The organism is uncultured Psychroserpens sp. (assembly GCF_947500255.1).
Lineage (GTDB): Bacteria > Bacteroidota > Bacteroidia > Flavobacteriales > Flavobacteriaceae > Psychroserpens.
This window is the reverse complement of record NZ_CANMRL010000001.1, coordinates 1499459-1557129: the sequence shown is the minus strand read 5'-3', so window position 1 is coordinate 1557129 and position 57671 is coordinate 1499459. Positions and strand designations below refer to the sequence as shown.

Here is a 57671-nt window from a genome sequence, read left to right as displayed (position 1 = left end):
ATTATTTGCTTCAATTACTTGATTTCCTGTTTTTACTGGCACGTCCAGAACCATTCCAGAAACAGTAGCTCTAATTTGGGTTTGAGCTACATTACCTAAACCAGATGTTGTTCCAGTCTTTATGATATCATAATTCTGTCGAGACGAATTGACATTAATTTTTGCTTGTTCAACGCTCTGCTTTGTTTGTAAATACGTATTTTTTATAGACTCAAAGTCATTTGCAGAAATAACACCTTTGTCAAAAAGTGCTTTCTGTCTATCGTAATTTGCTTGCTGAGTTTGTAAGTTAATTTTTGCTGTTTGCAATGCTGTTTGATTAGTAGCAATAGAATTTTTAGCACTTGTAAGTGATGACACATTTGGCACAACTTTAATTTTAGCTATGAGGTCTCCAGCTTTAATCACGTCACCAGCTTCAATGTAAATTTCTTCAATAATTCCAGAAATATTGGGTTTTATTAAAATTTCATCTTTGGGAACAATGCTTCCTGTAGCTACAGTTTTCTTGACTATAGTTTTTGTAGACGCCGTTTCAGTAGTATAAACAACTGGATCTTCGGCATTTTTTTGATATAAATAATATAACGATCCTCCAAAAAGGACAGCAATAATTATTAAGATGATGACAGTGACAGATTTTTTCATTTTTTACTTCTGATTGATATTTGATGGTTAATTATTCAGTTCTTAGCGCATCTACGGGTTTTACTCTAATCGCATTTTGAGCCGGGATAAACCCAGCCAACAATCCAGAGATAATGAGTATAGTTAATGCAATTAATATTACTGTAAGATCTACGCTTGGGTTAGCAAACATATCTACAGGACCATTAGCATCTAAAAGAGCGTTAAGCCCGTATATAGTTAATGATCCAAAAATAATCCCTACCATTCCTGATAGGATTGTCAAAAAAATAGACTCTAAAAGTATTTGACCTCTTATAGACCATGGAGAAGCGCCTAGTGCTCTTCGTATTCCTATTTCTTTCGTACGCTCTTTGACTACAATAAGCATGATATTACTAATTCCTATTATTCCTGATAGCAATACAAGAATACCTACTACATAAGCCACTAAGCGTAGTGCGGTAAACAAGCCTTCAATTTTACTATATTCCTCATACACATCCCAGTGACCGATAGCACGCTTATCGTCTGGATGAATAGTGTGTCTTTGTCTAACGACATCAAAGATTTGCTCTTTCAAATCGGTTATTGGTACATTATCTTCGGCGGTAATCATCATCCAACCAACACGATCTCCTCTATTAAAAGCTTGTGAAAATGCTGTAAAAGGGACAAAAATTTGCTTTTGACCTTCTTCTGCGTCACCTCCGGTTTGCTTTGTCTTATAAACACCAATAACCGAAAAATTAACACCGCTAATTTTTACATAACTGCCCAAAATCTCTTCGCCTTTAGCGTATAGTTCTTTAGCAACCGAAAGCCCTATAACTGCTACTTTGCGTTTTTTATTAATATCGTTATAGTTTATAAATCGTCCTTGTGTAATATCCATAGGTTGTTGCTGGATAACTTCAGGATAGTCTCCATATACATTATAAGCACCTGTTTTCAATCCTCTCACCACATTATTGGCACCTCCCCAGCCACCAAGTTGATTTCTTGGTGATACGATTTTAAGATTAGGCACTTTGTCTTTTATTGCCTCAACATCATCAATTTTATAAGTAAATCGTCTTCCTTTAGGCAATCCTTTGTAAGGTTTAGAAATAGTTTGCGCCCACATATTCATTGTATTTGTCGCTCGACCACTAAAGTCTAACTTCACTCCATTCTCCAAACCTTTACCTGCAGCCAAGAGTACGATGAGTATGAAAATCCCCCAAAACACACCAAAAGCTGTCAATATGGTTCTAAACATATTACTAGTTAAGGCTTCTAATATTTCGTTCCAACGATCTCTACTAAACATCTTATTCGTCTCTTAATGCTTCTATTGGTTTTATTTTTACAGCTCTCCATGCAGGAAAAAAACCTGCTATTGCACCTGCTAATATGAGGATTATTACTGTTGATAAAGCTACATTGAAATTTACCGATGGGTTAATCACATATGGGATATCTAAATAGGGTCCAAAAATTTCTAGAAGTCCCATACTTACTATTAGTCCGGTAAATCCTGCAATGGCAGTTACAAAAATTGCTTCATGCAATATCATACCAATTATAGACCAAGGTTGGGCACCTATAGCTTTTCTAATTCCTATTTCTCTAGTACGTTCTTTCACTATAATTAACATGATATTACTAACGCCAACCACGCCAGCGATGATGGTACAAATACCAACAAACCAAAAGAAGAACTTAATATTTCCTATTAACCCAAAGTAACGCTGTGACGCTTCTAGGGTATTGAATGTTCCAATGGCACTCATATCATCTGGAGCTATGGTATGAACTTGCTTAAGGTACTGTTGCATTTCTTCTACAAATTGCTCCGAAGCCTCAAGTGTTTCATCAAACGTTGCTTTTGGTTTTAGTGTAAATGACAAGTTTCTTATTCTATTAGCACCATTAAACACTCGTTGTGCTGTACTAATTGGTGTAAAGATTCTTGATTCTTCTCGATCGCCACCTGGATCAGTATAAACACCTATAACCTTAAAATTAATACCATTTATCTGAATCTGTTGGTCTATTGGATCTTCTTCGTTTTTAAAAATTTCTTGTTTAACCTTATTACCAATAACGACAACTTTTTCGAAACCATCTTGATCCATATAATTAACAAACCTTCCTTGAGTAATTCCTGCATTTTCAATAAACTGAAAATCTGGCAATACACCTTCAATTCTATAACTACCTGATTCGGTTTTATAATTTACTGCACCCTGCCAAATTCTATAAATTGCTGATTTATATTCAAGGTCATCTTCATATTTTTTAGCTAAATATTCATAATTTTCATTCTCCATTTGAATATAACGTCCAGGGTTCAAACCTTTATATTCTTTAGAAGTCACTTCTGTCCAAACATGAATCCTATTAGATGCATCATCTTCAAACTCTTTTTTGATACCATTGGCCATGCCTTCTCCAAAGCCTAGTAGAATAACAAGAATAAAAATCCCAGAAGCCACAGAAAGTCCTGTCAAGAATGTTCGTAGTTTATTCTTGCTTAAGGTTTCAAATATTTCCTGCCAACGTTCTATATTAAACATATTCTGACGCTCTTACCTGTTGTACTTTTTTATCGTCAATAATTAATCCATCTTTAAGATTAACAATACGTTTTGTCATTTGAGCAATATCATGCTCATGTGTCACTACCAAGATTGTTTTACCCTCGTCATTAATCCCTTGAATGAGTTCCATGACTTCGTACGATGTTTTTGTATCGAGAGCTCCAGTTGGTTCATCGGCCATAAGAACTTTAGGGTCACTAGCTAGAGCTCTAGCAATAGCGACACGTTGTTTCTGTCCTCCAGACAGTTCACTTGGCAAGTGATGAGACCAATCTGCCAATCCAACTTTTTCAAGGTAGTGCATAGCTGTATCATTGCGCTCTTTACGCTTAATCCCTTTATAATATAAAGGCATTGCTACATTATCTAACGCGCTTTTATAATTGATAAGATTGAATGATTGAAAAATAAATCCGAGAAATTCATTTCTATATTTAGCTGCTATTTTCTCGTTTAAGTTTTTAATAGGAACATTATCTAGGATATATTGACCTTGATCTGCCTCATCTAACATTCCTAAAATATTAAGTAGTGTAGATTTTCCCGATCCAGACGAACCCATTATAGACACAAGTTCTCCTTCTTTAACATCAAAGTTAATCCCCTTTAAAACATGAAGCGAATTGCTTCCCATGTGATAAGATTTATGCAAATCTTTGATTTGAATCATAATATGGATGGTTAATTCTAACAAAATTAAGCAAAACCTAAAATGGTTTATGCTAACTAATTGTTAAGAAATATATTTTGATTGATATTTAAATGACGACCAAATCCTAAATATGTTACAGTAAATACCTGTATTTTATTCGGTTTCTTTCTTTTTACGAAAAAAGTTCCAGTAAATTAAAAATCCAACTCCTGCTACTAATAAGTAAGGAATCGTCATTAGATACATAATTCCGTCATTAACACCTTCGGCTGTAGTTTGTCCTTCTTCACTTTCTAAGACTGCACGACACATTGCACATTGCGCATTTGACCAAAACGTAATTAGCAAAAATAAAATAGTAAAAACAACTTGTTTTTTCATGATTTAAGCATAGTATGGAGAAATCATTATATATACCACAACGCCAGTTATGGCAACATATAACCAAATTGGAAATGTAATACGAGCTATCTTTTTATGGCGTTCAAAATTATTTGTAATAGCTCTTACGTAAGTGATAAGGACAAATGGAATGACAACAATAGACAATACAATATGAGAAATTAAGATAGCATAATAAAAATATTTGATTGCACCTTCTCCTCCAAATTTGGTAGAATCACTCGTCATATGATATGCAACATACATTGCCAAAAATGCTACAGATAACATAATTGCAAACTTCATTAACTTTTCATGAAGTTGTTGCTTTTTGTTTTTAATGGCCCAAAATGCAATACTTAAAACAAGAGCCGTTACTGCATTTATTGTGGCATAGATAGGAGGCAAAAAGGTAAGCGGTTCTACATCAAAACCTAACCTGCGTAAATTAATTCCGAAAAGACCTGCGACAACAAGCGGAATTGCAATAGACAAGATTACGATCCATTTATTGTACTTTTTTTCTTCGGAAGGGTTTTCAAGAGTACTCATAGGGTTAATCTTCTTTTAAAAGTTTAGCAATGTCTTCCTTAAGCATACTTATTTCTTCAGTCTCTCCATCTTCATCTACTTTCTCTTCTTCACTTATAATACCTTTGTAATAAATTTTTGGATTCCCAAAATCATCTTTTCTCGAGCGCATAAATCCATTTTTATCAATAAGCGCAAAGTTTCCTGAATGTTCAAAGCCACCTTCTACATTTGGGTTTTCGCCTGCATAGATATTGAAACCAATATTTGCCAATGCATAGATCTCTTCTTGATCACCTGTCATTAAGTGCCAGTTTGGATTCGTAATTCCGTAATTATCAGCATAAGATTTTAAAACTTCTTGAGTATCAAAATCTGGATTGATGGTAAATGAAGCCACACCAAAATCCTCAAAATCTGCAAATGTATTTTGTATCTGAACTAAGTTTCTATTCATACGCGGACAAATAGTTGGGCATGTCGTAAAGAAAAATTCTACGACATATACTTTCCCTTCATAATCTTTATTAGTAATGGTTTTTCCGTCGTGATTTGTAAATGAAAATGGAGGTACTTTTTTAGCTTCACCATTAATTTCTAAAAACAGAAGGTCTGACACATAACCTTTGGCATCAGTCGATACATCTTTTGTTCTACTTTCTGTTCTGGTTACATCACCACCTTTTATTCTATCTACGATTCTTGGAACGAATATAATTCCGAAGACTAATAAAATAAAAGCAATACCTATGTAAGAGTAATTTGTTTTTTTAGCACTCATATACCACTATTTTTTTTGTTCGTTTTTATATCTTCTTTTCGTCTTGTTGACGAATCAAACTTTCCTTTTCTTTTTTGGCGATATTCTGTAAATAGAATCCTGAGGTCATCACTCATCTTATTTTTCACCTCAGCCACTTCAATACAATCGTAAGAGTAAAGTGGATAAATAGTCTCTTCTCGCTCTATTTCTTTATCTTCTCTATCGTCTAACCTACCACGTTGCTTTAAATCTTTATCTACAATAAACACATGATCTGTAAACAAGTTGTCATCAAGTGTTTCTTCTGTTTTCATACTACCAAATAAGGTTTTAATATCATTTGGTTGTCCAAAGACATAATGCCAAAAACGCATGTCGTCATAATTATTAATCTCCTTTTGTAATTGCTTAGCTCTTTCTTCAGATCCTTTTGGTAATACAATAACGATTTGAAATTTTTTAAATCCCTTAAATTTATCATATACTAGTTCCTTTAGATTAGAAGCAGCAATAACATTCTTCACAGGATCATTTCCGAGGAAACCTAAAACAGTAATATGATCTTCAAGTAAAATATCTTCTTCAGTACTTGAAGAAAATAATTGTAGATCTGAAACATGTTCATCTACAATTTCTAAGGGATCATAGTTATGTGTTGAAGGGTATAACATTAACAAAAATCCGACTGGTAGAAAAAATAAAATCCCTAATACCACATTTCGTTTTACATTCTTCTTTTCCATCTGTTAATGTCTACAATTTTATACGATTATAGTTCATTTTTTATGATTAAAAACATTAGTTTTTAATTCTATTTTTAATCGCTTATTTGATATTGCAAAAATAAAAAAGACGGTTTAAAAAAACCGTCTTTTACTATACTTTATATTTATCATAAGATGTTAAAAATCTCTTTTAACAAAACCACTTGAGTAAATGCTTTCAATATAGCCACCTTCTTGTAATAAGATGAATACTAAATAACAAATTAAGAATACTGCTGTCCAAACAACCATACGTCTCAACGCTTTAGTTTCATCTCTCATGTGCATAAAATCCCATGTGATATAATAGGCTTTTACTATTGTCAAGATGATGAAAATCCAGTTTAGGAGTTTCATTCCTATCACCTTACCCATAGCCCATTCTGGTTTATAAATACCTAATACTACTTCAACTGCAGTAATAATAGATAGTAATATCAAAACTCCCCAAATTTTTTGAGTGTTTGATTTAAACTTTATTAAGCCTCTTAATATTTCTAATTTATGTGCGTGTGCCATTTTTTAACTTTTATTCTTGATTATACTAGGTAGAAGAATGTAAATACGAATACCCAAACTAAATCGACAAAGTGCCAATATAAACCAACTTTTTCAACCATTTCATAGCTTCCTCTTCGTTCATAGGTTCCTAAGATGACGTTAAAGAAAATAATGATATTAATCACTACTCCAGAGAATACGTGAAATCCATGAAATCCTGTTATAAAGAAAAAGAAATCGGCAAATAATGAGGTTCCATATTCATTGACGTGGAGATTAGCTCCTTCAACAACCAGTTTACCGTTATTCTTTATTTGCATTAGAGATTCTTCTCTACTAAGCACTGTTTTTTCTCCTTCGTCATTAATGATTTGAGTTCTTACCAATACGTTTGAATGAGATTCTAATCCTTTATAAACTTCATCAACAGTATATGTTGGTAATGTACCTTCTTGAACAAACCACAATCCATTTTTACGATCGTGTTCTGTTCTATATTTCTCTTCAGCTACTACAAAATCACCTAATGCAACACGTTTAAATTTCTGTTCTCCTTCTACAGTTACATATTCACCAAATTGAAGAATATTTCCTCCTTTAGTTTGTACTGCACCATAGTCACCTTTAATAAATGTTCCCCATTCCCAAGCTTGTGAACCAACGAATATTAAACCTCCAATAATGGTTAAGAACATGTACCAAGTTACTTTGTTCTTTTTCATGTGGTGACCAGCATCAACAGCTAATACCATTGTTACCGATGACATAATTAAAATAAAGGTCATGAAAGCAACATAGATCATAGGATAGTTCCCATGAAAAAACGGAACGTGAGTAAATACCTCATCTGCTATTGGCCATGAGCCAATAAATTTAAATCTTGAAAATCCGTAAGCTGCTAAAAATCCAGAAAATGTTAAGGCATCAGAGACGATAAAAAACCACATCATCATTTTACCATAACTCGCTTTTAGTGGCTGATTTCCGCCACCCCAAGTTTTGCCTTCTGTTCCAGTATTTGCTACTGTATTATCCATATAAAGCATTTAGTTGTTAAAAGTTGCACAAAAATAATCATTTTATCTATCTAAAAAAACATCCGTTTCTAAAATTTAAGAACATCCGTCTTTACTAGACTAAATCATCTATTTAAGCTTATAAAAATGATTAAAAATTTAAGCTAAATATGTTAAAAACAAAAACAAGAATAACCACAGTATATCTACAAAATGCCAAAAGGTTGCAGAGAGCTCCATCCCTAACATTTTAGTAGCAGAATATTTTTGTTTAAAATGATTATAAATTACGACCAATAATGACAAGAGTCCAGCCACGACATGCAAAATGTGCACTGCAGCAATAACATAAATAAAACTCATTGTCACATTCGATGAATCTCCCGTAAGATAATATCCCGAATTCTTGATTTCTTTAAAGCCTTCTATCTGACTATAAATAAAAGCAACACCTAAGATAAAAGTCACCAATAGCATTATAGTGGTTAGGCTTCTATTGCTATTTTTTAAAGCACGTTTAGCCATAATAAATGTTAAACTGCTTACTACAATTAACCCACAGCTTATTAAAAAAGCTTTTGGCATTGTAAAATCGTGTAACCAATCATCTCGTTTTCTACTTACTAAAACAGCACTAGTTAATCCAGCAAATGACATGATTAAGGATCCTATCCCAAACCAAAGCATCATGCGTTTGGCTCTATCATTTTTTTCTTCTATTGTTCCTTCGGTTAAATCCATCTTATCTTATAAATTTATCTACAACATAAACTATCTGAAGTAATGTTATATATGACACACTAGCTAGCATTAATTGTTTTGCTGCTTTAGCTGTTCGTTTTTTAAATAATTCAAATGCATAATACAGCATTAACAAACCGAGAGCAAATACAATGATTGCTGCTACAATTGATAATTTTAAATCTCCAGTAACTCCAAATACTGGCACTATAGACACCAATATCGTCCAAATGGTGTACATAATTGTTTGTACTGCGGTACCTTTATCACGTTTACCTGTAGGAAGCATATAAAATCCGCCCTTTTGATAATCTTCAAATAAAAACCATCCAATAGCCCAAAAATGGGGGAATTGCCAAAAAAACTGTAAAGCAAATAAGGTTCCGGGTTCTATTCCAAAATCATTTCTGGCGGCTACCCATCCCAACATAAAAGGTATGGCTCCTGGGATAGCTCCAACAAACACTGCTAAAGGTGTTCTCGTTTTTAACGGTGTATAGACACAGGTATATAAGAAAATTGAAATGGCACCATACATTGCTGTTCTCTCATTAATAACATAAAGCACTGCAATACCAAGAATTGTAAATATAGTTGCGATTATAAATGCAGAACGCACACTCATTCGTCCAGCAGGAACTGGTCTGTTTTTGGTACGATCCATCAGTGCATCTAAGTCTTTCTCAATAATTTGGTTAAATGCATTAGAAGCACCTACCATAAAGTATCCACCAAATGCCAATAGAACTAACGTATAAAAATCTACTTCAATAGCACCAAGTAAATATCCAGCAAGTGCCGAGAACACAACACTTATAGAAAGTCTCATCTTGGTGATTTCCTTAAAATCTGAAATTATTGAAGCCTGCTTAACAGAAGATTTTGTAGTACTCAATACTCGCTCTTTTATTGCGTTTGCAAAGATACTCTGAAAAAAGGTTTTGGGCAATTCTAAACATAATAAAATAAGAATAAGATAGTAGACTGTTCATCAACACAATCATAATTTTAAGACCTATATATGTTTCAGAAACAAGCTTAACGCATAAATATCAATTAGAAACTGTAAGTTTCAGTATCTTTAGGAGACTTTAGCTTAAAAATAATATACCATGAAACACAATTCTACATTTTTTATTATTGCTTTTTTTCTCTTCGGAAGTCTTGTTTACGCTCAACGTTTTGATAATGTTAAGATAGAAAGCGTTAAAATTTCTGATCACGTTTACATGCTTTTAGGAGCTGGTGGAAATATTGGTGTTTCTGTTGGAGACGATGGGGTTTTTGTAATCGATGATCAATTTGCTCCACTTACCGAAAAAATAAATACAGCTATAAAAGCGTTAAGTGATAAGCCCATTACATTTTTGGTCAATACTCATTTCCATGGAGATCATACTGGCGGAAATGTGAATATGCAAAAACTGGGCGCTACTATTATTGCACACGACAATGTAAGAGAACGTTTAGAAACCACACCAAAACGTGACGGCACATCTCAACCTAAAGAAGCTTTACCTGTAATTACTTTTAATGATAAAATGAGTATTCATGTTAATGGTGAAAAAATAGGTGTGTTTCATGTAGACAATGCACATACTGATGGCGACGCTCTTTTATACTTTACCAAAAGTAATGTACTTCATACTGGTGATACGTATTTTAAAGACCGTTATCCTTACATCGATCTAAAATCTGGTGGAAGCGTTAATGGTTATATTGAAGCCGCTAAGCTCGGACTTCAACTTATTGATGATGAAACCAAAATTATCCCTGGTCATGGTACCTTATCCAACAAGGCGGAATATCAATCATTTTTAACAATGCTAGAAGCATTACGAACTGCTGTTCTTGCCGAAATTAAAGCTGGCAAAACCGAAGATGAAGTAGCAAAAAATGAAGCTATTACAAAAACGTACGATGATTTAAACTATGGCACTGGTTTTATAAATTCTGAACGAATACGCCGAACATTTTATGTGAGTTTAAAGAAATAAAATCTTAAAAATCATTATACCAATTAAATAAATCGGTTCTCACACCAACAGTAAACCATAGCGTATTTGTATTTAGAGCTGCTGCTGTATTGGCTTGCGGATCATAATTTCTAAATGTAATATTTGTAAATAGCCTTAAGTTAGTAACAGGGTTAACAACGTAACCACCACCTAGATCGGCCTGAAAAACATTGGTCGTGTTACCTTGTCCTACTGTAATTCCAGTTTCGGCATTACGGTCAACTTCACTTCTGTAGATATTACTACCATAATTAGCAAAATCATCTCCTTCGTTAAAATCGAAGCCTCGCTTTCCAATAATAAATTTAGCATCTGCAAACCAACGCTTATAATGATAGCGTCCAATAGCAATAGCTTCACTGAAATTTGCTCCCCAAAGATGTGCCATAGGTTGATTATTGTGAGCATAATTGAGTACAATGGAATTATGAGAATACGTATAAGGTCTAACACGATTGTACTCCAATTGCAGTAACAAATTATCGACTTTAAAGGCATTAAAATATTTGACACCTAATTGGTAGCCAAACTTATTTTTCCAACTTTTCTCTCCTCCTGTAATATCATCTAAAGAAAATTCATCAAGAATAAATTGCCCATAGAGGTTTACCTTATTATTCCATTTGTATTTTGCCGAAGCTCCTAAAATAGCATTTCCGGCATCTTGACCTGTAGAAAACTCTATTGCTCTATAAAAAATAACTGGATTTAAATAATTAATATCAAAACCTCTATCATTATCATTAGACCATAACACAGATTCAAACAAACCAATGTTTAATCGTTTTGATACATTCCAACTCAAATAGTGATTCGCCATATATTTTGTTAGAAACGCACCATCTTCTGTAACTTCGGCCCTAACATCTCTCAACCACATCCATGTATTGGTATATTTTATTTTCCAAAAGGTTGTGTTGAGTTTTAAAAATGGATATGGACTCGTCGCATCACTTTGTAGAAGCGATCGATAACCATCACCTATAAAATTCTTACCATGTCCAAACTGAATATTAATAAAGCTTGCAGGTGTATACGACAAGTAAGCTTCGGCTACTGGATAATCAAAACCTCTATCTTTAAATGGTTTGGCCAAGCCTCTTCCTGGTACGATTGGCTCGGCACCTTCAGCTTCAAGGCTTATTGCATATTCATTGAAATATTGAGCAAAACGACCTTGACTTTCATAGATTGAGGCTGTGAAATTAAATTTTTTACCTAAACCTCCTTGAATAAATATACCTCTGGTATTATTATAGGTAGTACTAAAATCGGCTTCTGTATCTGTCCCTAACTGTAAATCGAAAACTGGATCTGCTGTGAACCAAAAGTTTTTTCCTTGAACTGCAACAAGGTGTTCATTCCATAATTTTCTACTCCACCATGCATCACTACCTTTAATTAGTGCTTCCTTTTCAGCTTTAAAATCATAATACTTTGCCACATCTTCATATATAAATGGTTTTGCAGCTGTGTGACTATTAGTTCCTAGTCCATTCATTTGCTGATCAAATCGCGAATAATAATTATGTGTGAATGGAATATTTAGCTGACTGCTGTACTCTAATTTCTCATACTTAACGATACCGTCATTAACACTATCAAATTCATTGCTTACATCTGCATTAAGGTCTTCGGTATTCTTTATATCTATTAATGAAGGTGTTTCTTTTTGCGTTTTAATTTCGGCTGGATCTTCTAAAGGTATTTTTATACTAAGTGAATATTGATAAAATGTTGGTTTTCCATTATAAGTTGCAGGAGCAACTTTGGGTAAGCTCTCAAAAAAACGTTTAGTTTCTTCTTTCAGTTCTTCATAAACAGCATCTACATAAAGAACACTAATCTTTCCTTCCTTATCAATTTCGAAAAGCACATTAAGTTCACCTTTATAATTGTCGTCTGTAACAATTTGGGGCACTTTAAATGAACTGAATATCTCAGTGTTTATCTTGTTATTAAAGCACGTTTTTAGTTCATCGATAGGTTCTGATTCACAACCTGGATAAATAGGTGGTTTTTCAAAAGTTGAAACATTTTGTGCAGACAGTATACCAAAAGAAAAAAAGATAATGAATAAGAAGCTATTCTTCATAGAGCAAGCGCATCATATTAGTTGTCGAAAGATACTATTTTTTTCAAAAAGCAAGCTATAAAAAAGACGGCTTAAATAGCTCTTTAAACCGTCTTGCATATTTTAAAATTAAAGTACCATTAATCTACTTTAAAAACAATTGGTAAATTATAGATAACTGACACAGATTTTCCTCGTTGCTTTCCTGGTTTCATTTGAGGGATCTTTTTTGTTAATCGCTCTGCTTCTTTTTCAAGGCTAGGGTGTGGAGCTCTTGTCAATACTTCGGTGATCTTTCCATTTGGGTCAATCTTAAACTGAACTTGGATCTTTTGTACACCTGTTAAACCATACTCACTAGCGAGATCGGTATTAAACTTTCTTTGTACAAGTCGTCCTAATTTATCCGACATACATTTCACACGATCTGTGTTGGTTTTCTTTTTCTCACAACCTGGATAGATAGGTACAATTTCTACACCTGTCATTGGAAACACCTTCGGAATATCATCAACCTTTGGTGTGTCTGTTAATGCATCAGGATCAATTATTGGGCCTGATTTTGGCTGTGGCTCTGTTAAAAAATCTGGCGTCTCAATTACTGGGTCACTATTATCTACAGCTTTTAGATTATTAGAAACGACAATTTTTTTCTTTTGCTTTTTAACAGGCTCTTGTTTGGGAGCGTCTGGTTCTATTACGATGTTTGGTGTGTAATAAATTGTGTCATCAGGTTCCACATAAACAATGTCACCTTTGGAGGTCTTCTTCTCAAACTGCATTTCAAACATGGCATAGGTGCCCAAAAGGCAGAGAATTAAACCAATTTGAAAATACAGCGATGAGTTTTTTTGTAAATTTGCATCGTGCTTGTGTGATTTTTGCACTGTTGTATTGCTCTGACCAGCAATATTGTGCGATTTGTCAAAATCTTTCATAATACTTAATTTAAAATGTTAATATTATGACAAAATCACAATAAGCATACCAAAGTAAAAATCCCATCTAATTTATTTAGATGGGATTTTGAAATTTTATGATATGCTATAAATATCTAGTCTTGTACTTGGAATAAGATTGGTAAAGAGTATGGTACAGTTACCGCTTTTCCTCTTTGTTTACCAGGTTTCATTTTTGGTAGTAATCCAATTACTCGCTTAGCCTCTTTTTCAAGACCTGGATGCGGAGCTCTCGCTTGTATACCAATAATATTTCCTGTTTTATCAATTTTGAAGATCACATTAATACGTTGTCTTCCTGATAATCCTAAATCACTAGCTAAATCTGTATTAAATTTCTTGTTTACAAACTTGCTAATTTTATCAGACATACATTGCTTTTTTGCATTGTTACCTTTTTCTCTTTCACAACCTGGAAAAATAGGCACGTTTTCAATTACAGCAAATGGTACTTCAATATCTTCTTCTACCTCTTCAACTTCTACTTCTTCAACTTCAACAATTTCTTCTTCTTGATCAGTTTCTGTAGACTCGATTACAGTTTCTTCAATTTCTTTCTCATCTTCCACAATCTCAATTTCCTCTGGCACTACTGGTGGTGGAGGTGGTGGAGGTGGTGGAATTATTTCCTGGTTAGTAATTGGAATTTCTTCGTCGTCAAGTGCATCCAAATCTAATTGGCCAATATCGATTGCTTCTTTTTCGTATGTCTTATAATTAATAGTCATATACGTCAAAGCCAACATCAATACCATCCCTACAGCAAAATAAAGCGAACTATTTCGACTTACATCTGCTTTTACGTTTTTTTTAGGTTCCATGTGTTTAACAGGTTTTAAGAATGCTAAATTAACCAATTATTTGTTAAAAAAGCAAGCGATTAATTTATTTTAACTTTAGTTTATTTCTGAATTTTAATCCAAGAGTTGCAAAAACAACACCTAGCGCATTCGCCACTACATCATAAACATCTAAAGTTCTGTAAGATGTTATCATGTTTTGTAATACCTCAATAATAATGCCATAAACAACAACAATACATGCTGAAATTAATATGGCACGATGTATCTGTTTTGTATTAAAATAATTAAATACCAATATCGTAAATACAAAATAGGCCAAAAAATGATAAATTTTATCATCAAACGAAAAGCCTAAGCTTGGAATACTTCCAATATGAACCAAACTTCCAATAGTTAAAGCTATTGCATAAGCAATAACAATGGGAAGTGCCCATTTTTTAAGCGCCAATAAGAGCTTTGTAATCATCGGCAGATAATAAACTATCTATTTGAGAAGCATCAGAAAATTTAATTTTAATCATCCAACCATCACCATAAGGATCAGAATTCACTTTTTCTGGTTCATCTTCTAAACTTTCATTGAATTCTGTAATCTCTCCAGATAATGGCAAAAATAAATCTGAAACCGTTTTAACAGCTTCAACAGTACCGAAAATTTCTTCAATTTCTAATGTTTCGTCAACCGTTTCCACTTCAACATAAACAATATCTCCTAATTCGCCTTGAGCAAAATCTGTAATGCCCACTGTGGCTGTATCACCTTCTATTTTAACCCACTCGTGGTCTTTGGTGTATTTTAAATCTGATGGTATATTCATCTTATAAATTGAAATTAATGTATAGCTACAAATGTAATTTTTTTAGACTTTAATTACTATTTAATTTCCAAAATTGTATCGTAATGTAAATCCTGTTCTCACTGTTGTTTGCGGAAATGCCGTAGATATCTCATATTCAGAAAACGTGTAATCAAAGTAGAAAATTGCCGTTAGGTTTTTGGTAAATGCGTAATCGGCTGTGTACTTTATTCCCCAAATTGTTTGACCTTGAGTAATTTGATTATTCTCAATATCTAAATATCTAATAATAGTTTTGTTATTTCTAACCGACACATCTGCCTTCATGTTTAGGTCACTTTTAATGACTTGTCTTGGTCCAGCAAGCTTAGAACGAATACGAAGGTCCTTAATACGATAACCCAAGCCGAGAATATATTCTTTACCTTGAATTTCGGTCAACAAATTATTATCAAAACTCATCGATAAAATTCTATCCTTTTTCATTTCGGCTAAGATCTTAATCGAATTTTTCATTTCGAAATCCAATCTAAATAATGGACTAAATTGTTCTTCTAAATTGATATTACTAAATACTGTTCCATTTTTAAAGTTACCTGATTGATCTAATACATCTGGGTTTTGGTTTTCATAAGCAACACCTGGCTGTAATAACGTTGGATCTAAATCTAGGTTTGTTCTAAACTGATTTATCGTATAGCTTGAACGGTATCCATGTGTAATTGAGAAACGTTTGAAGTTCTTTTTAAACCACTTCATTTTCATGAAACCAGTATATTTTAATTGCCAGTTAGGAATTGGAATATCTCTAAAGGCAGACAAACTAATCTTATCAGGATTAGTTCCTTTATAAGCTGCTAAAAACGATGGTAATAATACTGCTTGACTGTTCTTACCAAACCCAAGTGGAAATCCTTCGCCATCAACAGCAAAGTTATCGTTCCCATAAAAGTTTCTTGCTAATCGTCTTGCGACAATTAATCTGTTATTTCTGAAATCTTCAAATGCAGCAGATTGGGTTTCATCACTTTTACTAAATGCCGTTTTTATTAATGCCGTTGAAATATTAAAGTTTCCGAAGGAGTTTGTAATTAATGCATTGTAAACATTACTAAATCCGTCACCAGTTGTATCTGTTGTATTAAAGTTTTGCGTCGTGTTTTCAGAGTATACACGTCCACCAGTAAGGTCAATATTTAAATCTTTGATCAGTTCAACATCTGCCGATATATCTAAGATACGATTGGTTGTTTCACTATACTGTTGGTTGAAATCTGGAAAAACAGTTAACCATCCATTTCTTGCAGCAAGATCTCTAATGTCACGTTGGCTACCAAACGTATAACCTAATGTAGGCTTAAATGTTCCTATAAATCCTGGAGTTCTCAAATAACCAGGTAAATAAGATCCATTGTTTTCCGTATAATTAATTTGTACACGTTTTACCGAAGTTAGTATATCTAAAGCGCCATTTAGGATTTTAGATCCAGCACTTTTCTTGGCTGGTTGATTAGCATTACCACGCGCAGCTGCGGTTGATTTCCCATCTTTACTCAATGCCGCTGGTGTTGCTCCTCTAGATCTTGAACCTCTTGTATTCTTTTTGGTTAAACCAACATATTTATATAACGTTTCTAAATTAAATGTAGAGTTGATGTTATGTGTGTTTGCATTTTGGATAGAATTACCCAAATTGAAAGATGTAAATGATCCATCTTCATTTTGTATTGGTAAGTTGCTATTTAAATCTGATCCTTTTTGCCATTGAAAATCTCCAGTATACGAATAGGTGGCACGCATAAAACTCAAAGTAGGAATTTTATACAACGGTATCTCATAATTAACTTGCAGCTGTTGATTTTGAATATTTGGATCTCCTAAATCAAAGAATCCATCCCAAACATCTAAGCTTGGATCTTGTCTACCATTAATGACATCATCAACAAAATAATTTCTAACAATATTAGTGTTGGAAGCCGTAAAGTTTAGACTTAAGGCTTTTGTTAAATTATAATTAATCGCATATTGCGTATTGAAATTATAGTTTCTTCGGAATAATTCTTCCAAACCAATATTGTCTCCTGTCAAATCAACCTCTCTAAATTTTTGTTTATTAAACTGACGAATAATATCTGTATTGACAGAAAAACTCGTTGGAATTGGGTTGAAATTAAAATCTTTTAAGATCTTCCAATACTTACCAGTAAACAAAGAATCATTCTTCTTAAAAGGTTCAATACTCTTAGGCTCGAAGGTATAGTTATAATTTACACCTGCTCTAACATTTTGACTTAACGAACGTTCAATTTCAAAATCACGTCGCTCTTCTTTATTATAAGAATAGTTAAATGTCAAGTTCTCCACATCGTAAAAGCGTGGCTTTTTATCTGTGGTTCTATTTTTTCTTACACCAATAAAGTTAATACTCTTTCGTTTAGTATAATTCTCATTAACTTTTAAAATTGAATCTTGATTGGTCGTATTATCTAATTGAGTTTGTAATTTAATATCTCTATAGAATTCATCATACTCTGGTGTAATGATTTGTTCACCTACAGCATAATTAAATGGTAATTGAATACCCCATTTTTTAGGTAATAATTGTCCGAGGTTTAAATTAGTTACGACGTCATATTGCTCGACATCTTCTCGACTTCTTTCATTTGGTCGTTGTTCTACTGAACCAAAACCTATTGTACTTTTTCTTCCTGTTGCACTTACATTAGCAAAGTCGGCAAAGTTAGCATCTAAAGCTGCTACAGCAGCCCAACCACCTTCATTGTCTAGATCGGCAAGACGTAGTTCATTAAACCAAATTTCACCACAGGCATTAGCGCCACTCTGTCCAGAATTCTTAACACCTACCATTAATACACGTACATCTCCAAAGTTAGGGTTACCTTTAATCGCTAATCGTTGCTGACCGATAGTTTGAGGGTCAAATTCTGAAACTTCAGTTAGTTGGCCATCAACTAGATCATAAAATGTAGGGTCAATATTGGCTAATGTTCCGTTGGCGATACCCAAAGATTTCATTTGCTCTAACACATCCAGTTCAATATTAATCTCATTCACCTCAGGCCATATACTTTCAGGTGTAGACATACCAGAAGAGACTTGCAATGGCACTTCAATTTGATAGAAGTTTTGCGTAAAGTCATTACCCATTCTAATAAAACCGACCAAATCACCATCATTGAGTGGTCCTGTTTCGCCTTCCTCAGCATGAATAAACATACGTAGTTTATTATACTGACGCATATCGACATTAATATTTTTAAAGACACCTCTAGAATCTTCAGGCTCTAGATCACATACCTCAACTTGTAAGGATTGTTCATTCTGTCTAATGATATTATTATTGTTGTTCAGTTGTTCTAATACAACACCTGGAGGCAATACATAGTTACCATCATTTTCTTGAAGCCCAACAACTCCTACTGTAAATTCGGTATTGTCGTTTTCATTATTTGGTTCGTCATCTAAAGTTAAAGTATAACGTCTCCAATCACTACGTACTAGGTCTAATGTTGCAAAACGCAAGACAGTTGTTTGCGTAAAGTCTTCTAAAAATAAACGAGCAAAACGTACAGATCGAATATCAGATATACCTCCAACAGCAGTTCTAAAAGGGCTTTCTCCAATAGGAACTCTAAATTGATACCATCTCACAGATGCTGTTTGACCATTAGGCAAAGTCACATCTCTATCTTTAATATCATTGATTTGAGGATTATTGAGATCAAGTGTATTTTGGTTAATTTCAATTTCATATTGATAGTAACTATCAATCGTATTCATTGTGTTATCTCTATTGATATCCTCAACATCTGGCTGTGGTGTAGATCCTCTATTAGTATCGGTAAAGACATCAGGAGAGTTTCCTTCTAGACCATTATATTGCTTATAACGTTCAAAAATATTTCCAGTAGTATTTAAGTAATAAGTATAATTATCTTTTGCTGGATCTGGACCAAACAATCCGCCATTAGTAAATTGCGTTGCTTCTTCGACATCATCATAACCATCATAACCTACATCTTGATTGGTACGTTCTTGACCTCCTGTAGAGAAAGTATAAATTAGAGATTGGTTCCTCGGAACAACAGTTTCAAAAGCAGTTTGTGGTAATAAAGGTGTAATATCACCATCTTCTGGTAATCCATTTTCATATTGTTTTTTACCATCCTTCAAAACATCTTCGGAAATATTCCCGAGATTCACATATAGTTTTCCAGATAAACCACTACCAGCCGGTTCATTCAAGAATGGATCTTGAAGCCAAAACTCGATGTATTCTACATTGGCCTGCTCAAAATCTGTTGATGTAATTTGTCTAGTAATTCCTGCCCAACTTGTTGAAGGGTCTAAGTTGTCATTTGCTGCACTTGGATCAAAGTTGTATGGTCCTCTTTCTGTTGGATAATACACGAGGTCTAAAGTATTGATCACTGTTGTTTGCCCTTGTGCAATATCTATTTCAGGGAAAACCTCATCTATAAACACTCGTCTTGTATATAAATCTGACACATCATCATCACCAATATCATCTGGTCTTTGATTGCTATAAAAAATAGGATCGATTGTATACCAGTTCAAGAATGCTCTATCATATCCATTTTCAATTCCAGGACTATTGATAGGATCATTTTCAGCAACACCATTCACTGTTCGTGGTCTACTTGATAAGAACCAAGATTGTGGTGACAGTAAATCTATTGCACCTTGTGTACCTTCAAAATCATCTACATAAGCTGTCGCTTCACTATTAAAGTCGGTTCCCTTTGGAGCTCCAGGAGCTAAATAAGCAAATTCACCTCTTACCGATAGATTTGATGGTGCATCAGTATCTATATTTGGCAGCTTGTTTACTAATCGTGTAAAGAAAGGAACTTCGGTAGAATAGTTTCCGTTAAATCCAAAAATGGTATTATTTATTGGTTCGGTATTATAGTTGGCTTTTTGAGTAATTGGGCGCTCATTCAAGTTTAATAATGTTGCTCCTAAAACAAAGTTTTCATTAAATTGATGCTCAACATTCACACCCGTAAAACGTCTAGTTTGCTGACCAAATACAGCATTGTTCTCTACAGAAACATTAATAGGAATGTTTGAAGATTTTAAAGCTTCGTCTATAATATATACACGACCAATTTGATAGTTAACTGTATAGTCTTGACCTTCGACAAGTGTACGACCTCCTGCGGTTACAATAACTGAACCTCTTGGCACATTAAACGCACCTAAAGGAATACCATCACCTCCTGAGGATTTAAAACGACCTTTGATTTGAAATTTATTTTTTTCAGCTTCATCTAGTGCAGCTGTCTTTGTTTGCTTATATAGAATATCATATACATACTTCTCTTGATTGAGGTTAGTATAGGTCTCTAATTCATAGTCGGCATCATTATTATTTGGATTCCCATCATCATCTAGAATATCGAAGAGGTAACGTCCAAAAGGTTCTACCTTGGTGAATATGATTTTTCCATTTTGTGTTAATACAGTTTGCCCTTGAACAAAATCAAAGAATCCATCACCTCCAGCTTGTGGATCGTTGTTAAAATTTAATCGATCTAAATGAAATAATCGAATTAAAGGTGTATCTAAAATTTCGCCATCATCTGTATTATCAAAAGGTGTATTATTCCCAAATATTGGGAAGGCTGTACCATCTACAGGAGCAATGTAATTTAAAGGAGAGGCTTCTGTATAGAAAATATTAAGTCTGAAATCTTCTTGATCTAGCTGAAATGCGCCAGTATCGTAGATGTTTTTCATCATCAAATCCCAAATAGGTTGATTGACATCAGTGATTGGACTCTTTAACATTTTAACGATTAAACTTTGAGTAGAACCTTCGGCCACAACAAAGCTGTCATTAATTCCATCTGCATTTGTATCTGGTCCGTTATCTATAAGCCCATCACCATCAACATCAGAATCTGTTTGATCGTTTATACCATCGCCATCTGTATCAGTACCATTATCAGGAGTACCATCACCATCTTGATCAACATCGGCAATGTTTGGAATACCGTCACTATCATTATCATCATTTGTAGCTGTTGAATTAATACCGTCATTGGCAAACTCACCAACCTGAAATACTTCACCGCCAATCGTATATTGGAAGGCTACGGCTACGATTTCATCATTTAATAATCTTTGATTTAAGGAAATGTAACCTAATTGTGGGTTCAATGTATAATCTCTTCCTTGCTCTAATTTTTTTGCGTTCTCTAATTTTCCGAAGTCGAAACCTTCATTAGCCGTAGTTAAAATACCTTGCTCTGCTGTTGTAATATCTCTTACAGTAGGTGACAAAAATGAACCTGCTCCACCAATATTAGTAGGATCGAAGGCGTTATTTCCATTGTCAGGAAATTGAGATCCAGAGCCACTTAAAAACCCAGCTGGAGGAACACCACCATTAAGACCTATAGTTTCAAATTCACCAATATCTTGAAGCGCAACTATATTTCTAACATTATCGGTTTGATTACTTCGATTGGTTACCCAAACTTCTATCCTAGTAATTTGAATATTGTTATTAATAAACGGATAGCGCAACATAGATTCGTCGTAAGTCTCTCTAAAGTATTGGGCTAAAAAGTAGTGTCTATTTTCATCATAGTCTCTAGCAAAAAACTCAAACTCTTCAACAGTTCCTCCACCTTGAGCTACCACAGATTGTGATTGTGATTTTTGCTCAGAAAAAATGGCAGTTACTCTGGTCTTACCAAATTGCAATTCGGTTTTTACACCAAATAAGCTTTGGGCACCTGTAATTAACGAACTGTTTATTGGCATAGCCACGTTACCCACTTCAATTTTTCTAACTATATCATCTTCTGTAGGAGTGTATTCTAATTTTGTTAACTGTTGAAAGTCAAATGTAGATTCGGTATCATAATTTACAGTTACTTGCAAACGCGTACCAACCTTACCTAATAAACTTAAACTAATACGTTGATCGAAATCAAATGTGAAATTACTTCGATTTCTTGGAGAAAATGTTGGGTTATCTTGTTTTGTGAATAAGACTCCTAAGTCAACTTCGGCAGAACCTTGAGGAATAACTTCAATGGTATTTCCTCCAAATATAGATTCAAAAAACCCAGAATTGACATACAGTTCAGGGATTAAGTTTTTTTGTTGTTCCTCAGTTCCATCCTTTTTTCCTTCTTTAGCATCAATTTTTTGTTTGTAGTATAAACGTTGTTGCTCCATCAAGACCAACTTTTGGAATTCTGCTGGCGTTAGGATGATAGGATAATTAATATTAAAACTTCCAACTTTTTCGGTATAAATATATCGATCTGTAATTGGGTCGTATGTATATTTAGAGACTATACTTTGCGGATTTGGGAACTTTAAAGTTCCCAAAGAAAAGCCTGTTTTAGTTGAATCTTGTGTTGCTGGCGTAGTTTGAGCATAAGTAAAGCCACTAAGCAATGCGAAAGCGAGAACAAATAATAAGTGATGTAATGATTTTGATATAGTAAAGTTAGTTGTAATCAAATTTTATAAATTTTTTAAAGCTTCTTTAATAATAGTTTCAACACTTGCGTCTGGTTGCTGAGACACAATTTTATCCACAACACGTTCGGACTGCTTTTTAGCAAACCCCAAAACTTCTAAAGCTGATAACGCTTCATCTTTGTTGGTATTGTTTTTATTAACAGAAACTTCGTCAATATCGTAAACTTTTAGCACTTTGTCCTTTAAATCCAGTATAACACGTGCTGCAGTTTTAGCTCCAATGCCTTTAATGGATTGAATTAATGCCACATCTCCATGAGCGATACCTTCCTTTACCTGCTGCGGAGATAATGATGATAACATCGTACGAGCAGTATTTGCTCCAATACCGCTAACCGATAATAAAAGTTTAAAAATTTCACGCTCAGCTACTGAAGAAAAACCATATAGAGTATGCGAATCTTCTCTTACGATTAAGTGCGCATATAATTTGAGAGCCTCTCTATCTGGAATCTGAGAAAACGTATGTAAGGATATATTTAAAAGGTAACCAACACCATTACAATCTATAACAACATCTGTTGGATTTTTTTCCACCAATTTACCCTGAATATGTGTAATCATTTACTCGCTTTCGTTAAAAACTCAAATGTAATAAAATTATTTACATTTCAAAGGTCATCAGTTGGCTAAAACGCTATGCTTATTCGCTTCTCTTTTTACTTTTCTGTTGTGCATCAATTACGGCTATAGCAGCCATGTTTACAATTTCATCTACACTTGCATCTAACTGAAGTATATGAGCCGGTTTTCTCATTCCCATCATAATAGGTCCTATAGAGTCTGCTTTATTAAGTTCTTTCAATAATTTGTAGGTAATATTAGCCGACTCTAAATTTGGAAAAATAAGTGTATTCACCTTTCTACCTGCAAGTTTAGAAAACGGAAATATATCCTGTAGCATTTCACTATTGAGTGCAAAATCGGTTTGTAATTCACCATCTACGATTAAGTTTGGATGTCTTTTATGCAAATATTCTACGGCCTCTCTAACTTTAATTGCTGTTTGATTTTTTGACGATCCAAAGTTTGAGTATGAAATCATGGCCATTACAGGTTCCATTCCAAACATTTTAACAACACCAGCTGTCATTTGAGCAATTCTTGTTAAATCATTTGCTGACGGATTTATATTGATAGAAGTATCACTTAAAAACATTGGTCCGCGTTGTGTCATCATCACATTAGTGGTCGCAATTCGTGTAGAACCAGGTGCTAGCCCAATAAGTTCTAGCATTGGTTTTACTACCGAAGGATAACTCCTTGAGTATCCTGAGATCAATGCATCTGCATCTCCTTCATTAACCATCATTGCTGCATAGTAATTGCGTTCACGCATTAATTTTTCGGCAGAATACAATGTGACACCTTTGCGTTTACGTTGCTGCCAATATACTCTGGCGTACTTATTTTTACGTTCTTCTTCTTCGTCCGATTTTGGATCAATAATTTCTAAATCGCCTTCAAATTCAATTTCTTCCATTAGAGAAAGGATCTTATCACGACGCCCTAATAATATTGGGATTGCAATACCTTCGTCATAAACAATCTGTGCCGCTTTCAAAACGTCTAACTGATCTGCTTCAGCAAATACAACACGTTTAGGGTTAAGTTTTGCTCGATTTAAAAGCAGTCTAACGATTTTATTATCAGATCCCAATCTTTCCAACAATATATCTTTATACTTGTCCCAATCTTCTATTGGTTCTTGAGCAACACCACTTTCCATAGCTGCTTTGGCCACAGCTGGAGGAACCTCGGCAATCAACCTTGGGTCAAAAGGTTTAGGAATAATATAATCTCTACCAAAAGTTAAACGTGTTTCGCCATAAGCAATATTCACTTGCTCTGGCACTGGCTCTTTAGCTAATTTAGCTAACGCATAGACCGCAGCCATTTTCATTTCTTCATTAATCTTTGTCGCACGAACATCTAAAGCTCCTCTAAAAATAAATGGAAACCCTAGAACATTATTTACTTGATTTGGATGATCACTTCTACCTGTAGCCATAATAATATCATCACGTGTATCTATTGCTAATTGATATTTTATTTCAGGATCTGGATTAGCCATAGCGAAAACGATTGGCTTTTTTGCCATAACTTTTAGCATCTCTTGGGATACAATATCTGCTTTTGACAGGCCAATAAACACATCGGCATCTTTCATAGCTTCATCAAGTGTATCAATTTTCCGATAGGTAGCAAACTCGGCTTTTTCTAGAGTAAGGTTTTCGCGATCATCTCTTATGACACCTTTACTATCTAGCATCACCATATTTTCTCGTTTTGCACCACATGCTTGATATAATCTTGAACATGAAATAGCTGCAGCACCAGCACCACTTATTACAATCCTAACATCTTCAATATTTTTCTCGGCTAATTCAAGGGCATTCAATAAAGCTGCGGCAGAAATAATGGCTGTTCCATGTTGATCGTCATGCATTACAGGAATATCTAACTCCTCTTTAAGTCGACGTTCAATTTCAAAGGCTTCGGGAGCTTTAATATCTTCTAGATTAATCCCACCAAATGTTGGAGCGATGTGTTTTACTGTTTCAATAAACTCATCTATGTTTTCGGTATCAACTTCAATATCAAACACATCAATATCGGCAAAAATCTTAAACAATAAACCTTTACCTTCCATTACTGGCTTTGAAGCCTCTGGTCCTATGTTACCCAAACCTAAAACAGCAGTTCCATTCGAAATAACGGCAACCAAGTTACCTTTGGCTGTATATTTATAGACGTTGTTCTTATCTTTTTCAATCTCTAGACAAGGCTCTGCAACTCCAGGAGAATAGGCTAAGGATAAGTCTCTTTGCGTTGCATATTTTTTAGTAGGAACAACCTGAATCTTTCCAGGAGTAGGTTTTGCGTGATACACTAAAGCTTCTCTACGTTTACTTTGCTTGCTCATATATTGTTTGTGAATTAATCAATTTGTAATTAGTGTTTGTAAACAAACCGAATTACAAATGTAAGTGTTTTATGAGAAAGGTGTGAAGAAAAATCAGATGGAGATCATTAGTTCTCTTAGGACATCTTAATCCTTCAAAAACCTAATATTCCGTTTTAACCCTTCAAACTTAGTTCGCTTTACAGCAGAGTTTTTAAATACTTTATTAAAGGTATCTTTTGTAATTTCTTCCCAATCCTTTTTTGTCATTGATAATACGTCGGGATTTGGATTAAATAATGGTTCGTTGTGTGCTTTTGAAAAGCGATTCCACGGACAAACATCTTGGCACACATCGCAACCAAACATCCAATCATCAAATTGTCCTTTGAATTCTGAAGGAATATTATCTTTTAATTCAATCGTAAAATAAGAGATACATTTGCTTCCATCCACAACATAAGGTTCAGTAATGGCTTGCGTAGGACAAGCATCGATACATGCTGTACATGTGCCACAATGATCTGAGACAATATGATCATATTCTAGGTCTAGGTCGATAATCAATTCGGCAATAAAATAAAACGATCCTACCTGTTGTGTTAGTAGATTACTGTGCTTTCCAATCCACCCCAAACCTGATTTTGCTGCCCAAGCTTTATCCAATACGGGTGCCGAATCTACAAAGGCTCGACCATGAACATCTCCTATTTCATCTTGAATACTATGCAATAGCTGTTTTAATTTGTCTTTAATCACAAAATGATAATCAGTTCCGAAGGCATATTTAGATAGTTTATAACTTTCGGTATTTTGAATTTCCGTAGGAAAATAGTTTAGTAATAAAGACACTACACTTTTAGAGCCTTCAACCAATATGGTTGGATCAAGGCGCTTATCAAAATGGTTTTCCATATACCGCATCTCACCATGCGCATTATTTGTAAGCCAAGTTTCTAATCGTGGTGCTTCTTCTTCTAAAAACTCTGCTTTACTGATGCCGCAAGACAAAAAACCAAGGCGTTTAGCTTCTGATTTTATAAACTCACTATATTTAGATTTACTTGCTATCACTAGTTTCGTTTTTCGAATTTTAAAAACGCATTTTTAGGTTTTAAGGTAATTAATGGTGTTATGTCTATCGTTTCAAAATCTGGATATATTTTAAAGGTCTTTACCAATTGAAACATAGCCATAATCATTTCAAACATAGCAAAATTATTCCCTATACATTTTCTTGGTCCTGCACCAAAGGGGAAATATTGCGACGAAAATTTCCGTCCGCCTTCCGAAAATCGCTCAGGTATAAATTCGTTTGGCTTATTCCACAAATTTGGATGGCGATGCATTTCGTAAACTGAAAACAATATGTTAGAACCCGCTTTGAATTGCATACCATTGAAGTGATCTTCTGCAACATTTACACGATCAATAAAATAGGCTGGAGGATACAGTCGCATTGATTCTTCAATAACTTGTTGACAAACTTTAGATTGTGTAACGATAGTCATCAAATCGTCCGTCTCTTGTTGTATGGTTAAATATTCTTCGTGTATTTTTTCTTGCCATTCGGGATGTAAAGCTAGAAGTTGACATGTAAATGTTAACGAATTAGATGTCGTCTCGTGCCCAGCCGTAAATAAAATTAAAATTTCATCTATAAGTTGCTCTTCACTCATTGATTTACCATCATCATATTTAGCATCAAGAAGCATATCCAATAAATCATTTTCTCTTTTATTGGATTCACGTCTTTCATTAACAATACGTTTTAAGATGTCTCTTGCTTCACGAGTTAAGGTAATGTGTTTTTCAATTTCACCACTTGCTTTAAACCACCAACCTAGATAAGGTTGACGTAATTCTTTAACCAGCATTTTTTGAGCCGTCTCGGTAATATACTGTAAGCGGTTAATATCATCCTGATTTGCAGCACTACTAAATAAGGACTTGACGACGGTTTGAAATGCCAGATCATTTAAAATTGGAAATATATCTAAGACTTCACCAGATTGTATTCGTTGATACTCTGAAGTAATTGCATCGTGAATAGATTTCAATAGATTTTCTAATTGTTTTTTATGGAAAGCAGGCTGAATAAGTTTTCGTTGCTTACGCCAATGATCACCTTCTGAAGTTAATAATCCTTTACCAACATATTTTACTAGATCTTCGGTTTGAATTTTAGACTTAACATAATTGCGTTGGTTCTTTTGAAGGACATACTCGGCCAAAGCAGCGTCTCTACAAAAAAACACGCTAGTATTGAATCCAATTTTCAATCTAAAAACGTCACCTTGTTCTATAAAGTTGCGATGATGAAATGGTAATGGGTTTTTTAAAATATCTAATGAATGTTTCAAGAAACGTTTTAAAGGAACAGTAGGTATTTCTTTTTTTGGATTCATTATGTATGATTTCCTTTGATAGTATAAGTGTTATACTAAAACAAACCGCCTTGAATTGGTCCTTTAATTTTCCCTAGATGTTTATAAGCCAGCTCTGTCACTTCTCGTCCGCGAGGCGTTCGCATAATAAACCCTTGTTGTATCAAAAAAGGCTCATAAACTTCTTCTATGGTTTCGGCACTTTCACTTACGGCAGTTGCTAAAGTAGTAATTCCAACAGGGCCTCCTTTAAATTTATCTATGATGGTTTCTAAAATTTTGTTATCCATTTCGTCTAAACCATGTGCATCTACATTAAGAGCCTCTAAGGCAAATTTAGCTATCTTGATATCAATACTTCCGTTTCCTTTTATTTGAGCAAAGTCACGAACTCTTCTAAGTAATGCATTTGCAATTCGAGGTGTTCCTCGGCTTCGCCCAGCAATTTCTACCGCTGCTTCCATAGAAATTGGCACATCTAAAATAGAAGCACTACGTTGTACGATAGTTGTTAATAATTCGGTGTTATAATATTGAAGTCGGCTTTGAATTCCAAAACGCGCTCGCATAGGAGAGGTTAGCAATCCTGAGCGTGTTGTTGCTCCAACTAAGGTAAACGGATTTAAATTAATTTGAACCGTTCTAGCATTTGGTCCAGACTCGATCATAATATCGATTTTGTAATCTTCCATTGCTGAGTATAAATACTCTTCCACAATAGGACTTAACCTATGGATCTCATCAATAAACAATACATCACGATCGTCAAGGTTAGTCAATAGTCCTGCTAAGTCTCCTGGTTTATCCAAAACTGGTCCAGAGGTTACCTTTATACCTACATTAAGTTCACTAGCTAGGATATGAGCTAATGTTGTCTTACCAAGTCCAGGAGGTCCATGAAACAGGGTGTGATCTAGAGCTTCGTCTCTTCCATTTGCAGCCTGAACAAAAATTTGAAGGTTTTCCAACACCTGATCCTGACCTGTAAAATCATCAAAGGATAGTGGTCTTAATTTTTTTTCTACATCCAGTTCTTCTGGAGAAAAATTATCGTTTGTTGGATCTAGGTTTTCGTTCATATAACACAAATATAAACAAAAAGCCTTTCGATAGTTACGAAAGGCTTTTCAATATTATATAAAGAATTTTTAATGTTGTAATTCTTCTTCTCCATCATATAATGGCACATTTTGAGGTACGAAATCTTCATCATGTCCTGGTTTACTATAATCGTAAGCCCAACGGTGTACATGAGGAATTTCCCCTGGCCAGTTACCATGCATATGCTCTATTGGAGCAGTCCATTCTAATGTATTTGATCTCCAAGGATTCTGTACCGTCTTCTTTCCGTAGAAAATAGAGTAAAAGAAATTCCATAAGAATACCAATTGGAAAATACCACCTACAATTGCAAATATTGTAATTACAACGTTAGCATTTGCCGTATCATCAAATAATGGGAAGTTAGAGTTTGTATAATAACGTCTTGGTAAACCTGCCATACCTATAAAGTGCATTGGGAAAAATACACCATAAGCACATATTGCTGTTACCCAGAAATGTAAATACCCAAGGTTTTTATTTAGCATACGACCAAACATTTTTGGGAACCAATGATAGATTCCTGCAAACATTCCGTAAAGTGCAGATATACCCATTACTAAGTGGAAATGCGCTACAACGAAGTACGTATCGTGAACATTAATATCTAACGCACTATCTCCTAAAATAATACCTGTAAGTCCACCTGTGATGAACGTAGATACTAAACCAATTGAGAATAGCATTGCTGGATTCATCTGGAGATTACCTTTCCAGAGTGTGGTAATATAATTAAATGCTTTTACTGCAGAAGGAATTGCAATTAATAAGGTTGTAAAAGTAAATACAGAACCTAAGAATGGATTCATTCCTGAGATAAACATATGGTGACCCCAAACTATTGTTGATAAGAAGGCAATGGCTAGAATTGACATTACCATCGCTCGATAACCAAAAATAGGTTTACGGGAGTTAGTAGCAATAATTTCGGAAGTAATACCTAATGCAGGTAGTAATACAATATATACTTCAGGGTGGCCTAAGAACCAGAATAAGTGTTCAAACAATACTGGAGAACCTCCTTGGTAATGTAGTACTTCACCTTGAATGAAAATATCAGATAAGAAGAATGATGTTCCAAAACTTCTATCCATGATTAATAATAATGCAGCAGATAATAATACTGGGAATGATACCACACCAATAATTGCTGTTACAAAGAATGCCCAGATTGTTAATGGCAATCTTGTCATAGACATTCCTTTAGTACGTAAATTAATAACTGTTACGATATAATTTAACGATCCTAATAGAGAGGATGCAATGAAGATAGCCATTGATACTAACCATAAGGTCATACCCATTCCTGAGCCACCTTGTGCCATTGGTAGCGCACTTAAAGGTGGGTAAATGGTCCATCCTGCTGCAGCTGGCCCAGCTTCTACAAATAGTGAAATGATCATCACTACACTTGATAAGAAGAATAACCAATACGATACCATGTTAAGGAACCCTGATGCCATATCTCGTGCTCCAATTTGCAACGGAATTAATAAGTTACTAAATGTACCACTCAATCCTGCAGTTAATACAAAGAATACCATTATGGTACCATGAATTGTAACTAATGCCAAATAAATATCTGCATCCATGACACCTTCGGGAGCCCATTTTCCAAGTAATGCTTCAAACAATACATTAGGTTCCTCAGGCCATGCAATTTGCATACGGAACATTATTGACATCAAAACTCCAATAACACCCATAATAGTACCAGTTATTAGGTACTGCTTAGCAATCATTTTATGATCCTGACTAAATATATATTTAGTTACAAAAGTCTCTTTATGATGATGTCCGTGATCGTCGTGTGCGTGAGTATCTGCGTGTGCTGACATAATCTATTTTCTTTTTTAATCTTTTAGTTGTTAGTTAAAGAATTTTTGAACGTTTTTTGCTCTTTAATCCAAGCATCATACTCCTCTTGAGTTTCTACAATAATTTTCATTTGCATATTGTAGTGTGATTTTCCACAAATTTTATTACATAGTAATAGGTAATCAAACTCATATATAACTTCTTGCGTTCCTTTAGCTTCTATTTCTTTTCTATTCTTTGTTCTTATGGCGTTGATATTCTCTACTTTCTCAATAATATCAGGATTTTTACGCATATCGGCAGTAGTTACAGTTGGCGTAAACCCAAACTGAGTAATCATACCTGGAACACAGTTCATTTGCGCTCTAAAGTGAGGCATATAAGCAGAGTGTAAAACATCTTGAGAACGCATTTTAAATAATACAGGTCTTCCAACTGGCAAATGCAATTCTGTTGTAATAACATCATCTTGAGCGTTAGGATCAGACTCATCTAAACCTAAGATATTTGCTCTGTCATTATCAATCAATCTAACATTAGCCATACCTAAAACATTATCATCACCTGCGTAACGTGCTTTCCAGTTAAACTGTTGCGCGTATAATTCTACTACCAATGGATCTTCACTTTCATCAATGTTCATGATACTTGTCCAAGTGAATAGACCATAGATAATTAAACCGGCTAAAACAATCACTGGAATAAACGTCCAGATCGCTTCTAATGTATTATTATCTGCATAGAATAATGCTTTACGTCCTTTTTCTCCTTTGTACTTGTAAGCAAAGTAATGCAATAAGAATTGCGTAAATGTTTGAACAATGAATATGATTACCATAGAGATAATCATTAAATTGTCAAGTTGCGGTCCATGCTCTGAAGCAGAATTAGACATCAATGGTAAATCTCCTAAATACCAAAAACTAGCAATAGTGATGGCATAAATGAAGACTAAGAACCCCATCATTAAATATCCATTAATCTTGTTGTCTTTATCTGTAGCTATTTGATCATTTGAAGCGCCTACTTGAGCCAAATCAAATATCTTAACCATTTGCCAAATGGCAACAGCTATGAAAATTACTATTATAATTGTTAAAAAAGCAGTCATTGTCGTTTCTGTTCTTTATAATTTTTATTAATAATGGAAATGTTCACTTTCCTTGATGAACGGATTTCGTTTTGGTTCTAAAGGTGCTTTAGTTAATGCTGTAAATACAATAAATATGAACAATCCAGCAAATAACAATATTGAGCTAATTTCTGGTATACCAATTGCCCATTGGTCTCCCACTGTAGCCGGCATAATCATATTAAATATATCTACATAGTGACCTACTAAAATAACGATACCTGCCATGATTACAAACCATGGAATACGTTTATAGTCACTATTCATTAATACCAATAATGGGAACACAAAGTTCATAGCCACCATTCCTAAAAATGGTAGTTGATAATCGTTAAATCTCGCTATGAAATAAGTCACCTCTTCTGGAATGTTAGAGTACCATATCAACATGAACTGCGAAAACCATAAGTACGTCCAGAAAATGCTAAATCCAAACATGAATTTCGCTAAATCATGAATGTGACTATCGTTTACTTTTGGTAACAATCCTTTTGATTTCAAATAAATAGTAATCATTGCAATTACAGTAATACCACAAACCATCATTCCTGCCAATACATACCATCCAAATAATGTTGAGAACCAGTGAGGATCAACACTCATAATCCAATCCCAAGACATCATAGATTCTGTATATAAAAAGAATACTAAAAATGCTGCCGAGATACGGAATGTCTTTTTAAAGTTTTTATTGTCATCTGCATTATCTTGAGCAATCGAGAATTTACGAGAGAAGTGTCTATATAACCACCAACCAGCAATAAATATTAATCCTCTAACTCCAAACCATGTGATATCCAACCATCCAGATTTACCTTGAATCAATTTATCATGAGCTACTACATCTGGATCCATCCATACAAATAAGCCGTAATGACCTATCAAACCAGAAGCAATTGCTATACCTAAAACAATTAAGGCTCCAGGTAACATATATGCGGTAATACCTTCCATCACTCTTAAAAGTAATGGTGACCATCCTGCTTGAGCAGCGTATTGTACAGCATAAAATGCCAATACACCAAGTGCAATCATAAAAAAGAAAAATGCAGCTACATAAATTGCAGCCCAAGGTCTTTTGTGCATAGCATGCATAACATGGTTAACGTGCTTTGTATGTTCATCAACTTCAGCATGAGCTCCATGACTCTCTGCGTTATCATGGCCAGCTGTTTCTGCATGAGATTCCTCTGATGCATGAGTATCGTGATCTGCTACCTTATCATGACCTGCTTCTTCTCCATGACCACCACCATGATGAGATTCGTTAGCCAACATTGTTTCTACTTGTTCAAATGTTTTGCCTGAAGTTACAAAGCTGTATGATACACCTAGTACTCCAACTATCATTAAAACAATAGCAGTTAATCTTAGTCTATTTGAAATTTTGTATTCCATTATATAATCTTTAACTAAATCTTATTTTTCTAAATCAGCTTTCAACTTCAACACATAATCAACGACTTGCCAGCGTTCTTCTTCATTTAATTGATTAGCATATGAACCCATTGAATTCTTCCCATAATAAATAGTATGGTAAATACTTCCAACAGTAATTGCTCTGCCAGCATCATCATAACTTGGCACTCCCAATATTTTCTCGCGCTTAACTAAGTTACCTTGACCATCTCCTTTTTTACCATGGCAAATGCCACAATAAATATCGTATAATCTTCCTCCTCTAGGGCTATCAATTTGAGTAGAGTCTAAAGGACTGGTTAATGTCTCTTTAGCTAGGATATAACCTTCGTTAGTATTCTCAATTTCAAATGGCATGTGACCACCTCTAGGAATACTACCTTCGGCAGGTAATTGAGCTTCCATATCCTCAATGAGCATTTGTTGACCATCAACTACAATTTCAGCCTCTTGGTAAGCTTCATAACTTACAGGCTCGTACATGTTTGGCATAAACTGATAGTTAGGTCTTGTGTCATTCTTACAGGCCACAACACTTGCAAATACAATTAATACCACTATTATTTTAAATAAGCTTTTCATCTGTATAAATTAATGCGCTTTATCAATTAAATTAATTTCTACTGCTCCCGTTTCCTTTAACAAATTAGAGAGTTCCTGTTCGTTATCATGAACTGCAATTTCCATTAAGAAATGGTCATCTGTAGTTCTTGGATCTGGGTTTTCTGCATTTTTAAATGGCCACATTCTACTTCTTAAGTAAAATGTGATAACCATTAAGTGAGCTGCAAAAAATACAGTAAGCTCAAACATAATTGGTACAAAAGCAGGCATGTTCTCGATATAACTAAAACTTGGTTTTCCACCAATGTTTTGAGGCCAATCTTCGATCATGATAAAATTCATCATGACAATTGCTACTGTCAAACCAATACAACCATAGATAAATGATGCTATAGCTATTCTTGTTGGCTCTAATCCCATTGCCTTGTCTAATCCGTGAACTGGAAAAGGCGTGTAAATTTCTTCAATATGATGATGCGCAGACTTTACCTTTTTAACGGCAGCCATTAAAACATCGTCATCTGTATAAATAGCGTGAATTACTTTTGAAGCTTCCATGTACTATTTTTAGTTTATTAATTTTTTAGCCTGTCCAGACCAATCATCACGTTCTGCTCTTCCTGGGAAAGAACCTGTAATTGAATCTAGCAAGTCATATTCTCTTTTTGTCATCTTACTAACCTGTAAAAATGTATAGATCCCAATACTGTTAAGTACTTCTTCCATTTTTGGGCCAATACCATTTACTTTTTTCAAGTCATCAGCGGTCTGAGTATTTGGATCAAAAGCGCCAATGCTTCCTAATAAATCATCAACTTTAGCTGAGTTGTCTTCATCAGAAACTTCTTTAGCTACTTCTGTGTTAACCTCGGCTATAGCATTTGATGTTCTAGAATCTGCACCTGTTCCTACTAAACTATCACCGCGCTCTCTAATTTTCTTATAACGTTCTCCTGAAGATTTCAATATCGTCTTCACTTCGGCTTGAGCAATCACAGGGAATGTTCTAGCATATAATAGGAATAATACAAAGAAGAATCCTATGGTTCCAATAAATATCCCTATATCAACAAATGTTGGTTGGAACATTGTCCAAGATGATGGTAAGTAATCTCTGTGTAATGATGTTACGATAATTACGAAACGCTCAAACCACATTCCTACGTTTACAACAATAGATATAAAGAATGAGAACATAATACTCGTTCTTAATTTTTTAAACCACATAAACTGAGGTGAGAACACGTTACAAGACATCATCATCCAGTATGCCCAAGCATAAGGACCTGTCGCTCTATTTAAGAATGCATATTGTTCATATTCTACTCCAGAATACCAAGCAATAAACAACTCAGTAATATATGCCACACCAACAATAGAACCCGTAATCATGATGACGATGTTCATTAACTCGATGTGTTGTACTGTAATATAATCTTCAAGGCTACATACTTTTCTCATGATAATAAGAAGAGTATTCACCATAGCAAATCCTGAGAAAATCGCTCCAGCAACAAAGTATGGAGGGAAAATGGTTGTATGCCAACCAGGAATTACCGATGTAGCAAAGTCAAACGATACAATAGTATGTACAGAAAGTACTAATGGCGTTGCTAAACCTGCAAGTACTAATGATACTTCTTCAAAACGTTGCCAATCTTTAGCACGACCAGACCATCCAAAACTTAATAACGAATAAATCTTCTTTTGGAATGGTTTTACAGCTCTATCACGAATCATCGCAAAATCAGGTAATAAACCAGTCCACCAGAAAACTAATGATACCGATAAATACGTAGAGATTGCAAATACATCCCAAAGTAATGGAGAGTTAAAGTTAACCCATAATGAACCAAACTGGTTTGGAATTGGTAATACCCAGTATCCTAACCATGGACGACCCATGTGAATAATTGGGAACAAACCTGCTTGAACTACCGAGAAAATTGTCATCGCTTCTGCAGAACGGTTAATCGCCATTCTCCATTTTTGACGGAAAAGTAAAAGTACAGCAGAAATTAAGGTTCCTGCGTGACCAATACCAACCCACCAAACGAAGTTAGTAATATCCCAAGCCCAACCTACGGTTTTATTCAAACCCCAAGTTCCGATACCTGTAGAAATTGTATAGATAATACACCCAATTCCCCAAAGGAAAGCGACAAGTGCTATTGAAAATACAATCCACCAAGATTTATTTGCTTTTCCTTCAACAGGTGCAGCCACATCTACCGATACATCGTGATATGATTTTTCTCCTGTAACTAAGGGTCTTCTAATAGGTGCTTCGTAATGAGACGCCATAATCTATTATAATTGTTTCTTAATTAATTTTTATGCTTCTTTAGTATTTCTCACTTTAGTTTGATACTGAACATTAGGTTTAGTACCAACACTTTCTAATAAGTGATACATACGATCATCTTTTTTAAGTTTTGCAACTTTACTGTCTTTGTTATTGATATCTCCAAACACCATTGCGCCACTACTACAAGCTGCAGAACATGCTGTTTTGAATTCATCATCTTTAACTGGACGTCCATCACGTTTTGCATCAAGAATTGTTTTCTGTGTCATTTGAATACACATAGAACATTTTTCCATAACACCACGTGAACGAACTGTTACATCTGGATTTAATACCATACGACCTAAATCGTCATTCATATGATAATCGAACTCATCGTTTTGAGCGTATAAGAACCAGTTGAAACGACGTACTTTATACGGACAGTTATTTGCACAGTAACGTGTACCAACACAACGGTTATATGCCATATGATTTTGACCTTGACGACCATGTGATGTTGCAGCCACAGGACATACAGTTTCACAAGGTGCATGGTTACAATGCTGACACATTACTGGTTGGAAAGCTACTTGCGGATTATCAGCTGGATCTTCTAATCTAGCAAATGTCGATAAAGAACCATCGCCTTCACCATCGCCAAATACGAAGTTTCCTAAACCTAATCCATCTGCACTTTCCTTTTCTTTAACATCACCTTCAAATGTATCATTAGAAGAGTAATATCTATCAATACGTAACCAGTGCATATCACGACTACGTCTAATTTCTTCTTTACCAACTACAGGCACATTGTTTTCGGCATGACATGCAATTACACATGCACCACAACCTGTACAAGAGTTTAAGTCTATAGATAAGTTAAAGTGATGTCCTATTGAACGATCAAACTCATCCCATAAATCAACTTCAGGAGAGGTTACATCTACTTCTTCATGATTTAAAGATACCTTAGGTACTTTATTCCATCCATGCTCATGATCTTCTCTATCATACGTATTGAAGATCTCCAGTGTAGTTTCCTTGATGATATCGCCACGACCCATTAAGGTATTTTGTAATTGAACACATGCAAATTCGTGTTCACCACCAATATCTTTTAATGAAACGTCTGTTTGAGTTGTATTAAAATCTTTATAGAAATGGTAGGCATTCTTTCCTGTCTGCATTTCTGGTTTCAATCCATTTTTGCGACCATATCCTAAGGCTAAACCTATAGAACCTTGTGCTTGTCCTGGTTGAATAATAACTGGAATAGTAACAGGAATTCCATTAACAGTTAATTCTACGAAGCTAGAATTTAAGCCTCCATCTGCTACATGATAATTCTTAACCTGATACTTTTCTGCATCTTTTGCAGACATTGTTAAGTAGTTATCCCAAGATGTTCTAGTAATAGGATCTGGGAATTCTTGTAACCATGGGTTATTAGCCTGTTGACCATCACCCATTCCTGTTTTAGTATACAGTACTAATTCTAAATCTCCAGAAGACTTAGAAGACGCTAATGCTCTTGCCGCACTTCCTGCAGAAACTGCTGTTACAGATTCACCTAATAGATCATCAATAGAAGAATCAGCATCAGATGTTGTATCTACAGTTTCAGTAGCAATGCTACCAACATAAACACCATCTTGTAAAGCCTTGTTGAAAGATGACCCAGTAAGGATACTGCTTCCCCAAGCCTCTTTAATATATTCACGATAGTTCATGCCATTATCTGTCCACTTTAATAAAGCGTCTTGAAATTGACGTGTATCAAACAACGGACGAATCGTTGGTTGCATTAAACTATAATGTCCTTTTTTAAATTCAACATCGCCCCAAGACTCAAGGTAGTGAGGTGCTGCTGCAATATAATCAACGCCTTCAAGAGAAGCAGTTTCATCTGCTTTCATTGAAAACACTATTGATAAGTCTGTTTTGCCAAGACCTTCAGCAAAATCTGAAGCATTAGGTAATGTGTACATTGGGTTAACACCACTCATGATGATACCACCTACACGACCAGCTTTCATATCTGCTACTAATTTAGTAACCGAAGCATTATTACCTTGTCTTGTTAATATTGGTGTATTTGAATCAAATGCCTTGCTTCCAAGTGATTCATTAATCGCCAATGCAACTGTTTGTGCATTTACGTCTTGAATACCAGTAACAAGAACACCATTACTTCCTGCTCTTTTTAATTCAGATGCTGCTTTTTGAACGGCTTGATCTATATGCTCTGGTAAATCTGTAGATGCAGCTCCACCAACCACTAAACTATGTAGTTTTGCTAAGGCATGTTTTTGTTGTGTTGGCGTTAATGGCACACGCTTATCTGCGTTTGCACCTGTAAGTGACATATTTGATTCGAACTGAATGTGACGAGACATTTTTCCGTTCTTCGGAACACGTCCTTGTGCATATCCAGCATCAAATCCACCACCTTGCCAATCTCCTAAGAAATCTGCTCCAACTGAAACAATTGTCATGGCTTTAGAAAAATCATAATTTGCCATTCCGCGAGTATTATACTTCGCTTCAAAAGCATCTAACGCTGCAGATTCTGAAACAGCATCATACACAACATGACGTACATTTCCGTACTTTGCTTTAAATTCAGAAATCAACTTAGAAGTAGAAGGACTTGCATATGTTTGTGTTAACAATACAATCTCCTTACCAGCTGTCATTAAATTATTTAAAGCTTGATTTGTTTCAGCATCAAAAGTTTCCCATGAAATAGCACTTCCACCTTTCATTGGACCTTGAACTCTTAAGCTATCATATAATCCTAACACAGAAGCATTAACTCTTGCATTAGCACTATTGTTAGTCTTTGCTAAGTTGTTGTTTTCAATTTTGATTGGACGACCTTCACGTGTTTTTACTAAAACACTAGCAAAATCAAAACCATTTGCAATTGTCGTTGCATAATAATTGGCAACACCAGGAACAATAGATTCTGGTTGAACCACATAAGGAATTGATTTAATTACAGGTCCTTCACAAGCTGCTAAAGACGCAGCAGCAGTACTAAAACCTACATACTTCAAAAAGTCACGACGCGTTGTAGAAGACGATTCTAATGTATTTTTATCTCCTAAAAATTCATCAGTTGGAATCTCTTCAACAAATTCATTTTGTTTTAGCGTCTCAACAATAGAGCTATTCTCTTTTAGCTCTTCAACACTTTTCCAGTATTTCTTGTTTGATGACATATTATATAATTGAATTACTTCTTATTAAATTTTATTAGTAGTGACACTTACCACATTCTAGTCCACCCATTTGAGCAGCTGTAAGTTTATCTACACCATATTTTTTAGATAATTGCTCATGTATTTTTGTGTAATACGAATTATCTTTTACGTTAACTTCTGTTTCTCGGTGACAGTTGATACACCATCCCATTGTTAAAGGCGCATGTTGGTACATCACTTCCATTGTTTCTACAGGACCATGACATGTTTGACACTGTACTCCAGCAACCTCAACGTGTTGTGAGTGATTGAAATAAGCAAAATCAGGAAGATTATGTATTCTTATCCATCTCACTGGTTCAGTTTCTCCTGTATATGATTGCGTAGCTTCATCCCAACCAACAGCCTTGTATAGTTTTTGAATTTCGGCATTGTAATCTTTTCCAAATTCTTCTAAACCTTGTTTTTGTGTTTCAGGAGACACTTGATAAATAGTTTTATGACAGTTCATACAGATATTCAATGAAGGAATGCCTGAATGCTTACTTACTCTAGCAGAAGAGTGACAGTATTTACAGTCAATACCATTACCACCATCTTCAGCTGCTCCAGCATGAATCCTATGCGAATAATGTATTGGCTGTACAGGCTCGTAACCTTGATCTGTACCTATTTGAGATAAATAACCATATACAAAATAAGCACTTGCCAATAAGAAGAAAATTGCTGTCACCAATACTAAGAATTGGTTTTGAACGAATGCTTTCCAGATTGAAATACTCTTATCTTTTGAAGCGGCTTCGATTCCTTTTTCTTCAGCAAAACGATTTAATGTACGTCTTACCAAAACTAAAGCCATTGCCAATAATGCAAATAAAACGGCTAGAGCGCCAAGGATTAATTTATTTGAGATACCATTTGAATCTCCTCCATCAACTACTACTGGCCCATCAGGAGTCTCTGGCTCAGGAGGATCTGTAGCTGTCCAAGCTAGTATATCTGCGATGTCTTGATCTTCTAAAGCTGCAAATGCAGTCATTGGTGTTTGATTCCATTCATTAAACACCTGGTTAGCGTATGCATCTCCAGATTTAATAAGACCTGCACTGTTTCTAATCCATTTTGTTAACCACTCTCTATCTAAACCTTGGTCTTCTTCAAGTCTCGACTCAACATATCGAAGTTTTGGTCCTGTCATATCTCTATCAAGATTATGGCAAGAAGCACAATTGGTATTGAATAAAGCTTTTCCTTTTGCAGGATCGCCTTCTTGAGCGTTAAGTGAAGTAGTAAACGTGAGTAAAATAACCAGTCCTAAATAAGGAATCTTTGAGGCTAGTTGACGGTAAATCACCTGTATCATATTGTTAGTTGAATTATCTTCTAAACTTTGGTATGATTTTTTCATTATTGCTATTGAAAAAAACGTTTGTAAAATCTCATGCAAAAATAACATATAAAGTCGATTTTGGAAATGTTACAGAACTGTTAATTGATAATTTATAAGGATTCTAAATAATAATTTAGCACCCAATTTAGTTATTAATTTTGACTAAGGAAACAACAGTCAAAAAAAATCGTTTTCTTTGTACTAAATTTCAAAAAATATGAAAGCAAACACCCTTAAAATAGCGGTCTTAGTTTTAGCATTCTTGGCAATTGGAAATCAAGCTTTTGCTCAAGAGGGCACCGTCACTATTGATCAAGATAGTAACATTACGAAGCTATTAGAATATAAAAAAGATGTAAAAACGGTAGACTTATATAAGATTCAATTAGATTTTGGATCACGTTCAAAAGCAATGGCATTAGAGCAAAAGTTTCGTAATACATTTTCTCAATGGCCAACCGATGTGGTATATGAAACGCCAAATTATAAAGTTTGGGTTGGTAATTTTAGCACGCGACTAGAAGCCGATATAGCACTTTTAAAAATTAAAAAGAAGTTTTCGAAAGCTATGGTTTTTGAACCTAAAAAGGATAATTAAAATATTAACTTTCGATATTGTAAAATAAAAAAGCGACTTAATTAAGTCGCTTTTTTATTTAATATATTATGTACTTACTTGAGCGTCTTCTTAACCTCTACTTCTTGGAAGGCTTCTAAAACGTCATCAACTTGAATATCGTTATAACCTTTAAGTTGCATACCACAATCGTATCCTTTAGATACTTCTTTAACATCATCTTTAAAGCGTTTCAATGATACTAATTCACCAGTGTGAATTACAACTCCATCTCTAATGAGACGAATTCCAGAGTTTCTGTAAATTTTTCCGTTGGTCACCATACAACCTGCAATAGTACCAATTTTAGAAATCTTAAATGTCTCTCTAATTTCTGCGGTACCAGTAATCTCTTCTTTAAGCTCTGGCGATAACATCCCTTCCATTGCATCTTTAAGATCATTGATCGCATCATAGATAATCGAGTACATTCTGATATCGATTTCTTCTTTATCAGCAATTTGACGTGCATTACCCATTGGTCTTACATTAAATCCTATAATAATAGCATCTGAAGCAGTTGCTAATAATACATCACTTTCGGTAATAGCACCAACGCCTTTATGAATGATATTTACTTGAATTTCTTCGGTAGATAATTTCTGGAATGAATCGGTCAATGCTTCAACAGAACCATCCACATCACCTTTAAGGATGATATTCAATTCTTGGAAATCACCAAGTGCTATACGACGTCCAATTTCATCAAGTGTAATATGACGTTGTGTTCTAACAGATTGCTCACGTTGTAATTGTGTACGTTTCGCAGCAATTTGCTTAGCTTCTCGCTCATCTTCAAAGACATTGAACTTATCACCTGCTTGAGGTGCTCCATCTAATCCTAAGATTGATACTGGTGTTGATGGTCCAGCCGCTTCAACTTCATTACCACGTTCATCATGCATTGCTTTTACTTTACCACTGTTTTTACCAGCAAGTACGTAATCACCAACTTTTAATGTTCCTGCTTGGACTAAGATTGTAGACACATATCCTCGACCTTTATCTAAGAACGCTTCTACAACAGTACCATTAGCATTTTTATTAGGATTTGCTTTAAGCTCTAGTAATTCGGCTTCAAGCAATACTTTTTCCAATAACTCTTTAATACCTGTTCCGTTTTTAGCTGAAATATCATGGGATTGGATTTTCCCACCCCAATCTTCAACTAATAAATTCATATTAGCTAATCCTTCTTTTACTTTATCAGGATTTGCTCCAGGCTTATCAATTTTGTTTATCGCGAATACAATTGGCACTTCTGCTGCTTGAGCATGGGCAATCGCTTCTTTTGTTTGTGGCATTATGGCATCATCTGCTGCAATAACAATAATTGCTAAATCGGTAACTTGAGCACCACGAGCACGCATGGCTGTAAAGGCCTCGTGACCAGGCGTATCAAGGAAGGCTATTTTTTGTCCATTATCTAACTGAACTCCATAAGCTCCAATATGCTGAGTAATTCCTCCAGATTCACCAGCAATTACATTTTCTTTACGTATGTAATCTAATAACGATGTCTTACCGTGATCTACGTGACCCATAACAGTCACAATAGGAGCTCGAGGTATTAAATCTTCTGGCTTATCTTCAACTTCTTCTATAGATTCTTCAATATCAGCAGTGACAAAATCAACTTCATATCCAAATTCATCTGCTACAACAGATAGGGTTTCAGCGTCTAAACGTTGATTCATGGTCACCATCATACCTAATGACATACATGCAGAAATAATTTCGGTAACCGACACATTCATCATCGTTGCTACCTCACTTGCTGTAACAAACTCTGTTACTTTAAGAATTTTGCTTTCTGCTGCTTCAGCTTGTAGATCCTTTTCAGTTTGCTCTCTATGTTGCTCCCTTTTTTCTCTACGGTATTTGGCACCTTTTCCTTTATTGGATTTACCTTGAAGCTTTTCTAAGGTTTCACGTACTTGCTTTTGTACTTCTTCTGCACTTGGCTCTTCTTTTACAACAGATTTACCTTGATTTTTGCCTTTGTAACCACCTCTTTGGTTTCCACCTCTGTTATTAGATCTATTATCTCCTCCTGATGGTCCTTTACTAATACGACGTCTTTTCTTTTTATTATCAGAATCTGAATCAGGTTTCTTGTCTTCTTTTTTCTTTTTCGGCTTATTAAACTGAGATAAATCAATTTTATCACCAGCAATTTTGGGTCCAGAAAGTTTCTTGTATTTTGTTTTAAGAGTTTCCTCTGCAGGTTCTTCGGCTGCTGGCTCTTCTACTTCTTTTTTAGGCGCTTCTTTGGCTTTTGGCTTGTCTATAGCTTTAGGCTCTTCTTTTTTAGGCGCTTCTTCAACAGGCTCTTCCTTTTTTGGTTTTTCAACCTTCGGAGCTGCTTCTTTTTTAGGTTTCTCAACTTTAGGTGCTTCCTCTACTGGAGCTTCCTCTGCTGGCGCTTCCTCTTTTTCTTTATTTAAGTCGATCTTTCCAACTTGCTTAGGGCCACTTAACTCTGCTTTAGCCTTAACCACTTCACGACTCTTTGCTTCTTTTTGAGCTTTTTCTTCCAATTCACGCTCACGTTGCTCACGTAGCTCTTCTTTTTCCTTTAGCTTTGCTTCGCTAACTTCTAAAGAAGCTACTTTTTTACTCGCGTCGGTTTGAAATTCGTTGGAAAGAATCGTATAAACCTCTTCTGATATTTTTGTATTAGGACTCTTCTCTATCTCGACACCTTTTGATTCTAAAAAATCAACAGCGCGATCTATAGAGATATTTAATTCCCTTAATACTTTATTTAATCTCGTTTGAGCCATAAATTGTGTAATATAACTTAAAAATCTATTCTACCAAATTAACTTTATAATACTAAGTTGGCATTAATCTTCGAATTCTTCTTTAAGAATTCTAATAACATCTAATATTGTTTCTTCTTCAAGATCGGTACGCTTTACAAGATCATCAACATCTTGCTCCAATACGCTTTTAGCAGTATCTAAACCTACCTTACTAAATTCATCTATAATCCATCCTTCGATTTCATCTGAGAACTCAGTTAATTCTACATCTTCTTCTGCACCTTCTCTAAATACGTCAATTTCATAACCAGTTAATTTACCAGCTAATCTAATATTATGACCACCTCTACCAATAGCTTTTGACACTTCTTCTGGTTTTAGTAATACTTCAGCACGTTTATTTTCTTCGTCTAACTTAATAGACGTTACTCGAGCTGGGCTTAGCGCTCTAGTGATAAATAACTGTAAGTTATTAGTATAATTAATAACATCAATATTCTCATTACCTAATTCACGAACAATACCGTGAATTCTAGAACCTTTCATACCAACACATGCACCCACAGGATCAATTCTATCATCATAAGAATCTACGGCTACTTTAGCTTTCTCTCCTGGAATTCTAACCACATTTTTGATCGTAATTAAACCATCAAATACTTCTGGGATTTCCTGCTCAAATAATTTCTCTAAAAATGCTGGTGCAGTTCTAGACATAATAATGGCAGGTTTATTTCCTTTTAATTCAACACTTTCAATAATTCCTCTAACATTTTCTCCTTTTCTAAAAAAGTCGGAAGGTATTTGTTTATCCTTTGGAAGGATGATTTCATTACCTTCATCATCTAAAAGTATAATCGCTCTATGGCGAATATGATGAACCTCAGCCGAATAAATCTCTCCTTCTAGTTCTTTAAATTGCTTATAGATGTTTGTATTGTCATGCTCATGAATCTTGGAGATCAAGTTTTGACGCAATGCTAAAATAGAACGACGACCAAGATCAACTAACTTAACTTCTTCAGCTACATCTTCTCCAACTTCAAAATCTGGTTCAATTTTCTGAGCTTCAGATAATGCGATTTCTTGATTAGGTTCTTCAACTTCATCATCTGCAACAACAATTCTATTTCTCCAAATTTCTAAATCACCTTTATCAGGGTTTATAATAATATCAAAATTATCGTCATCACCATATTTCTTTTTCAGTGCATTTCTCAATACATCCTCTAAAATCGCCATTAACGTTACACGATCTATTAACTTATCGTCTTTAAATTCTGAAAAAGAATCAATTAACGCAATATTTTCCATAACTATGAATTAAAATTTTATTACAACTTGAGCTTTTGATATTGTATCATACAATATCTCAGCTTGCTTTTTTACGGTTACTTTGCCTTTGCCTACAGGTTTAGGCTCTCTAGTTTTCCATTCTAAAAGGATCTTATCATCATTAGCTTCAGTAAGTGTTCCTTCTATGGTTTCATTTTCGGTGGTTTTAACACTAAGTGTTCTACCTATATTTTTTTTATACTGTCTTTTATTTGTAAATGGCGCTGTTGCTCCAGCAGATAATACTTCAAGAGAAAAATCATGTTCTTCCCTATCTAAGTTATGTTCAATAGCACGACTTATAAACATACAATCTTCTACTAAAACACCATTATCTCCGTCAATTACAATTTTTATCGAATTATCTGATAACACATCAAAATCGATCAAAAACAGGTCTTCACGTTGTTTTAATCCTTCCTCTAATAAATTTTTTACAGTTTCTCTGAACATTTTTAGTATAAAAAGAGCGGACTTTCCGTCCGCTCATTATTCTTTTTTCTTCAAACAACGCTGCAAATATACAACAATTTTATTGATTTTTACAACTGCGACTATGTCGATTTTTATTATTAAATTTATATACTACAAATCAACTACATCAATATGAAAAAAATACTAGTTCCAACTGATTTTTCAAAAGAGGCGGAAAATGCATTAAAAGTAGCCTCTCAAATTGCAAGAAAGCATGGTAGTGAGATTTATTTATTACACATGCTAGAAATCCCTTTACAAGAAATTGATGCTGTAAGCACTCAAGCCGAAGTACCAGAAGTCATGTTTTTTATGAAAATGGCACATCAGAAATTTGAAGACATAATGAATAGCTCTTATCTCGAAGGTTTAAATGTACACGAGATTGTGAAACCAGATGGGTCTTTTAATGGTATTTCAGAAATATGCAAAGAACACGGTATTACCATGATTACTATGGGTTCTCATGGCGCTAGTGGCTTTAAAGAGATGTTTGTTGGATCTAACGCTGAAAAAGCAGTTCGCAACTCAGACGTACCTGTACTAGTAATTAAGAATAATCATGATGATTTTAGTGTAGATGATATTGTATTTGCTTCAGATTTTAAAAATGATAATAAAGAGACCTATCGCCAAGCCACAGAATTTGCTACAGCTTTTGGCGCACAATTACATTTACTCATGGTAAATACAGCCAGTAATTTCACAACGACCAAAAAAGCAAATGATAGAATTAACAACTTTATAGAAGACTATAGTTTTAAAAACTACACAGTTAATATTTATAATGACGAATCTGTTGAAAAAGGTGTGTTGAATTATTCTAAACAAATCGATGCCGACTTAATAGGTATTAGCACTCATGGCAGACAAGGTATAGCGCATTTTTTTAATGGAAGCATTAGCGAAGACCTCGTAAATCACGCCAATAGACCAGTAATTACCTTTAAGATTTAGTTTAAAATTTTAATAAAAAGAAAAAGTCTTCCAAAATTGGAAGACTTTTTGTTGGCCCACTAGGGATCGAACCTAGACTCTTTGGTACCAAAAACCAATGTGTTGCCAGTTACACCATAGGCCAATCTCTTAAAGAGGATGCAAATTTACTACAAAGTTTTATTTGTACAAATAATTTTTTAGAAAATAATCAAAAAATGGTAACGTTTACTTAAAATCTGTAGTGTTTAACATATTTATTAGTAAATTCGCTCGCATTAAATAGACTATTTTTATGACACATTTCAACTTCAAGAAATGGAATACCATCTTAGGATGGCTAGCTTTTACCATAGCTTTAATTACTTATGCATTAACAATAGAGCCCACAGTTAGCTTTTGGGATGCAGGAGAATACATATTGACGTCATCAAAACTACAAGTAGGGCATCCTCCTGGAGCGCCACTATTTCAAATGTTAGGCGCATTTTTCTCAATGTTTGCTCTTGAGCCTGCCCAAATTGGTATGATGCTAAACATGATGAGTGCTGTTTCAAGTGCATTTACCATACTATTCATGTTTTGGTCTATTACTCTATTATTAAGAAAACTTGTTCTTATTGCCGATCCAAGAAAGGAAAATGAAACTAATGAAGTGCTTTCAAAGCACCAATATATTGCTATTTTAGGTAGTGCCTTGGTCGGTAGTTTAGCCTTTACATTTACAGATTCTTTTTGGTTCAATGCCGTCGAAACTGAAGTGTATGCTATGGCTACTTTAATTATGGCAATCTTATTTTATCTTGGTTTAAGATGGGAACAAGACATGCATGAACCTAGAGGTCATCGATGGTTAATATTAATTGCTTTTGTCATTGGCTTATCGTTTGGTGTTCATTTCATGGGGCTTCTTACCATTCCTGCTTTAGCTCTTATTTACTATTTTAAGAATTATAAAAATATTACTGTAGGAAACTTTATTCTGGCTAATGTTATTGCCGCCGCCATTTTATTATTTATATTTAAATTATTACTGCCTAATGCACTTAGATTATTTAGTGCTTCGGAAATTTTCTTTGTTAATACTATCGGTCTTCCTTTTAACTCAGGTTCAATAATTGCTGGAATCATAGTTGTAGCATTATTTTACTTCGGATTAAAATACACAAAAAGCAAAGGCTACAAATATGCCAATACATTAACACTTTGCCTGATTTTTATCTTTATCGGATTTTCGTCTTGGGTAATGTTACCTATAAGAGCAAATGCTAATGTTATAATTAACGAAAACAATCCGTCAAGTGCACGTGAACTTTTGGCCTATTACAATTTAGAACAATACCCAGAAACTCATTTGTTTTATGGACCACTATTTACAGATCAATACACAGGGCTAGATGAAGATAATCCGTATTTGGACGACAAGCCTAAATATGAAAAAGATCATGAGAAAGGTGAATATGTTATTGTCAACAACTGGGAAAAATCTAAACAAAATTACAACGCTACTCAAGCATCGTGGCTACCAAGAATGTGGAGTACTGAGCACGCAGAAAATTACATGATGTTTACTGGCTTGTTAGATTTCAAAATCAAACCCGAATATCAAATGGATAATGATATACGTGGTTTGGTTAATAAATTTAGAAGCGAAGTCGCACAAGGAAAGATAAATTATGAAGATTATCATAATTTCCTAAGACAATTTGGTCGAGACTTTTTAGACATTGAGAAGCCATCCTTTGGCGACAATCTTTATTACATGATAGATTACCAGTTAGGTTATATGTATTGGCGTTATTTTATGTGGAACTTCTCTGGAAGGCAAGATGATATCCAAGGAAAATATGATGACCTACATGGCAATTGGATTAGTGGAATTGGTCCATTGGATAAGTGGCATTTAGGAATGTCTCAAGACAACTTACCTAGTGATGTTGCCGATAATAAAGCAAGAAACACTTATTATATGTTACCGCTAATACTTGGTATTATTGGCTTTTTGTTTGTTCTCACAAGAGATCCTAAGCGCTTTTGGGTGCTATTAGTGTTTTTCTTATTTACTGGACTAGCAATTCAATTTTATACTAATGTAAGACCTTTCGAACCTCGTGAAAGAGACTACTCTGTAGTCGGTTCATTTTATGTATTTGCTATTTGGATTGGTTTTGGAGTCTATGCTATTTTTGATTTACTACGGAAATATGCACGCTCAAAATTCTTAGCTCCTGTAATTACAGTAGTTTGCTTGATTTTAGTGCCTGGAATTTTAGCTGCTGAAAATTGGGATGATCATGATAGATCAGCAAAATATACAGCACAGGCCATGGCTCGGAAATATTTAGAATCCTGTGCACCCAATGCCATCTTATTTACTATAGGTGATAATGATAGTTTCCCATTATGGTACTTACAAGAAATTGAAGGCGTGAGAACTGATGTACGTGTCGTAAACACAAGTTTATTTCAAACCGATTGGTATATAGATCAAATGAAACGAAAAGCTTATGAGAGTGATCCTATCCCATCACAGTTGACTCATGATCAATATAAATTTGGAACACGTGACGTGGTCATGAAATATGAAATCACTCAAGATACGATGATGATTAAAGACTTCATGAATTTCATATCCAATGATGATAAACGATATAAAGTTAAATACGCTATGCAAAGTAGAGGTGAAAATCCAAATGCATATCCTGCACAACTTCAAAATTCAAACTATCTGCCAACATCAAATATTAGAATACCTGTCAACAGAGATAATGTTTTAGAAAATGGTGTTGTTAAAGACAAAGACAAAGATAAAATTGCACCTTACATTGATGTCAAAATCACAAGTAATGCACTATACAAAAACCGTTTGTTAATGCTAGACATCATAGCAAATAATGACTGGAAACGTCCAATATACTTTACTGGCGGAGCATTTGGTGACGAAGATTATATCTGGATGAAAGATTACTTACAACTGGATGGTTTATGTTATAAACTAGTACCGATTAAAACACCTGTTAATCGAGCAAATCCATTTGATATGGGACGAATTGATAGTGACTTAATGTATGAAAAAGTGATGTCTTGGGATTGGGGAAATAGTGGTAGTGACAAAATTTATCATGACGTCGAAACCAGAAAAAATGGAATTACTTACAGAGGTAACTTAGCAAGACTTATGGAGCAACTAATCAACGAAGATCAGCTTGATAAGGCCGAAAAAGTAGCAGACCTAGCTCTAGAGAAAATGCCAGTAGATAAGTTTGGTTTCTATACGTTACTAGAACCCTACATAACAGGATACTATGAAATAGGTAATAAAGAAAAAGCGAGACAACTCTATACAGATGTCACAAGAAAATACCAAGAAAAACTCATCTACTGGAGTGAACTCTCTATTGAAAATCAAGAACGTTATCTAGAAGAAATTGTTTCAGATATTGAATGGTATAGAAACTTAGTTGATATTCTAGTAATATATAATGATGAAGAATTTGCCATAAAAGAAACGAAAAAATTCAACAATTATTTACAACGATTTAGTCACTTTACTGGAGAGGAAGAACCAGACGCAAAACCTGTTAGAGAAGATCGAGACCTTCAAAAAGATACTATCGACACTATTTTGAGCGGACAGCAATAACCCTTACAAATGAAAATAGCTCCGGTAAAAACACCTATTGTTGCTAAAAAAATGTTTCCTAATTATGTTTGGGATGTGGCAACAAATGATAAGGAACTATATTTAACTTTTGATGATGGGCCAACTCCAAAGATCACAGATTGGACTTTAAATACGCTTAACGATTACAATGCAAAGGCTTCCTTTTTTTGTATTGGCTCTAATGTTGAAAAATACCCCGATGTATTTAAAAACATCATAGATAATGGTCATACGGTTGGAAATCACACACAACACCATGTTAAAGGCTGGACAACTAAGACTAAAGACTATTTAAAAGAAGTCAAAACTGCTCAAACTTCTATTAATGCTTATAAAAACTCTGAAACCCAACTTCTTTTTCGTCCGCCTTATGGACAAATAAAGCCAAAACAAGGAAAAAAACTCATCACCCTTGGCTATCAAATAATTATGTGGGATGTACTGTCTTTTGACTGGGAAAAAGAAATTTCTGAAGAAAAGTGCCTAGAGAATGTTATGTCTAAAAGTAAAAAAGGAAGCATTATTGTGTTTCATGATAGCGTGAAAGCGTCAAGAAATTTGATGTATACACTACCAAAAGTCTTAGAATTGTTTAGTAATGAAGGATTTGTGTTTAAAGCCTTGTAATCTAGATATACTCTTGAACAATACCTATAAGTGTGTTAGCGTCTTGTTCTCCACTATGTCGCCATTTCATCTCACCGTTTTTGTAAATAATAAGAGTTGGTAAACCTTTTACACGTAGAGCTTCGGCTAACTCCTTATTTTTATCAACGTCTATTTTTATGACTTTGGCTTTATCACCTAGAGCAGCAGCCACATCTCTCATCACAGGATGCATTGCTGTAGATTGCTCATTCCACTCTGTGAAAAAATCTAACAGAACTGGAATATCCACGTCTATAAGTTCCCCAAATTTTGACATACGTTTAAACTTTTAAATCAGATATGTATATACAAACCTAAACAATTTTTTGGTAATACTTTAAATTAACCAATCTACTAGGTTCACTCTGACATATTTATAAAAATAAACAATTTCAGAGTAAAAATAACATTTCGACACTATTATGCATTATTTGTGCCTTTTTTAAGCGTGATTACCGTTACCTCTGGCCAAATACCAACGCGTCCTGGATACCCTAAATATCCAAACCCTCTATTAACATTTATATATTGACCAAGTTCCTGGTAAATACCAGCCCAATATTTATAACGCCATTTTACAGGACTCCATTTAATCCAACCTGGAATCTCAATCCCAAATTGCATACCATGTGTATGTCCGCTTAGTGTAAGATGATAATGGTAATCGTCTTTTATGACTTCTTCTTCCCAATGACTTGGGTCGTGGCTCATTAAGATTTTAAAATCGTTCGGACTTACATTTTGCGATGCTTTTTTTAGATCTCCTGCTTTTTTAAAGCCGCCTTTACCCCAATTTTCAACACCAACTAAAGCTATTCGTTGTCCGTTTCTTTCTATAAACCGAGATTCATTAAGTAATAAATCATATCCCATTTCTTTTTGAAGTGCCTTAAGATCATCCAAGTTTTTGGTTTTGTCACTTTCAGATTGCCAACTTACATAATCACCATAATCATGATTTCCTAATACCGAAAACACACCATCTTTAGCTTTCAAAGTTCCAAAAACATCTTTCCATGGTACCATTTCAGATGCTTTATTGTTAACCATATCACCAGTAAACATGATGACATCTGACTGCTGCTGATTAATAAGATCAACACCATATTCTATTTTTTCTCGATTATCAAAACTCCCTGAGTGGATATCACTTATTTGAGTGATTCGATAACCATCAAAAGCATCAGGCAAATCTTCAAAGTGCAAGGTGTAATCTAAAACTCTAAACCTGTATTTACCTTTATACATTCCGTAGAGTAAAGAGGAAAAAGGAATTGCCGCCAATCCTAAAGCTATTTGACTAATAAATTTTCTTCTTGAAGGCATGTAAAAAGATTCTTTAGTCACCACTTTATCATATAATCCAAGAACAGTTCTTACAATATCCTCACCAAGGAGGATTGGTACGATTACTAAATTTAATGACATAAAAGCCAGCAAAAATCCAAAAGCATAGCTCTTTGCCGGATTAAGCACTCTTCCTTCTGAACCTATTGAAAATTGATAAATAAAGTTACCCGCAATAATAAGTGCGATAGCAATAAATAAATAATGTATCCAAGTAGTTTTTGTAACTGTCTTAACAGCTTGAAATCCGTAAAATGAAAAAAGACTATAGATTAAAATAAATATAATCCAACGCACCATATAATGAAGTTTTTGCAAAGATAAGTCATTTTAAAAAGGAACTTAGTTGTTAAAATATATTTAACGATACCTTAAGATTTAGTATCTTCCCTTTCGATTAATAAAATCTTCCATGAAACATCTTTTTTCTATCGTTTTTCTTGCGCTATCTCTAACTAGTTGCGAAACCAAACCTCAAATAGAAATCGCTAAAAAAGACAAGCCACTTATTAAATATGTCAATCCGTTTATTGGTACAGGAGGTCACGGTCATACCTATCCTGGAGCAACAATGCCATTTGGAATGATGCAATTAAGTCCAGACACAAGACTAGATGGCTGGGATGGTTGTTCTGGTTATCATTATAGTGATAACTACATTTACGGTTTTTCGCACACTCACTTGAGTGGAACTGGTGTTAGCGATTATGGCGATATACTACTAATGCCAACTAACACCATTAACTTTAATAATGGTAGCGACGAAAAACCAGGTTATCGTGCACACTTTTCTCATGATAATGAAATAGCAGAACCTGCCTATTATAAGGTATATTTAGATTCTACTAACATTGATGTAGAACTAACGGTTTCGAAGCGTAGTGGAATTCACAAGTATCAATTTCCTTCTTCAAATAATCAAATTGTAATGTTAGATTTAGATCATCGCGATGAAATCTTAGATTATAAAATTCAGAAAATAAACGATTCTACCATTTCAGGTTTTAGGCATTCTAAAGCTTGGGCAACTGACCAAAGGCTGTTTTATAGCATTCAGTTTTCAAAGCCAATAAAAAGCATCACCTATAACGAAAATGGACTTTTAGTCTCTAAAAATTATAAATATCAAAGCAAACAAGCTGCCATTGAATTTGAAAATCCTAATAACGACCCTGTTTATGTCAAGATAGGAATTTCGGCAGTTGATGTAAATGGCGCCGAAAATAATAGGCAAGAAGAAATAGGAAACAAGACCTTTGAGCAAATTAAAACTGAAGCACAACAAACTTGGGAAAACCAACTGGAAAAAATAGTTGTTGAGTCTCAAAATGAAGATTACAAGACTAACTTTTATTCGGCGATGTATCACACCATGATCGCACCTAATCTTTATCAGGATGTCGATGGGAGATATCGAGGTATGGATCTTGATATCCATGAAACTAATGATTTTGAATACTATACTGTGTTCTCGTTATGGGATACGTATCGTGCTGCACATCCTTTGTACACTATTATTGAGCAAGAGCGAACCAATGATTTTATAAATACGTTTTTGGCTAAATATGACGAAGGCGGTATTATGCCAATTTGGGATCTCTCGGCTTGTTATACAGGTTGCATGATTGGTTATCATGCGGTTCCAGTAATTTCTGATGCTTATTTAAAGGGCATCACTAATTATGATACTGAAAAAGCTTTAGAAGCTATGAAGTATTCGGCTACTAGAGACAAATTAGGACTCAAGAGCTATAAAGAGCTTGGTTTTATTCCTGTTGAAGAGGAAAGTGAATCGGTATCAAAAACACTAGAATATGCTTATGATGACTGGACCATAGCGCAAATGGCAAAAGCCATGGGTAAGGATGATGACTATAAAACATATAGTGAGCGCGCACAATACTATAAAAACATATACGATCCCGAAAGCCAGTTTATGCGTGGGCGTTTTCGCAATACATGGTTTGCGCCTTTTGATCCATATGAAGTCAATTTCAACTATACCGAAGCTAACTCATGGCAATATAGTTTTTATGTGCCTCAGGATATTTCAGGATTTATAAAGCTTCTCGGCGGAAAAGATAAACTAGAAGCTCAATTAGATGAATTATTCACGGCAAATGCTGAAACCTCGGGACGTAACCAAGCTGATATCACAGGCCTAATTGGACAATACGCTCATGGGAATGAACCTAGTCACCACATGGCTTACCTTTATAATTTTGTAAACAAACCTCATAAGACCCAAGAAAAAGTCCATCAAATTTTAACCGAATTGTATACCAATGAACCTGATGGGATTTCGGGTAATGAAGATTGTGGACAAATGAGTGCATGGTATGTATTTTCATCGATGGGATTCTATCCAGTAACACCTGGAAGCAATCAATATATTATCGGAACACCATTGTTTGATAAAGCAACTATTAATCTTGAAAATGGAAAACAATTTTCTATTGTAGCCGATAATTTAAGTGACACAAATATCTATGTCGAATATGCTTACCTCAACGGAAAAGCACTAGATAAGACATTTATTTCTCACGAAGACATCATGTCTGGTGGTACTTTAGAATTCAAAATGACTGATAATCCGGCCGTTTGGGGAAGTCGTGATGGGAACGAGCCTACAACCGAAATTAATGACCATGTTATAGTTGCAGCACCATTTATTGCAAAAGGAGATGTGGCTTTTAAAGGTGATACCGAAGTTGTGTTAGAAAATGTAGATAAAGATGCATCCATTTTATATAGCATTAATGACCGAAATTTTATTACTTATGATAAACCATTCAAAATTTCGGAACCAACAACCCTAAATGTTTACTCTGAAAAAAATGGAACAAAAAGTCCTATCATTGAAACTAAATTCTATAAAATAGACCCAAACTTGTCTATTAAGTTAGAAACCAAATATGCCAACCAATATAATGCTGGAGGTAACGATGCGCTTATCGATGGCATTCTGGGAACACAAGACTTTAGAACAGGAACTTGGCAAGGTTATTTTGATGAAGATTTAATAGCAACAGTAGATTTAGGTAGCACAAAACAGGTACATTCAGTTAGTGTTAACTTCCTGCAGGATCAACGTTCTTGGATATTCTACCCAACACGCATTGAATGCCTTGGATCAAAAGATGGTGTTAACTTTACAACCATTGATGATATAAGAACTATCGATACAGCAAAACCTTCAGAAGACGTAGAGATTGAAACTATTATTTTTAAACAAATCCCAAAGGAATTTCAGTATATAAAGATTATTGCAAAAAAACTAGGCGAGCTCCCAGAGTGGCATTTAGGCTACCCTCACGACGGTAGAAGCTGGTTGTTTGTAGATGAAATTTCAGTTAAATAGCGTGTGAATATAATTAGATAACTAATCAATTAACTTATGACAAATCAAAACAACAAATCTGCTTTAGCTACTTTAGTGACAGTCTTCTTTTTTTGGGGATTTATAGCAGCATCAAATGGCGTATTTATTCCATTTTGTAAAACCTATTTTAATATAGATCAATTTCAATCTCAACTGGTGGATTTTGCATTTTATGGTGCATATTATATTGGTGCATTATTGCTTTTTATCATGTCTAGCACGATTAAAAAGGATATTCTCAATACTTGGGGCTATAAAGCTGGTATTGTTTATGGCTTGTTATTATCAGCTATAGGAGCATTTGTAATGTATCCCTCAACAGCAGGTGCTGAACAAGGCCAAACCAGTGTTTTCTATTTAGTCCTTATTGCTCTTTTTATTGTTGGTTTAGGTTTTTCTTTACAACAAACAGCAGCTAACCCTTTTGCCATAGCTCTTGGAGATCCGAAAACAGGGTCTCATCGTCTAAATTTAGCAGGTGGTATTAATTCCTTCGGAACAACTATAGGGCCAATTGTTGTAAGCTTAGTCATTTTTGGATCTGCAACTTGGAGTACTGATGAATTGGCTCAGATGATCACTAACAATGAAATCACCTTAGTGACTGTTCAAGCCTTATATCTTGGTGTTGGTGCCTTATTTTTAGTAGCCGCAGCTTTATTTCATTTTTCTAAAAAACTACCATCTTTAAAGTCGGATACGGTATTTGAGCCTGCTAACAAAGCACGAAACCTACTCGTTATTTTAACATTGGTTATCGTAGGTTGTTTTGGTTATATTTTTAGCACTTACTCTGGTGATACGCCAGTAACTGACGACTTGGAGCAAACGCGATTGATTATTCTATTTGTTGCCCTTTTTGCCGTTATAATTGCTGTGTTCATAGCCAACTCTATGGCTTCAAAACAATCATCAGGTTGGGGCGCCATGAAATACCCTCAGTTGGTTTTAGGAATGTTAGCTATATTTACCTATGTAGGTGTAGAAGTGACTATTGGTAGTAATCTTGGAGAACTATTAAAACAAGGTATTGACAGTTCAAATCTCAATGCGCTTGGATTACCCGTATTAAATGATTCGGAAATTGGAAAATATATTTCATTGTACTGGGGCGGACTCATGATTGGACGTTGGGTTGGAGCAATTACCGTATTTAATCCTAGTAAAGGATTAAAGAAAGTCTTACTTATCGTTGTTCCATATATAGCTTTTGGAGTTATTCTTTTAGCAAATTCATTTAAAAGTAGTTTTACCACCAACGAAATTTTATTTTTCGCTATTTGTGTTGCCGTTCAAATAGGAGGCTTTTTCTTAGCTAAGGACAATCCTGTTAAAACACTAAAAATATTCAGCTTTTTAGGAATTTTAGGCATGTTGATTGGTTTATTTTCTTCTGGTAATGTTGCTTTATTTGCATTTTTATCTGGAGGTTTATTCTGCTCAATTATGTGGCCTTGTATCTTTACATTAAGTATTGCTGGCTTAGGGAAATACACGTCTCAAGGTTCAGCCTTTTTAATCATGATGAT

The 57671-nt window shown here is 34.6% G+C and carries 43 protein-coding genes and 1 tRNA gene (2 of these 44 running past the window's edge); 7 read left to right on the top strand and 37 right to left on the bottom strand.

Annotated elements, in window-relative coordinates:
• The 12 genes from Q0783_RS06715 to cyoE form a co-directional block, all read right to left on the bottom strand.
• On the bottom strand, positions 1-648 hold the 5' portion of the coding sequence (locus Q0783_RS06715) for an efflux RND transporter periplasmic adaptor subunit (protein WP_298894146.1). The gene continues 510 nt to the left of window position 1, outside the view; the window shows 648 of its 1158 coding nt (coding positions 1-648); the start codon lies at positions 646-648; its stop codon lies beyond the left edge, outside the window.
• Between the two features lie 31 nt (positions 649-679).
• A complete protein-coding gene (locus Q0783_RS06710) occupies positions 680-1939 on the bottom strand; it encodes an ABC transporter permease (protein ID WP_298894145.1) in 1260 nt (419 codons plus the stop codon).
• A 1-nt stretch (position 1940) separates the two neighbouring features.
• On the bottom strand, positions 1941-3188 hold the full coding sequence (locus Q0783_RS06705) for an ABC transporter permease (protein ID WP_298761490.1): 1248 nt from the start codon (positions 3186-3188) through the stop codon (positions 1941-1943).
• On the bottom strand, positions 3181-3882 hold the full coding sequence (locus Q0783_RS06700) for an ABC transporter ATP-binding protein (protein WP_298761488.1): 702 nt from the start codon (positions 3880-3882) through the stop codon (positions 3181-3183). The genes Q0783_RS06705 and Q0783_RS06700 overlap by 8 nt, the downstream gene beginning before the upstream one ends.
• Positions 3883-4017: 135 nt before the next feature.
• Entirely contained in the window at positions 4018-4245 is a 228-nt protein-coding gene (locus tag Q0783_RS06695; protein WP_298894144.1) for a hypothetical protein, read from the bottom strand.
• A gap of 3 nt (positions 4246-4248) precedes the next feature.
• Positions 4249-4797 (bottom strand): DUF420 domain-containing protein, encoded by a 549-nt coding sequence (locus Q0783_RS06690; protein ID WP_298761486.1) that lies wholly within the window; start codon positions 4795-4797, stop codon positions 4249-4251.
• 4 nt (positions 4798-4801) lie between these two features.
• Complete coding sequence (locus tag Q0783_RS06685) at positions 4802-5557, bottom strand: SCO family protein (RefSeq protein ID WP_298894143.1); 756 nt, start codon at positions 5555-5557, stop codon at positions 4802-4804.
• Complete coding sequence (locus Q0783_RS06680; RefSeq protein ID WP_298894142.1) at positions 5554-6282, bottom strand: hypothetical protein; 729 nt, start codon at positions 6280-6282, stop codon at positions 5554-5556. Before Q0783_RS06680 ends, Q0783_RS06685 begins: the two co-directional genes overlap by 4 nt.
• Before the next feature lie 159 nt (positions 6283-6441).
• Complete coding sequence (locus tag Q0783_RS06675) at positions 6442-6822, bottom strand: cytochrome C oxidase subunit IV family protein (RefSeq protein ID WP_298761481.1); 381 nt, start codon at positions 6820-6822, stop codon at positions 6442-6444.
• 20 nt (positions 6823-6842) lie between these two features.
• Entirely contained in the window at positions 6843-7841 is a 999-nt protein-coding gene (locus Q0783_RS06670) for a cytochrome c oxidase subunit 3 (protein WP_298761479.1), read from the bottom strand.
• Positions 7842-7979: 138 nt separating this feature from the next.
• The gene (locus Q0783_RS06665) at positions 7980-8561 is read right to left on the bottom strand and encodes a cytochrome c oxidase subunit 3 (RefSeq protein ID WP_298894141.1); all 582 of its coding nucleotides are present in this window, start codon (positions 8559-8561) and stop codon (positions 7980-7982) included.
• A 1-nt stretch (position 8562) separates the two neighbouring features.
• On the bottom strand, positions 8563-9456 hold the full coding sequence (gene cyoE, locus Q0783_RS06660) for a heme o synthase (protein ID WP_298894140.1): 894 nt from the start codon (positions 9454-9456) through the stop codon (positions 8563-8565).
• 217 nt (positions 9457-9673) lie between these two features.
• Here cyoE and Q0783_RS06655 point away from each other — a divergent pair, with 217 nt between their 5' ends.
• A complete protein-coding gene (locus Q0783_RS06655; RefSeq protein ID WP_298894139.1) occupies positions 9674-10558 on the top strand; it encodes an MBL fold metallo-hydrolase in 885 nt (294 codons plus the stop codon).
• Positions 10559-10562: 4 nt separating this feature from the next.
• Here Q0783_RS06655 and Q0783_RS06650 read toward each other — a convergent pair whose 3' ends face one another.
• The 19 genes from Q0783_RS06650 to Q0783_RS06560 all read right to left on the bottom strand — a co-directional run bounded on the left by Q0783_RS06650 (position 10563) and on the right by Q0783_RS06560 (position 40945).
• Entirely contained in the window at positions 10563-12674 is a 2112-nt protein-coding gene (locus Q0783_RS06650; protein ID WP_298894138.1) for a gliding motility protein RemB, read from the bottom strand.
• 119 nt (positions 12675-12793) lie between these two features.
• A complete protein-coding gene (locus tag Q0783_RS06645; protein WP_298894137.1) occupies positions 12794-13591 on the bottom strand; it encodes an energy transducer TonB in 798 nt (265 codons plus the stop codon).
• Between the two features lie 116 nt (positions 13592-13707).
• The gene (locus tag Q0783_RS06640) at positions 13708-14433 is read right to left on the bottom strand and encodes an energy transducer TonB (RefSeq protein WP_298894136.1); all 726 of its coding nucleotides are present in this window, start codon (positions 14431-14433) and stop codon (positions 13708-13710) included.
• Positions 14434-14497: 64 nt separating this feature from the next.
• On the bottom strand, positions 14498-14881 hold the full coding sequence (locus Q0783_RS06635) for a VanZ family protein (protein WP_298894135.1): 384 nt from the start codon (positions 14879-14881) through the stop codon (positions 14498-14500).
• Complete coding sequence (gene gcvH / locus Q0783_RS06630) at positions 14853-15233, bottom strand: glycine cleavage system protein GcvH (protein ID WP_298761469.1); 381 nt, start codon at positions 15231-15233, stop codon at positions 14853-14855. The genes Q0783_RS06635 and gcvH overlap by 29 nt, the downstream gene beginning before the upstream one ends.
• A gap of 60 nt (positions 15234-15293) precedes the next feature.
• A complete protein-coding gene (gene sprA / locus Q0783_RS06625; protein WP_298894134.1) occupies positions 15294-22739 on the bottom strand; it encodes a cell surface protein SprA in 7446 nt (2481 codons plus the stop codon).
• Between the two features lie 3 nt (positions 22740-22742).
• Positions 22743-23324 (bottom strand): Holliday junction branch migration protein RuvA, encoded by a 582-nt coding sequence (gene ruvA, locus Q0783_RS06620; RefSeq protein WP_298894132.1) that lies wholly within the window; start codon positions 23322-23324, stop codon positions 22743-22745.
• Between the two features lie 79 nt (positions 23325-23403).
• Positions 23404-25686, bottom strand: coding sequence for an NADP-dependent malic enzyme (locus tag Q0783_RS06615; RefSeq protein ID WP_298894130.1), 2283 nt, complete (start codon positions 25684-25686; stop codon positions 23404-23406).
• Positions 25687-25812: 126 nt separating this feature from the next.
• A complete protein-coding gene (gene queG / locus Q0783_RS06610) occupies positions 25813-26736 on the bottom strand; it encodes a tRNA epoxyqueuosine(34) reductase QueG (protein ID WP_298894172.1) in 924 nt (307 codons plus the stop codon).
• 2 nt (positions 26737-26738) lie between these two features.
• Entirely contained in the window at positions 26739-28073 is a 1335-nt protein-coding gene (locus Q0783_RS06605) for a cytochrome P450 (RefSeq protein ID WP_298894128.1), read from the bottom strand.
• Positions 28074-28108: 35 nt separating this feature from the next.
• Positions 28109-29131, bottom strand: coding sequence for a Holliday junction branch migration DNA helicase RuvB (gene ruvB, locus Q0783_RS06600; protein WP_298894127.1), 1023 nt, complete (start codon positions 29129-29131; stop codon positions 28109-28111).
• A 69-nt stretch (positions 29132-29200) separates the two neighbouring features.
• Positions 29201-30991: a cbb3-type cytochrome c oxidase subunit I gene (locus tag Q0783_RS06595; RefSeq protein WP_298761448.1), complete on the bottom strand. Its 1791-nt coding sequence runs from the start codon at positions 30989-30991 to the stop codon at positions 29201-29203.
• A 23-nt stretch (positions 30992-31014) separates the two neighbouring features.
• Positions 31015-32082 carry a cytochrome c oxidase subunit II gene (locus tag Q0783_RS06590; RefSeq protein WP_298761446.1) on the bottom strand — a complete coding sequence of 356 codons (1068 nt, stop codon included), beginning with the start codon at positions 32080-32082 and terminating at the stop codon, positions 31015-31017.
• 27 nt (positions 32083-32109) lie between these two features.
• On the bottom strand, positions 32110-33501 hold the full coding sequence (locus Q0783_RS06585) for a quinol:cytochrome C oxidoreductase (protein WP_298894126.1): 1392 nt from the start codon (positions 33499-33501) through the stop codon (positions 32110-32112).
• Between the two features lie 21 nt (positions 33502-33522).
• A complete protein-coding gene (locus tag Q0783_RS06580; RefSeq protein WP_298894125.1) occupies positions 33523-34104 on the bottom strand; it encodes a cytochrome c in 582 nt (193 codons plus the stop codon).
• A 9-nt stretch (positions 34105-34113) separates the two neighbouring features.
• Entirely contained in the window at positions 34114-34644 is a 531-nt protein-coding gene (locus Q0783_RS06575; RefSeq protein ID WP_230934962.1) for a DUF3341 domain-containing protein, read from the bottom strand.
• A gap of 9 nt (positions 34645-34653) precedes the next feature.
• On the bottom strand, positions 34654-36390 hold the full coding sequence (nrfD, locus tag Q0783_RS06570) for an NrfD/PsrC family molybdoenzyme membrane anchor subunit (RefSeq protein WP_298894124.1): 1737 nt from the start codon (positions 36388-36390) through the stop codon (positions 34654-34656).
• 30 nt (positions 36391-36420) lie between these two features.
• Complete coding sequence (locus Q0783_RS06565) at positions 36421-39600, bottom strand: TAT-variant-translocated molybdopterin oxidoreductase (protein WP_298894123.1); 3180 nt, start codon at positions 39598-39600, stop codon at positions 36421-36423.
• A 34-nt stretch (positions 39601-39634) separates the two neighbouring features.
• Positions 39635-40945 (bottom strand): cytochrome c3 family protein, encoded by a 1311-nt coding sequence (locus tag Q0783_RS06560; protein ID WP_298894171.1) that lies wholly within the window; start codon positions 40943-40945, stop codon positions 39635-39637.
• A 244-nt stretch (positions 40946-41189) separates the two neighbouring features.
• On the opposite strand from Q0783_RS06560, the gene Q0783_RS06555 reads away from it, so the two are divergent.
• Positions 41190-41570 carry an SPOR domain-containing protein gene (locus tag Q0783_RS06555; RefSeq protein WP_298894122.1) on the top strand — a complete coding sequence of 127 codons (381 nt, stop codon included), beginning with the start codon at positions 41190-41192 and terminating at the stop codon, positions 41568-41570.
• Between the two features lie 74 nt (positions 41571-41644).
• On the opposite strand, the gene infB is transcribed toward Q0783_RS06555, so the two are convergent.
• The 3 genes from infB to rimP form a co-directional block, all read right to left on the bottom strand.
• Complete coding sequence (infB, locus tag Q0783_RS06550) at positions 41645-44374, bottom strand: translation initiation factor IF-2 (RefSeq protein ID WP_298894121.1); 2730 nt, start codon at positions 44372-44374, stop codon at positions 41645-41647.
• Positions 44375-44437: 63 nt separating this feature from the next.
• Positions 44438-45670, bottom strand: coding sequence for a transcription termination factor NusA (gene nusA / locus Q0783_RS06545; RefSeq protein WP_298761434.1), 1233 nt, complete (start codon positions 45668-45670; stop codon positions 44438-44440).
• A 9-nt stretch (positions 45671-45679) separates the two neighbouring features.
• The gene (rimP, locus tag Q0783_RS06540; RefSeq protein WP_298894120.1) at positions 45680-46144 is read right to left on the bottom strand and encodes a ribosome assembly cofactor RimP; all 465 of its coding nucleotides are present in this window, start codon (positions 46142-46144) and stop codon (positions 45680-45682) included.
• A gap of 153 nt (positions 46145-46297) precedes the next feature.
• On the opposite strand from rimP, the gene Q0783_RS06535 reads away from it, so the two are divergent.
• Positions 46298-47122: a universal stress protein gene (locus Q0783_RS06535; RefSeq protein ID WP_298894119.1), complete on the top strand. Its 825-nt coding sequence runs from the start codon at positions 46298-46300 to the stop codon at positions 47120-47122.
• A gap of 51 nt (positions 47123-47173) precedes the next feature.
• On the opposite strand, the gene Q0783_RS06530 is transcribed toward Q0783_RS06535, so the two are convergent.
• Positions 47174-47246: transfer RNA gene (locus tag Q0783_RS06530), tRNA-Gln, on the bottom strand.
• A gap of 150 nt (positions 47247-47396) precedes the next feature.
• Here Q0783_RS06530 and Q0783_RS06525 point away from each other — a divergent pair.
• Entirely contained in the window at positions 47397-50744 is a 3348-nt protein-coding gene (locus tag Q0783_RS06525; protein WP_298894118.1) for a DUF2723 domain-containing protein, read from the top strand.
• Between the two features lie 9 nt (positions 50745-50753).
• The gene (locus Q0783_RS06520) at positions 50754-51392 is read left to right on the top strand and encodes a polysaccharide deacetylase family protein (RefSeq protein WP_298894117.1); all 639 of its coding nucleotides are present in this window, start codon (positions 50754-50756) and stop codon (positions 51390-51392) included.
• Position 51393: 1 nt separating this feature from the next.
• On the opposite strand, the gene Q0783_RS06515 is transcribed toward Q0783_RS06520, so the two are convergent.
• Both Q0783_RS06515 and Q0783_RS06510 read right to left on the bottom strand, forming a co-directional pair.
• Positions 51394-51690 carry a thioredoxin family protein gene (locus Q0783_RS06515; protein WP_028871703.1) on the bottom strand — a complete coding sequence of 99 codons (297 nt, stop codon included), beginning with the start codon at positions 51688-51690 and terminating at the stop codon, positions 51394-51396.
• Positions 51691-51833: 143 nt separating this feature from the next.
• Entirely contained in the window at positions 51834-53060 is a 1227-nt protein-coding gene (locus tag Q0783_RS06510) for a metallophosphoesterase (RefSeq protein WP_298894170.1), read from the bottom strand.
• A 112-nt stretch (positions 53061-53172) separates the two neighbouring features.
• Between Q0783_RS06510 and Q0783_RS06505 the strand changes: the two genes are divergently transcribed.
• Both Q0783_RS06505 and Q0783_RS06500 read left to right on the top strand, forming a co-directional pair.
• Entirely contained in the window at positions 53173-56121 is a 2949-nt protein-coding gene (locus Q0783_RS06505; RefSeq protein ID WP_298894116.1) for a GH92 family glycosyl hydrolase, read from the top strand.
• Positions 56122-56157: 36 nt separating this feature from the next.
• On the top strand, positions 56158-57671 hold the 5' portion of the coding sequence (locus Q0783_RS06500) for an MFS transporter (protein ID WP_298894115.1). The gene runs 157 nt beyond the window's last position; 1514 of the gene's 1671 nt are visible here — the first part of the coding sequence; it begins with the start codon at positions 56158-56160; its stop codon lies beyond the right edge, outside the window.

Coding starts and splice junctions, on each gene's coding strand:
- Q0783_RS06710 (WP_298894145.1), bottom strand. CDS start 1,939: ATGTTTAGTAGAGATCGTTGGAACGAAATATTAGAAGCCTTAACTAGT.
- Q0783_RS06705 (WP_298761490.1), bottom strand. CDS start 3,188: ATGTTTAATATAGAACGTTGGCAGGAAATATTTGAAACCTTAAGCAAG.
- Q0783_RS06700 (WP_298761488.1), bottom strand. CDS start 3,882: ATGATTCAAATCAAAGATTTGCATAAATCTTATCACATGGGAAGCAAT.
- Q0783_RS06695 (WP_298894144.1), bottom strand. CDS start 4,245: ATGAAAAAACAAGTTGTTTTTACTATTTTATTTTTGCTAATTACGTTT.
- Q0783_RS06690 (WP_298761486.1), bottom strand. CDS start 4,797: ATGAGTACTCTTGAAAACCCTTCCGAAGAAAAAAAGTACAATAAATGG.
- Q0783_RS06685 (WP_298894143.1), bottom strand. CDS start 5,557: ATGAGTGCTAAAAAAACAAATTACTCTTACATAGGTATTGCTTTTATT.
- Q0783_RS06680 (WP_298894142.1), bottom strand. CDS start 6,282: ATGGAAAAGAAGAATGTAAAACGAAATGTGGTATTAGGGATTTTATTT.
- Q0783_RS06675 (WP_298761481.1), bottom strand. CDS start 6,822: ATGGCACACGCACATAAATTAGAAATATTAAGAGGCTTAATAAAGTTT.
- Q0783_RS06670 (WP_298761479.1), bottom strand. CDS start 7,841: ATGGATAATACAGTAGCAAATACTGGAACAGAAGGCAAAACTTGGGGT.
- Q0783_RS06665 (WP_298894141.1), bottom strand. CDS start 8,561: ATGGATTTAACCGAAGGAACAATAGAAGAAAAAAATGATAGAGCCAAA.
- Q0783_RS06655 (WP_298894139.1), top strand. CDS start 9,674: ATGAAACACAATTCTACATTTTTTATTATTGCTTTTTTTCTCTTCGGA.
- Q0783_RS06650 (WP_298894138.1), bottom strand. CDS start 12,674: ATGAAGAATAGCTTCTTATTCATTATCTTTTTTTCTTTTGGTATACTG.
- Q0783_RS06645 (WP_298894137.1), bottom strand. CDS start 13,591: ATGAAAGATTTTGACAAATCGCACAATATTGCTGGTCAGAGCAATACA.
- Q0783_RS06640 (WP_298894136.1), bottom strand. CDS start 14,433: ATGGAACCTAAAAAAAACGTAAAAGCAGATGTAAGTCGAAATAGTTCG.
- Q0783_RS06635 (WP_298894135.1), bottom strand. CDS start 14,881: ATGATTACAAAGCTCTTATTGGCGCTTAAAAAATGGGCACTTCCCATT.
- gcvH (WP_298761469.1), bottom strand. CDS start 15,233: ATGAATATACCATCAGATTTAAAATACACCAAAGACCACGAGTGGGTT.
- ruvA (WP_298894132.1), bottom strand. CDS start 23,324: ATGATTACACATATTCAGGGTAAATTGGTGGAAAAAAATCCAACAGAT.
- Q0783_RS06615 (WP_298894130.1), bottom strand. CDS start 25,686: ATGAGCAAGCAAAGTAAACGTAGAGAAGCTTTAGTGTATCACGCAAAA.
- Q0783_RS06605 (WP_298894128.1), bottom strand. CDS start 28,073: ATGAATCCAAAAAAAGAAATACCTACTGTTCCTTTAAAACGTTTCTTG.
- ruvB (WP_298894127.1), bottom strand. CDS start 29,131: ATGAACGAAAACCTAGATCCAACAAACGATAATTTTTCTCCAGAAGAA.
- Q0783_RS06595 (WP_298761448.1), bottom strand. CDS start 30,991: ATGTCAGCACACGCAGATACTCACGCACACGACGATCACGGACATCAT.
- Q0783_RS06590 (WP_298761446.1), bottom strand. CDS start 32,082: ATGACTGCTTTTTTAACAATTATAATAGTAATTTTCATAGCTGTTGCC.
- Q0783_RS06585 (WP_298894126.1), bottom strand. CDS start 33,501: ATGGAATACAAAATTTCAAATAGACTAAGATTAACTGCTATTGTTTTA.
- Q0783_RS06580 (WP_298894125.1), bottom strand. CDS start 34,104: ATGAAAAGCTTATTTAAAATAATAGTGGTATTAATTGTATTTGCAAGT.
- Q0783_RS06575 (WP_230934962.1), bottom strand. CDS start 34,644: ATGGAAGCTTCAAAAGTAATTCACGCTATTTATACAGATGACGATGTT.
- nrfD (WP_298894124.1), bottom strand. CDS start 36,390: ATGGCGTCTCATTACGAAGCACCTATTAGAAGACCCTTAGTTACAGGA.
- Q0783_RS06565 (WP_298894123.1), bottom strand. CDS start 39,600: ATGTCATCAAACAAGAAATACTGGAAAAGTGTTGAAGAGCTAAAAGAG.
- Q0783_RS06560 (WP_298894171.1), bottom strand. CDS start 40,945: ATGATACAGGTGATTTACCGTCAACTAGCCTCAAAGATTCCTTATTTA.
- Q0783_RS06555 (WP_298894122.1), top strand. CDS start 41,190: ATGAAAGCAAACACCCTTAAAATAGCGGTCTTAGTTTTAGCATTCTTG.
- infB (WP_298894121.1), bottom strand. CDS start 44,374: ATGGCTCAAACGAGATTAAATAAAGTATTAAGGGAATTAAATATCTCT.
- nusA (WP_298761434.1), bottom strand. CDS start 45,670: ATGGAAAATATTGCGTTAATTGATTCTTTTTCAGAATTTAAAGACGAT.
- rimP (WP_298894120.1), bottom strand. CDS start 46,144: ATGTTCAGAGAAACTGTAAAAAATTTATTAGAGGAAGGATTAAAACAA.
- Q0783_RS06535 (WP_298894119.1), top strand. CDS start 46,298: ATGAAAAAAATACTAGTTCCAACTGATTTTTCAAAAGAGGCGGAAAAT.
- Q0783_RS06525 (WP_298894118.1), top strand. CDS start 47,397: ATGACACATTTCAACTTCAAGAAATGGAATACCATCTTAGGATGGCTA.
- Q0783_RS06520 (WP_298894117.1), top strand. CDS start 50,754: ATGAAAATAGCTCCGGTAAAAACACCTATTGTTGCTAAAAAAATGTTT.
- Q0783_RS06515 (WP_028871703.1), bottom strand. CDS start 51,690: ATGTCAAAATTTGGGGAACTTATAGACGTGGATATTCCAGTTCTGTTA.
- Q0783_RS06510 (WP_298894170.1), bottom strand. CDS start 53,060: ATGGTGCGTTGGATTATATTTATTTTAATCTATAGTCTTTTTTCATTT.
- Q0783_RS06505 (WP_298894116.1), top strand. CDS start 53,173: ATGAAACATCTTTTTTCTATCGTTTTTCTTGCGCTATCTCTAACTAGT.